We start from the raw sequence: 57,671 nt of genomic DNA on the forward strand, positions 1-57,671 counted from the left end.
TCCTCTCCCCATGTCGTCGCCCACACCAGGTCGCAGCCCAGGGCCATCAGTCCGGGCCCGATCCCGGCGTCGAGGCGATCGAGGAGCGGGTGCCCTTGAGTCACTGAGGCCGACGCAGCGGGGACCGGGCGGTCGGGCGACGAGCCGAAGGGGATCAGCGGGCCGTCCACGTCGAGGAAGAGGATGGGCCGATCCGGTGTGCTTGTCACGGCGGAACCATAGACCGGCACCGGGGGGCTTGATCGTTCCCGGGCCGTCCATGGGCCGTCCAAGGGGGACCGAGGCCGACCGGCGACGACCGTCACCGACGGACGAGCAACCGCCGCTCGCAGGAAAGCCCCAGGTCAGCGCCCCCGCCGGGAACGTATTTCCTCCCAGGGGTGGCGGTGCGGCAAGATGGGGTGTATCTGCCCACTGCCTGATTAAGCTGCCGGACGGTTTCTCTTGGCTGAGTTCATTTACACCATGCGCAAGGCGCGTAAGGCGCACGGCGACAAGGTGATCCTCGATGACGTCACTCTGAACTTCCTGCCGGGGGCGAAGATCGGTGTCGTCGGCCCGAACGGTGCCGGTAAGTCGACCGTGCTGAAGATCATGGCCGGGCTGGAGCAGCCGTCGAACGGGGACGCGTTCCTGTCGCCCGGCTACACCGTCGGCATCCTCCTCCAGGAGCCCCCGCTCAACGAGGAGAAGACCGTCCTGGAGAACGTCCAGGAGGGTGTCGCCGAGATCAAGGGCAAGCTCGACCGGTTCAACGAGATCGCCGAGCTGATGGCCACCGACTACTCCGACGCGCTGCTGGAGGAGATGGGCAAGCTCCAGGAGGAGCTGGACCACGCCAACGCGTGGGACCTCGACGCCCAGCTCGAGCAGGCCATGGACGCGCTGGGCTGCCCGCCCGGCGACTGGCCCGTGGTGAACCTCTCCGGTGGTGAGAAGCGGCGCGTGGCGCTGTGCAAGCTGCTGCTGGAGGCGCCCGACCTGCTGCTCCTCGACGAGCCCACCAACCACCTCGACGCCGAGTCGGTGAACTGGCTGGAGCAGCACCTCGCCAAGTACGAGGGCACCGTCGTGGCCGTGACCCACGACCGGTACTTCCTGGACAACGTGGCCGGATGGATCTGCGAGGTCGACCGCGGCCGGCTGCACGGCTACGAGGGCAACTACTCCAAGTACCTGGAGACCAAGGCCGCCCGGCTCAAGGTCGAGGGCCAGAAGGACGCCAAGCGGCAGAAGCGGCTGAAGGACGAGTTGGAGTGGGTGCGCTCCAACGCCAAGGGGCGGCAGGCCAAGTCCAAGGCCCGGCTGGCCCGGTACGAGGAGATGGCCGCCGAGGCCGACAAGATGCGGAAGCTGGACTTCGAGGAGATCCAGATCCCGCCGGGCCCCCGCCTGGGCAGCGTCGTCGTCGAGGTCAACAACCTCACCAAGGGCTTCGGCGACAAGCTGCTCATCGACGACCTCTCCTTCACGCTGCCGCGGAACGGGATCGTCGGCATCATCGGTCCGAACGGCGCCGGCAAGACGACCCTGTTCAAGATGATCCAGGGCATCGAGGAGCCGGACTCCGGCAGCATCAAGGTCGGCGAGACCGTCAAGATCTCCTACGTCGACCAGAGCCGCGAGAACATCGACCCCAAGAAGACCCTGTGGGCCGTCGTCTCCGACGAGCTGGACTACATCAACGTGGGGCAGGTGGAGATGCCGTCCCGCGCGTACGTCTCCGCCTTCGGGTTCAAGGGCCCGGACCAGCAGAAGCCGGCCGGGGTGCTCTCCGGCGGTGAGCGCAACCGGCTGAACCTCGCGCTCACCCTGAAGCAGGGCGGCAACCTGCTGCTCCTCGACGAGCCGACCAACGACCTCGACGTCGAGACCCTGAGCAGCCTGGAGAACGCGCTGCTGGAGTTCCCCGGGTGCGCCGTGGTCGTCTCCCACGACCGGTGGTTCCTGGACCGGGTCGCCACCCACATCCTCGCCTATGAGGGCGAGAGCAAGTGGTTCTGGTTCGAGGGCAACTTCGAGTCCTACGAGAAGAACAAGATCGAGCGGCTCGGCGCCGACGCCGCCCGCCCGCACCGCGCCACCCACAAGAAGCTGACCCGGGGCTGATCGATCTTGCGGCACATCTACCGCTGCCCACTGCGCTGGGCGGACATGGACGCGTACGGGCACGTCAACAACGTGGTCTTCCTGCGCTACCTGGAGGAAGCCCGGATCGACTTCCTGTTCCGCCCGGACAAGGACTTCCAGCAGGGGTCGGTGGTGGCGCGCCACGAGATCGACTACAAGCGGCAGCTCGTCCACCGGCACGCGCCCGTGGACATCGAGCTGTGGGTCAAGGAGATACGGGCCGCGTCCTTCACCCTCGCCTACGAGGTGAAGGACGGCGACCAGATCTACGTCCGGGCCTCCACGGTGATCGTGCCGTTCGACTTCCAGGCCCAGCGGCCCCGCCGGATCACCGCGGAGGAACGGGAGTTCCTCAAGGAGTACCGGGACGACCACGAGGAGGAGGCCGTCGCCGCATGACGGTGCTCCACCTGGCCGACGAGGGGGAGGCGGCGGACCTCGCGGCCTTCCTCTCCCGGCTGCTGCACTACGACCGTTCGGCCGCGGTGCGGCTGCAGGCCGTCGGCACCGCGCTCGCCGTCTTCGGCCGGCCGCCGTCCTTCGAGGTGCTGACGATCCGCGCGGCCCGGCTCGCCAAGCCGTACGAGGACGGGCTCGACACCGCCCTCGACGTCACCGTGTCCGCCGGTGAGCTGCTGGAGTCGGTCGAGGAGTCGGCCGCGACCTGTGCCGTGCCCGGAGCGGTGACCGGGCCGCCCTGGGCGGGTGTCCTGCCCCCGCGCGGCAACTGGCGGCCCGAGCCGGGGCTGCCGTCCCTGGACGCCCTGCGCGCGCTGGTCGGCGCCGGGGTCGCCGAGTTCAGGTCCCGTACGGGTGAGCTGGCGCCGGAGCGGCGGACCCGGGCCGAGCTGGACCGGATCGGCCGGGACATATGGTCGCGCACGGTGGCCGGCACCGGGCTGCCGGTCCGGGCCGTGCACGCCGCCCAGTCGCTGGGCTTCCTGCGCGGCGCGGGCGGTCTCGGCCTGGTCTCCTCGGGGGCGTGGCTGCGGCTGCGCACCCCGTACGGTTCCGTCGCCGTCCGGCGGGCGGGGACCGGGACGCTCGGCATCAGCGTGGCCTGAGCGGGGCCCGGACGGGGCCGGCTCAGGACCCGGGCGGGGCCCGTGCAGGTCCAGCCAGGACCCGGGCGCGGCCCGGTCTCAGTCGCGTCCGCTGTCGTCCGGGCGTACGGCGATGTGGTCGGGCTCCAGTTCCAGGGCCACCCGGTCGCGCATGCCCAGGGCCCGGGTGTAGTCGGCGGGCAACTGCAGGCGGCCGGCGCGGTCGAGCATGGCGTACTCGCGGGCGACGACCCGCTCGTGCCCGGTCGTGGCGTCGACCTCGCTGCGGCGCAGTACCTCCATGGAGGTGCGGCCGTCGCGGATGGCGACCGTGCGGCGGACCTGGCCGGCCACCGCCTGGTCGTGGGTGACGATGACGACGGTGGTGCCGAGGCGCTCGTTCACCGTACGGAACGCGGCGAAGATCTGTTCGGCGGTGTGGGAGTCGAGTTCGCCGGTGGGTTCGTCGGCGAGCAGGACCGCCGGTCCGCAGGCGAGGGCCACGGCGATGGCGACCCGCTGCTGCTGGCCGCCGGACATCTGCTCCGGGCGGCGGTCCCGGCAGTCGGCGACGCCCAGCAGCTCCAGCAGTTCCCGGGCGTGTGCGGCCCGCGCCCGGCGGCCCGACCGGCGGCCGCGGACTCCCGCCAACTGCATCGGCAGGGCGACGTTCTGCGCGGCGGTGAGGTACGGCAGCAGGTTGCGGGAGGTCTGCTGCCAGACGAAGCCGACGACCTCGCGGCGGTAGGCCAGCCGGTCCTTCGCGGACATCGAGAGCAGGTCCCGGCCCGCGACCCGGGCCGCGCCCGCCGTGGGGGCGTCCAGGCCCGCGAGGATGTTCATCAGCGTCGACTTGCCGCTGCCCGAGGCGCCGACCAGGGCCATCAGCTCGCCCTCCCGGACCAGCAGGTCCAGCCCCTGGAGGGCCTGCACCTCGACGCCGTCGGCGGTGAAGACCCGGACCAGCCGGTCGCAGACGATCAGTGCGTCATGGCCGTAGGCGGGGCGGTCGCGGGCGGCCGAGGCGCGGTCGGCCAGGTCGGCGAGGGTGGGGTCGGTCGTCATCCGTTGCTCCCTGTCCGGCTCTCTCGCGGAAGTACGTCTCACCGCGCGTCCCCCGCCCGCAGTTCCCGTACCGATCCGCGCCGGCCCGACCACCACGCCTGGACGGCCGCCGCGCCCACCGTCACCACGAGGACGGCGGCCGTCGGCACCGCCAGCGACCAGGGGTCCGTGCGCAGCTCGGCCTCGCCCACCGGGGACGCGGCGGTGGCCAGGGCGATCGTCGTCAGGTCGACGCCGGGGGCCAGGAGCCGGACGGTCGCCCACCCGGTCAGGACGCCGCCCGCCGCGGCGAGCAGGGCCGGCGGCAGCGACTCCAGGACGAGCAGGCGGCGGCCCTGGGCGCGGGTGAGGCCCATGGTGCGCAGCCGGGCGAGCAGCGCGGCGCGTTCCGGGGCGGCCCGCAGCAGCGACAGCAGCAGCGTGACGACGGCGTACCCGGCGCCGGCCGCGACCGCCGCCGCGTAGAGGCGTTCGGCGCCGGTCTGCAGGGGCGACTCGACGTACCGGGCGCGTTCCCGGGACCGCAGCAGCAGGGACGTTCCGTCGGAGTCGCCGGCCGCCCGGTCCAGGGCGGGCCCGTCGATGCCGTCGCCGGTCAGGAGCAGGGCGGTCGGGCGGGCCGCCCCGGCGGGCAGCGCGGACCGGTCCACGACCAGGAAGTCGGCGCCGGTGACGGCCGGGGTGCGGTCCCGGACGAGGACGACGCGCAGGGTGACGGAGCCGCCGTCCTCCAGGCGCAGCGTGAACGGCCGGGCGGTGCCGAACCGTTCGGCGACGGCCGGGGAGGCGAGGGCGGGCAGCGCCGCGCCCGCGCGGTGCCGGGCCAGGCCGTCCGCGGGGAAGGCGCCGAGACCGGTACGGGCGGCGAGGGCGGCGTAGCCGGCGGGGTCCACCCCGGCCACCGGCACCGTACCCACGCCGTCCTGCGGGGTGGCCTGGTAGGCGAGGCTCACCGCGGTGAGGTCCCGTACGCCCGGCACCCGGCGCACCCGGTCGGGCAGGCCGGCCGGCAGCGGGCCGGCCGCCTCCACGCGGGCGTCGGCGCCCACGGTGAGCAGCGCCGCCCGGTCCCGGGTGTCGGCGACCCCGGCCAGCACCGAACCGCCGAACGCGGCGGTGGTGAACGCGGCCGACAGGGCCAGCAGCGGCAGCACCGCGGAGGCGGACGTACGGCCCGCGCGGGCCAGCGAGAGGTGGGCGACCGCGCCGCGCAACCGTCCGGCCGGGCGGGCCAGCGCGCGCAGCGGCAGCGGGTAGAGCCGGACCAGCACCAGCGCCGCCACCAGTCCGACCAGCACCGGAGCGGTGGACACCAGGTCCCCGGCGCCCTGTGTCGCGCCCCGCCGGCGCAGCGCCTCGACCGCGCCGAGGGCGAGGACCACCGCCGTCAGCTCCGCGACCGTCCTGCGCCGGGACGGACGTACCGCCACCGCGTCCCGGCGGGGGTCGTGGGCGCGTACCGTCCGGTGCGCGGCGGCGGCCCGCAGCGGCAGCGCGGCGCAGGCCACGGCGGTGACCGCGGCGGCGCCCGCCAGGGCGGGGGCGGTCCGGCCGCCGGGCAGCGCGAGCAGGGCGGCGGCCAGGCCCAGGGCGGCGGCGGGCAGCGCGGCGACCGCAGTCTCGGCCGCCAGCCTCCGGGCCAGGCCGGGCAGGGAGGCGCCGCGGGCCCGCAGCAGGGCGAGTTCGGCGCGGCGCCGGTCGGTGGCGAGCCCGCCCGCCATCAGCAGGACGACCCCGGCGACCGTGCCGGTGCCGGTCGCGGCGACGGCGATCAGCGGGCCGATCCCGTCGCGCAGTCCGGCGTACGCGGCGAACACGTCGTCGAGGTCGGTGCTCACGACGACCGCCGGGTCGGTCGCCGACCGCACCGCGCGCAGTCCCGGCCCCGACTCCAGGGACGCCACGGCGGACCTCAGCCCGTCCAGCGCGCGGGCGCGCAGCGCGTCCTCGTCCGGGGCCAACTGCCAGTACCGCACCGGGAGCCCGCCCGTGCCCAGCAACACGGGCGCCGCCTCCGGCGCGAGCAGCAGGGCGCCGACCCAATACCGGTCGGCCTCCGGGCCCGACGACTTCGGCTCCGGCGTCAGGGCGGGGGTGCGCAGCAGCGGCTGGGCCGCCCAGTACGGGCCGTCGGGTTCGCGCGGGGCGAGGACGCCGGTGACGCGGACGGTCAGCGGGGGGCGTTCGACGCCGGGGACGTGGATCTCCGCGCCGACCTCGATGCGCAGCGCGCGGGCCGTCTCCTCGGTGACGGCCGCCTCCACGCGGGCGGTCGTGGCGGTCACCGCGGCGGGCGCCCGCGGCAGCCTGCCGGCGCGCAGCCGGGCGTGGCCGCCGAGACCGTACGGCGTCGCCAGCACGACCTGCGCGGGCAGTCCGCTCGGCCGGGGCAGCCAGGGGTCCGGTACCGCCAGGCCCCGGACGGTCCGCACCCCGTACGTCGAGCGCGCCCGGTCCACGGCGAGCGGACGGGGCACGGCGGCCAGCGCCCGGCGGTAGCGCTCGGCCATCGGGCCGGGGCCCACCGCGGCGGCCCGCCGGCTGGGCGGCAGTCCCACGTCGGGCTGCGGCGCGGTCACCATCACCCCGGTCCGGTCCGGCCGCGCCTGCTCCACCGCCCGGCGCAGCCCGGCGTCCGCGTACCGGTCCAGCGCCAGCGGGAACGCGGCGGCCAGACACACGGTGACCGCCACGAGCAGCGCCAGCGCCCCGGCGGCACCGGGCGCGGTACGCAGCCGGGTCCGCGTCCAGGGGGCGGGTACGGGGGGCGTGCGGGGCGCACGGGGGGAGGGGGCGCCGGGCGCGGGCACACCGGGCTCGCGGGGTGCCGGTGCGGAGGACATGGACATCCGGCGTCACCTCGTCCGGGGGGCGGGCTCGGGTGCGTGGGCGGGGAGGCTGCGGGGGGCCGGTGCGGGTGCCGGTGCTGATGCCGGTGCCGGTGCCGCTGCCGGTGCCCCTGCCGGTGCCGGTGCTGGGGTCGGTGCCGCTGCCGGTGCCGGTGCCGCTGCCCCTGCCGGCGCCAGCGCCGGTGCACGTGCCGCTGCCGCTGCCCCTGCCCCTGCCGGTCCCGCTGCCCCTGCCGGTACCCCTGCCGGTGCCAGGGGCATGGCCGGGACCACGGTCGGCGTGGTGGTCGGGTTCACGGGGTGTCGCCTCCCTGGTCCCTCAGCGCGGACGCCGGCTCGCCGTGCCGGGCGGCCAGGGCCGCCGTGACCAGCGCCGGCACCAGGGCGACGGCCGCCAGCAGCGCGGCGACCCGGGTGCCGGGGAGGAGGACGAGGACCTCGGGGACCGGTCGCGCGGCGCCCGGGGTGAGCACGATCAAGGGGACCACCGCCCGGGTCAGCAGGACGCCGAGGGCCGCGCCCACCAGCAGCGCGAGTCCGATGAGGAAGCCCTGTTCGACGGCGACCGTCCGGGCCGGTCCCCGGCGCGGGGCGCCCAGGGCGCGCAGGATCGCGAACTCCCGGCCCCGCTCCCGCAGGGACCCCGTCGCGCTCACCGCGAAACCGACCGCCGCCAGTGCCGCCGCCACCCCGGCCGCCGCCGTGAACACCGCCCCCGGGCCCGCCCCGAACGGATCGTCCCGCAGCCGTCGCGCCAGCTCGTCGCGGACCACGACCTGCGCCGGATCGAGGTCCGGGAACGCCCGCAGCGCCGCCGCCGCCTCCCGCGCGGCGCCCGGCGCGGTCGCCAGCCACCACTCGGTGGGCGCCAGGTTCGCGCCGTACCGCGCCTGGAGCGCCCGGTTCACCGCCCGCAGATCGACCAGCAGCGCCCCACCGTCGCCCGTGGCGGAGCTGTCCCGCGTGGTGGACGGCAGCTCCCGTACCGCCCGCGTGATCCGCACCGGCACGGTCGTACCGCCGAACGCCACGTCCACGCGCTGCCCGGTCCGGGCGCCCGCCGAGGCGAGGAACCGGTCGGTGGCGACGGCCGTGACCGGCGGCGGGGCGGGCCGCGCCACCCGCAGCCGCACGGTCAGCGACGCGCTCGCCCAGGTCTCGTCGGCCGGGGTGTACCCGGTGCCGTACTCGACCGTAGGCGGCGCGGCCGACCGCAGCCGTGCCGGGGTCGGGCCGGTGCGCGCGTCCGGCGCCGACACCTGGCCGTCGCCGTGCGAGACCGCCGTCCAGGCCCGGGGGAGCGGCAGCCCGCGCACGGTCCCGTCGGCGGTCGTCGCGGTCAGCCGCGTCACCGTGAGGCGGTGCCGTTCGGCGCGGCCGATCGGCTGGACCATGACCAGTTCCACGCCGGTCACGGTCAGCGGACCGCCGGCCACGGTCACCGCCAGGGTGTGCGGGCGGCCGTCGGCGGGCAGGTCGCCGGCCCACAGGGGGTACGGGACGCCGTAGCGGTCCTCGACGGTGACGGTGACGTCCGCGGTCGTGCCGGGGCCGGCGTCGCTGCGCAGGCTCGCCGTGAGGTCCAGCCGCGTCGCCCCGGCGGGGACGGCGGCACCCGGCGCCGGGTCGTGCGGGGTCAGCCCGGACAGCAGGGCGGCGCCGGACCGCGCGGCCAGGTCCCGGCGCAGCAGCATCGTGTCCGCCGCGCGGGCGGTGTCCAGGGCGAGGACCGTCGCCGTGCGGTTGCCGGACAGGGGCAGTTCCGCACGGGCCGCGGGCGCCGCCCGCCGTACGCCGGGCACGGCCGCCAGCGCCTCGGTGCGGCCGGGCCCGGCGGCACCGGTGCCCAGGACCCGGACCGGCGCGCCCGCGCGGAAGTCGGCCTGGTCGTCCTGCGAACGGTCCCAGGAGGCGCCCTGCCCGATCGCCAGCGTGCCCAGCGCCACGGCGAGCACCAGCAGCAGCACCGGGCCCGCCGCGCGGGCCGGCCGGCGGCTGAGCTGCCAGAGCGCCAGCGCCGCCGTCAGCCCGCGGCCGCCGGTCGCCCGCCGCTCGGCGAGCCGCGCCATCGGCGGCAGCAGCCGCAGCGTCAGCACGGTCCCGGCGAGCAGCGCCAGCGCGGGCGCCGCGACCAGCAGCGGGTCGACGCCCAGCCCGCCGGAGGTGTCGGCGGTCACCGCGCCCGAGGTCTGCCCGGCCAACTGCCAGTACGCCACGCCCGCCACCGCCAGCAGGGCGAGGTCCGCGCCCGCGCGCAGCGGCGCGGGCAGCGGCCGGGCCCGGCCCCCGGCGGATGGTGACGAGGCCAGCGCGGGCAGGGTCACCGCCAGCGCGCAGCCCAGCGCCGCCGCCAGCGCCACCCACCGCACGGAGCCGTCGCCGGCGAACGGCACCTGGGGGCGCAGCCCGATCCGGGCCAGCGGCCCCTGGCCGGCCAGCAGCCGGGTCAGCGGCCCGGCGAGCAGCGGCGCGCACAGCGCGGCGGGGACGGCAAGCAGCAGCGCCTCCAGGGCCGCCAGGCCCGCGAGCCGCGCCCGGGAGGCGCCGCGCGCCCGCAGCAGCTTCAGCTCACCCGCGCGTTCGGCGCTCAGCAGCCTGGCCACCAGCAGCAGCGCGCAGCCGGCGAGCAGGGCGAGCTGGAGCGCGATCACCAGCAGGGTGGAGCGGGCGACCAGCAGCGAACGGTCCAGCCGGTCGAGCACCTCGGGCAGCGAGGTCCTCGCGGCGGTCGTCCCGCTGAGCACCGGCCGCCCGCGCAGCCACACCGTCCCCTCCCGGGCCGCCGCGCGCAGCGCCTCGGTGCGGTCCGCCGTCAGCGTCGAGAAGTCGGCCGTGGCCAGCCACCCGGAGGGCCCGGCGCTCACCCGCGCGCCGGTCAGCGTGCCGGGCGCGGCGAGCAGCGGCCCGTACGTCGTGAAGTCGCCCTTCCTCACCCCGCGTCCGCCGAGGTCGTCCAGGCGCCAGTACGGGGCGGTGGCGTCGGCGGGCCGGTACAGACCGGTGATCTCCACCCGCACCGGCGGGCCGTCGAGCCGGTCGGTGAGGGTGAGCCGGGCGCCGGGCCGCAGGCCCAGCCGGCCGGCGGCGGTCACGGGCAGCGCGGCCTCGACGGTCCCGGCGCGGTCCCGGGGCGGCCGCCCGGCGACGAACCGGACCTGGCCGGGGTCCAGCGCCGCGAAGTGCGTGAGGTCGGGATCGGCTCCGGCCTCGGCTCCGGTTCCGGTTCCGGCTCCGGCTCCGGCTCCGGCGGAGCGCCGGTCGCCGGTGGCGGGCAGGGCGTACGGGCCGGAGCGGGTCAGGGTCCGTACCGTGACCGGCAGCCCGTCGAAGGTGCGCCGGGCGCCCTCCCGTACGGTCCTCGCGGCGGCCCCGCGCCGGGCGGCCGGGACGTCCGCCTCGACCAGCAGCGCGGTGTCGGCGGCGGTGCCGGGGTCCCGTAAGGAGTGGCGCAGGGCAGCGTCGCCGATCGCGCCCGCGTACGCGGTGAGGGTCGCCAGGACGGCCGTGGTCAGCAGGACGGTGAGCAGCGCGGCCGCCAGCAGCGGCCGGTGCGCCCGCGCCCGCGCGAGCACGAACGCCGTCAGTCCCCCTGGCCCCGTCACCCGGCCCCCCAGCCGCCTCGTCCAGCCCTGCGGGGATGCTGTCAGAGGCGGCGCGGCGGAGGAAACCGCCCGAGTCGCGGTCTTGACCGGATCGTGACCGGTTACCGGCGACGGACGACCGGAATCCGCGCAACCGGGGGAGCGGTCAGCCGGGGCTGTTCACCATCGAGGCCGCCGCGTACGTCAGGTACTTCCACAGCGTCCGCTCGTGCTCCTCGGACAGGCCCAGTTCGTCCACCGCGTCCCGCATGTGCTTGAGCCAGGCGTCGTGCGCCGCGCGGTCCACGGTGAACGGGGCGTGCCGCATCCGCAGCCGGGGATGCCCCCGGTTGTCGCTGTACGTCGTCGGACCGCCCCAGTACTGCATGAGGAACAGCGCCAGCCGCTCCTCGGCCGGCCCGAGGTCCTCCTCCGGGTACATCGGCCGCAGGACCGGGTCCTCGGCGACCCCCTGGTAGAAACGGTGGACGAGCCGGCGGAAGGTCTCCTCCCCGCCGACCTGCTCGTAGAAGGTCTGCTCCTGAAGCGTGCCGCGCCGAATCTCATTCACGTCCCCCATGGTCTCAGACGCCGGGGACCAGGACCGGAGGCTTAGGACCGGCCTCCCGCCGTACTGTGGGGACATGGAGGACCTCGCCGTCGCGGCGCGGGCCGCGCTGGTGCGGGAGATCGGGCTCGGCGGTGGCTGGGCGGCCGATCCGAGGTGGCGGACGGCGTTCGAGGCGGTACCGCGCCACCTCTTCGTGCCGTACTACTACGTCGGCGCCGCCGGCGGCTACGAGCGCCGGTGGTGCGAGGACCCCGACCCGGCCGCCCGGGAACGCTGGCTGCGCGGCGCCTACGCCGACGTGCCCCTGGCCACCCGGATGCGCGACGGGGAACTGCTCTCCTCCAGCAGCCAGCCCTCGCTGATGGCGCTGATGCTGACCGCGCTGGAGGTGCGCGACGGCGACCGGGTGCTGGAGATCGGCGCCGGCACCGGGTACAACGCGGCGCTGCTCGCCCACCGGCTCGGCGACCACGACCTGGTCACCACGGTGGACCTCGACCCGGAGATCACCGAGGCGGCCCGCCGGCACCTGGACGCCGCCGGGTACCACCCCGCCGTCGTCACCGGCGACGGGGCGCGCGGGGTGCCCGAGCGCGCTCCCTACGACCGGATCATCGCGACCTGCGCGCTGCCCGCCGTGCCGCGCGCCTGGCTCGCCCGGTGCCGCCCCGGCGGCCGGGTGCTCATGCCGCTGGCCACCGGGCTGCTCGCGCTCACCGTGCGCGACCGGGACCACGCCGAGGGTCGGTTCCTGCACACGCCGGCGTACTTCGTGCCGCTGCGCGGCGGCGACCGGGCCGGGACGCCGGTGCCGGAGCCGGCCGGGGTGCCGCGCGGGGCCCGGGAGGACGACCTCTTCCGGTTCCTGCTGGCGCTGACCCGGGGCGGCCTCGCCCCCCGGGAGGCGTACGCCGTCTGGGAGCGCGAGGGGGCGCCGCCACGGGAGCGCTACGGCGTCACCGTCGGCGGCGGCCTCGTGCGGGCCTGGCTGGACGACCCGCGGGGGCCGTACGTCTGGCCGCTGCCGGACCTGGGGTCGCTCAGCTCCGGCGGATCGTGATCGTCGTCCAGGCGCCCACGTGCACCCGGTCGCCGTCCTGGAGCGGCACCGGCACGAACGGCTGGATCGGCTCCTCGCCGCCGTTGACCGTCGTGCCGTTGGTCGAGTTCTGGTCGACCACCGCCCAGTTGCCGTCCGGCTGCTGCACCAGCACCGCGTGCTGGTGCGAGACGCCCGGGTCCTCCGGCGGCACCGACAGGTCGATGTCCGGGGTGTCACCCGTGGAGTGGCGGCGCCGGCCGATCGTCATCTGGTTGCCGGTCAGCGGGCGCTGCTGCTCCGGGGAGTACGCCGGGAGGTTCAGGCCCGCGGCCTCGGGGCCGGAGCGCTGCATCATCGCCATGAAGTACTCGCGGTCGGGGCCGATCGTCGCCGTCCAGGTACCGCCCTGCTGCTGGGCGGTACCGGGCTGGGGGTAGCCGTAACCGCCCTGGTGCTGAGCCTGGTTCTGACCCTGACCCTGCCCCTGGCCTTGACCCTGGCCTTGTCCGCCGGGGCCGGTGGACGGGGGCGGGAGCACCCAGTCGTCGTCCGCGCGGAAGCCCTGGGGGCCGCCGCCCTGCCGGCGGTCCGCCTCCTGCGGGAACCCGGGCGGAGCGGCGGGCGGGGCCGAGGGGGCGGACTGCTGGTAGGCGTGGGGGCCGCCGGGCGCGCCGGGGCCGCCCGGTGCACCGGGAGCACCCGGGCCGCCCGGTCCCGGGAAGCCGGGTCCATCCGGCCTGCTCGGGAAGTCGGCGCCACCGGGCCTGGAGAAGTCGGGACCGCCCGGCCTGCCGGAGAAGTCCTGGCCACCCGGCCGGTTCGGGAACTCCTGGCCACCTGGCCGGTTCGGGAAGTCCTGGCCGCCCGGCCGGTTCGGGAAGTCCTGGCCACCCGGCCGGTTCGGGAAGTCGGGCTCGCCGGGCCTGGGCCGGGAGAAGTCGGGGCCGCCACCCGGGAAACCGGGACCGCCGGAGGTGCCCGGGTAACCCTGGCCGCCCGGACCTCCCTGGCCGCCCGGTCCACCCGGGCCGCCATGACCGCCCGGACCGCCGTGTTCACCGGGCCCGCCGGGGCCGCGCTGTCCGCCCGGTCCGCCGAAGCCGCCCGGCCCACCAGGGGCCCCCGGCCCGCCGGGAGCGCCCGGTCCACCGGGGGCACCCTGGCCGCCCGGCCCACCGGACCCACCGGGCCCGTGCTGGCCACCCGACCCACCGGGCCCGTGCTGGCCACCGGACCCACCGGGCCCGTGCTGGCCACCGCGACCGCCTTCGCCACCGGGGCCGCCAGGACCGCCGTATCCACCCGGCCCGCTGGGCCCACCCGGCCTACCCGGCCCGCCGGGGCCACCGGGACCGCCCGGACCCGGACCCCCCGGCCCGCCCGGACCCCCCGGAGGGATCGGTTCGGCCGGGCGGTTCATCTGGGACGGACGGGAGCTCTGGTAGTCGTAGCCGTCACCGCCGCCGCCGTAGGACGGACCGGACGGCGGCTGGAAGCGGGGCGCCGGGGGGCGCGGGGCGGCCGGGGTGTACGAGGTCGCCGTGTTGGTGAGGAAGTTCCACCGGCACTCCTCGCAGAACGGCGCCCCGCCCTCCCGCGGCGTACGGCACTGCGGGCACAGCTCGGGTGCGCCGCCGGGCGGGGGCGGGAAGCCGTAGCCGCCACCGGCCGGGGGCGGCGGCGGGGGAGGCGGCACGGCACCGGCCATGCGGTGACCGCAGACCTCGCACCAGTCGTCGGAACCCGACTGGTGTCCGTTCGGGCAGGTCGGCATGTCGGGCTTCCCCCTCTTGCGGAGCTTCTCCGTGTCACTTCTTGACGCGAACGGTCTTGGTCGACCGGGTTTCGAGTGTCATCTCGTCGGCCTCCTCCACCTTCGCCTTCAGTCGCACAGTACCTGCCACGGCGTCGACCACGTCCACCACCTTCGCAAGCAGTTTCGCAGTATCCGCGTTCCCGGAGGCGCTCGCCAACTGAACCGCACGGCCCAGTTTGGCCGTTGCTCCGTCGATATCTCCCGCTTTGCGGAGATCGAGCCCTTGCTGGATGGCCTGTGCCAGTTCGGCCTGGCCGGTGTAGTGGGCGACCTGGGGGTTGATCGAGGTGGAGGCGGCCATGTCGTCCGTCCACACCGCCCGTACCAGACCCTGGGCGCCCAAGTTCTGTACGGTGCCGTCGGGTCGGGGGATGACCAGGGAGACCCGCGCGGCCAGCATCTCCTGGCCGAGGGCGGCGGCGGGGACCTGTACGCAGACGTGGTAGTCGCGGGACTCGTCGCCCCAGGAGCCGGTGGGGTAGTCGCCGGCCCGGGGACCGGCCTCGCTGCGGCGGTCGGTCAGTTCCTCCACCGTCGGCGCGACCTGTTTGACGAACTTCACGGTGGTGCCGACCGGCGTCCACAGCCGCAGCGCCACGTCCGCGACCTCCTTGCCCATGGCCGTCTCCATCATCTGCGCGAAGTCGGCGGCGAGCCCGGCCGGGTCGGCGACGATGTCGGCGGTGCCGAGCAGGGCGGAGGCGATGCCGGTGACCTCCTTCACCTCCCAGTCGGTGCCCACGCCCCGCGCGTCGCAGGTGAACCGCCCGGCGCAGGCGTCCAGGGCGGCCCGCAGCGCCTCGGGCGACTCGTGCTCGTTGCGGCCGTCGGTGAGCAGGATGCCGTGCCGGATGGCGACGTCCGCCGAGGCCAGCAGCCGGTCGGCGAGCCGCAGCCAACTGCCGATCGCCGTACCGCCGCCCGCGTTCAGCTTGCGCAGCGCCTGCTTGGCCTGCTCCCGGGTGGCGGCGTCGGCGACCCGCAGTTGCCCGTCGCCCGGATAGATCTCCTTGGCGACGTGCGTGCCGCCGATCACGCAGAAGTGCACCCCGTCGCGCAGGGTGTCGATCGCGGCGGCCGTGGCGTCCCGGGCGTTGCGCATCTTGGTGGGCGGGTAGTCCATCGAGCCGGAGCAGTCCACCATCAGCGCCACCGCCGCGGACGGGCCCTCGCCCGGCGAGTACAGGTGGGGCGCGGCGACCGCGCTGCCGATCGTGCCCCCGCCGGTCGCGGAGACCGTCACGATCGCGTTGACCTCGCGCCCGCCCTCCGGCAGGTACTCGTTCTGGTAGACGTCCACCGAGAACCGTGGCACGTCGGACTTCGAGAAATTGGCCATGCCGATTCGCATCCCCCTCTACGACGCCCCCGCCGACGGCGGGGACTGGCGGTCCGGGCCGCCCCCGCGGCCCGTGAGGCCCCCCGTGCGCGCAACGCGGCCTCAGGCCGATCCTGCCCCCTGCGGCGGGGCGGGGAACGGCACCACCGCCACTGTTACGTTGTCGTGGCCCCCGCCGTCCAGAGCGTGGCCGACCAGCACCCGGGCGCTGTGCAGCGGACGCGCCACGGCGTCCAGGGGGACGATCTCGGCCATCTCCTCGGCCGCCTCGGCGTAGTTCCACAGGCCGTCGGTGCAGACCACGACCACACCCGGCCGGTCCGGCTTGAAGGAGGCGGTGTGCGGCTCCAGTTCGTAGGCGTCGGCGCCCAGCCAGCCGGTGATCGCGTGGGCGCGCTCGTCGGCGTACGCCTCCGCCTCGTTCATCAGCCCGGCGGCGACCATCTGGGCGGCCCAGGAGTCGTCCTCGGTGAGCCGGGCGGGGGGCGCGGCGCGGTCCACCGGCACCCAGTAGACACGGCTGTCGCCGACCCAGCCGACGACCAGCAGCCCGGCGGTGACCACCGCGCCGACGAGGGTGCAGGCGGGGGCGTTGGTGTGCGGGGCGTGCTCGCGGGCCGCCGCGGGCTCGTCGGCCAGGGCGTTGACGGCGTGCGCGGCGGCGACGATCGCGTCGTGCATGGCCTGCTGCGGATGGGTGCCCAGCGGCAGCGCGGCGAGCAGCGCCTGGCCGGCCGCCCGGGACGCGGCCAGTGACGCCTCGTCGGGCCGGGTCGCCGAGGAGACGCCGTCGCAGACGATGGCCACCGAGGCGGGGGTGCCATCGGGCAGCGTGGTGTGGCCGACGGCGAACGCGTCCTCGTTGCGGTGGTGGCGCAGCCCCCGGTCGCTGACCGCGGCGAGCGGGCCGCACTCCTGTTCCATGTGGTCGCGTTCGCGGGGCTGGGCGTGGCCGCAGTTCTCGCAGTAGCCGTCGTCGTCGACCCGGCCCGCCCGGCAGGCCACGCACACCGGGGCCGCGCCCGCCGGGGCCGCCGTCGCCGCCGGTCCGGCGGCCGGGCGCGGGCCGGGCGCCTGGAGCGGGTACTCGTCCGGCTCCCGGGGCCGGTCGAGCCGCACCCCGGCCGCCGCGTCCGCCCCCGGCTGCGCCACCGGCTGCGGCGGGACGGGCGGCGGGGCCTGTCCGGGCACCGCCGCGGGCGCGGCCGGGGGCCGGTCGGGGCCGCCGGGCGGCGTGCCGTGCAGGGCGATGGTCGGGCTGTCCGACGGCCGCGCGGGCACGGCGGACAGGTCGTATCCGCACGCACCGCAGAAACGGTCACCCGATTCGAGGGGTTCCTCGCAACTCGGGCAGGCGGACAGCCGGGGCATCTGCGACATCTACTACACCCATGTCCGGGGGCGGTAACGGTTGGCTCGTTCCACCAGGTCGATCCTCTCCTCGCCGCCCCGCGCCAGGTGGGCCAGCGTGCGGTACGAACGCTCCAGCGCGAAACGCAGGCCGCGTTCGTCCAGACCGCTGCCGAGCAGCGTCCGGCTCCCGGCGGCGGGCGGGGCGGAACCCCGGCCACCGGAGAGTACCCAGTCCAGCGCGCAGCCGAGGACTTCGGCCGACAACTGCTCCCGGCGCGCCGGGTCCAGACCGTACGCCTCCAGCGCCTCGACCTGCCGCGCGGCGGCGGTGAGATCCTCCAGGAATGGTACGTCGGTGGCGAGCGGCGTCCGCTGCCGCAGCCGGGCCCGGACGGCGGCCATCCGCGCGGCCGTGTAGTGGATCGACGACTCCGGCACCGACTCCAGCGTCCGTACGGCACCGGCCCGGTCGCCGGCGGCCAGCAGCACCCGGGCCAGTCCGAAGGCGGCGCTGACGAAGCTCGGGTCGGTCGACCACACCAGCCGGTAGTACTCGGCGGCGTTGTCCAACTGGCCCAGCACCTCCGCGCACAGGCCGAGGGCCAGCTTGGGCGCGGTCTCGCCGGGGAAGGCGTCGTATATCGCGTCGAAGGAGAGCGCGGCGCCCTCGTGGTCGCCGGTGACCAGGGCGGCGACACCCCGGTACCACACCACCCGCCAGTCGTCGGGCCGTTCGTCCTCCAGGGCGCGCAGCGCGTCCAGCGCGGCCGGGGCCTCGTCCTGCTCCAGGCGGGCCCGGATCTGCCGCAGCCGGGTCTCCACCGACGCCGCCGGCGCGGCGGCCAGCGCCCCCAGCAGCTCCCCGGGCGCGGACGCCATCAGGCCCGCGAGGAAACCGGCGTTGGGGTCCTGGGGATCGACCCGGGGCACGGGCAGCGCCAGGGCGGCGAGCGGCACGTCGACGGGCCTGACCAGCCCGGCAGCGGCGCCGGCCGCGGCGGGTCCGGTGGCCGTCGGTGCGCCGGTCACGGCCGGTGACCCGTCCGGTGCCGTGTTCGCGCCGCCCGGTGTCAGCGCGGGCGGGCGGCCGGCCGGGAGCGCGGCGCTTCCCGCCCGCCCCCGGGTGCGGACCGCCCGCGCGCCGAGCCGCGAGACCTCACCGTCCAGCTTGGGGAACAACTCCGTGTCCGACACCCGCAGTTCCGGCCCGAACAGGGTGGACAGCGCCGGCCGGGCCCGCCCCGTCTGAAGGGAGACGACCTCGCGCAGCACCCCCGTCAGTTGCTCCGCCATCTCGTGCGCGGAGGCGAACCGGCGGGCCGGGTCGGGGTCGGTGGCGCGGACCAGCAGCCGGTAGAAGGACTCGTACTGCCGGAACACCTCGATGGTGTCGGGGTCGGGCAGCGAGTCGGCGTACACGTTGGTGTAGCCCTGGAAGTCGAACGTCAGGACGGCCAGGGTCCGCCCCACCGTGTAGAGGTCGGAGGCGACCGACGGGCCGGCGTCCGCGACCTCCGGTGCCTGGTAGCCGACCGTGCCGTAGATCGCCGACTCGTCGTCGTCCATGCGGCGCACCGCGCCCATGTCGATCAGCTTGAGCTGGTCCTCGGTCTGTATGGCGTTGTCGACCTTGAAGTCGCAGTACAGCAGGTTGCGGCTGTGCAGATGGCCGAGCGCCTCCAGCGCCTCGATGCCGTAGGCGCACGCCTGCTCCACCGGCAGCGGGTCGCGGCGGCCCTCCGGGGTGCGCCGGGCGTTGGCGATCTCCTTGAGCGACTTGCCGCCGAGGTACTCCATGACGATGTAGCCGTCGAGGGAGCCGGTGCGCTGGTCGAGGTGCTCGACGAAGTTGTAGATCCGCACGATGTTGGCGTGCTCGATCTCCGCGAGGAACCGCCGCTCGGAGATGGCGGCGGCCATCGCGTCCTGGTCGCCGGTGTCCAGCAGGCCCTTGAGGACCACCCAGCGGTCGGCGACGGCCCGGTCCACGGCGAGGTAGATCCAGCCCAGCCCGCCGTGCGCCAGACAGCCGACCACCTCGTACTGGCCGTGCACCACGTCCCCGGCCGCCAGCTTGGGCACGAAGGAGTACGGGTGGCCGCACTTGGTGCAGAAGCCCTCCGTGCGCCCCGGGCGGTCCCCGCGCGAACGCCCGACCGGCGCCCCGCAGTCCGAGCGCGAGCAGAACCGCTTGCGCTCGGGCACCTCCGGGCGGTCCAGCACCATCGACCGCGGGTCGGGCCGCGGGATCGGCGGGACCTGCACCAGGCCGGCGCCCAGCCTGCCGCGGGTCCCCGAGCCGGCGGCCGAACCCGAGCTGCGCACCGACACCGAACGGCTCGTCTGCCTTCCCGACAGGGCGCGCGAGAGCCGCCCCGACACCGACCGCCGCGACTTAGACGACTGCGACGACTGCGCGGACGTCCCCGAGGCACCCCCGCCGGAGCGGGAACCGCCGCTGCCCCCGGAGCCCCGGGACCCCTGCGAGCCCCTGCCGCCGCCGGTGATGCCGGTGGGCGCCGAGCCGACCGCGCCGGACGCCGACACCACCGGCGCCAGACCGCAGGTGTCGCAGTACAGCTCGCCGCCGCCCACGTCCTCGTAGCGCCCGTCGCAGTCGGGGCGCTGACACGCCCCCTGTGCCTCGGTCATGACGCTGCCTCCCCCTGGTCCCTCACGCGCCCGGCCTGGTGCTGCCGAGCAGCTCCACCGCCGCCCGCTGGTAGCGCAGCACGGCCTCCTCGGCGACCCGCAGGTCGCAGGGCGCGCTCCACAGCATCCGGCGGGCCTTCTCGTACTTCTCGACCAGCTCGGGGTCCTCCGCGAGCCCGTGCCGGGCCACCTTCGCCTTGTACGCGTCGAGCCGGCCGCGCAGCTCCGCGCGGACCGCGAGCGGCGCGGTGACGGCGGTCAGCGACTCGCGGGCCCGCAGCAGTTCGTCCTCCGCCTTCTGCTCCAGGGACTCCAGCAGCGGCGACAGCCGGTTCCACTGCGCGTTCCTGCGGTACTCGGCGGCCGTCGCCAACTGCTCCTGGAGTGCGGTCGGCGGCCCGCTGACCGGCGGCACCTCGGTCGCCGCGATCTTCGCCAGCACCTCGCCGCGGGCGGTGCGGGCCTCGGCGAGGGTGCGGTCCGCACGGGAGAGCACGTCCCGCAGCCTCACGATCCGCTGCTCGGCGTCCTGACGGACCGTCAGCACCGCGTCGATCTCCCGGCGCACGTCCTCCAGGGCGCGGGCCTCCCGGTCGTACAGCGTGGTGTCGGGCCGGCCGCCGCCGGGGGCCGAACTGCCCTCGCCGGGCAGCCAGTACGCCAGCGGGTCGGACACCACCCGCTCGCGCAGCCCGGTCAGGGTGCGGGTGATGCGCTCCAGGTCGTCGCCGGCCGGGTGCTCGCCGGGGCGGACGCCGACGGAGTGCGCGAGGCGGCGGGTGCGCTGGAGTTCGGCGGCGAGCAGGTCGATCCGGGCGGGCAGCGCCGACCAGACCGCGTCGGCGGCCACCACCATGTCCAGCGAGGACGCGTACAGCTCGTTCATCCGCTCCACCAGCGCGGCCAGCGAGTAGCGCTCGCTGAGCCGGTGGCCCGGCGCACCGCCCTCGGCGGCCCGCGCGCCGGCCGCGGCGCTGCCCGCCAGCGTGACGCACTCGCCGCGCAGCAGATCGGTCAGCTCCACCAGGTCCTCCCGGCTGGACCAGCGGCGCCGGGCGCGGATCTCCCGCGCGGTGCGCAGCGCGCCGCTGTAGGCGTCGAAGTACGTCCACAGCAGCGTGATCGACGTCTCCGCGGCCGCCCAGCGGTCCTTGGTGACGCCGGTCAGCTCGGCGCCTTCGAGGAGCCGGCGGCCCGCGTGGTCCTGGAGCGCCAGGAGCGAGGTCTCGATCGCCTCGTGCTCCGCGCCGAGCCGCGCCAGCGCACGGTCCACCTCGTCCCGGTCCAGCACCGGCCCGGTGGATGCCGTGTCGCCCATCGATCACCTCTCGCTGCGGTTCGGTCGGTCGGCGGTCGCCGCCGCCGGGTTCAGCTCTTGCGCAGGTACTGCGGGTCCGGCGGTTCGGACTTCGCCGCGTCCCGGCCCAGTGTCTGCGACAGCCACTCGTCGTACGACTTCTGCCAGCCGCCGGTGGTGTCCTCGCGGAAGTCCACCAGGGTCCGGTTGACCCGGCGTACCAGATCGTCGGCGTCCTTCTTCATCGCCACGCCGTAGTACTCGGTGGTGAACGGATCGCCCTTGAGCTGGACCGTGGGGTCCTGCGCGGCCTGGCTGGCGGCGAGCGCGCGGTCGGTGACCACCGCGTCGACCTCGCCGAGCTGGAGCCGCACCAGGCAGTCGAGCTGGTTGGGCACGGTCGTGCCCAGATCGGCGGAGGGGACCAGGTCGCCGTCGGCCCGGTCCTGCTCCAGGGTGCTGTGCGCGGTCGAACCCGCCGCCGTGCAGATCTTCTTGCCGGCCAGCGACCCGTCGTACCCCGTGATCGGGGAGGACCTGGGGGCCAGGATCTGCTGACCGGTGCGGAAATAGGGCGCGGAGAAGGCGACGTCCTTCAGCCGGTCGCAGTTGATGGTCATGGTGCGCACCACCATGTCGACCCGGCCGTCCTGGATCGCGGGTATCCGCTGGTCGGTGGGGATCGCCTTGAACTGGACGGCGGCCGGGTCGCCGAGGATGTCCTCGGCGATGCGGTGCACCAGGTCGATGTCGAAGCCCTCCAGCTCGGCGGTGCCGCCGCTGTTGGGGTCGCGGTAGCCCCACCGGTAGCTGTTCTGGTCGACGCCGACGACCAGCTTGCGCTTCTCGCCGGTACGGGCCTTGATCGCGTCGATGGTGGGGCCGTCGGCGGCGGACGGGGCGAGGGTCTGCTTCTCGGGGTCCGCGCACTCCTCGGCGCGGGCCTGGCTGCCGTGCGTGACGCCCGGCCCGCCGGTGCCGCCGGAGCCCCCGCCGTGCGACCGGGCGACCGGCAGGAGCAGCGCGAACAGCACCGCCAGGGCGCAGACGACCGCCATGGCACCCACCCCGCCCCAGCCCCTCAGGCCGGCCCGCAGTCGTCGTGCACGCATCCTCGCCCCTCCTTCCGCGAGTTTCCCCGGCGCGCCGTTCACCGGTACTCCGACAGCCTGCGGCCGATGCCGAGGACCGCGCCGGCGGCGCCCAGCACCGCCAGGACGCCGGCGCCCTGCGGCAGGCCGGTCATCGCGTCCAGGCCGCCGCCGGCCGCCCGCGCGAACTCACGTCTCTCGTGCGCCAGGGCCTCGGCGAGGCTGGCGTCCACGCCGTCGAAGCACTCCACGGTGGCGCCCTCGTCGCCGATCACCTTCCGCAGCGCCTGCTGGTAGGCGCCGTTCTCGTCCTCCGCGCGGGCGGCCTTGTGGCGTTTCTGCCACTCCGTCATATCGCCGGCCGCGGCCGCGACGGGCCGCCGGCCGGCGCCGTCGTCGGCCAGGCGTCCGGCGTCGGCCAGCTTCGCGGCGAGCGCCTTCATGTTCCGCTGGTAGTCGTAGTCGTAGGCGTCCAGGGTGACGCCGTCGACCGTCTTGGTCTCCGCGCCGCGGGCGACCAGCGTGAGGTTCTCGTTGCCGCGGGCCTTCAGGGAGGCGATCCGGGCGTCGTGCAGCACGTTCAGCGAACGGACGCCGTGGTCGCGGGAGTCGTCGAGGTGGGCGCGGGCCACGGTGTGGCCGACGGCCAGCCAGAGCAGCACCACGGCGGTGGCGGCGGTGGCGGCGACCAGGCCGTGGTTGAGGACCCGGTTGGTGCGCCGGTAGGTGCGGTGCTGGGCCCAGGCCAGGGCGGCCAGGGCGAGCACGCCGAGCGTGATGGCGGCCCACGGGTAGGGCGTGGCGTCCGCGTAGTCGTCGCCCAGGCGGCGGTTCTCCGTGGTGTAGAGGTCCTCGGCCGCCGGGAGCATCTCCTTCTGCATCTTCTCGTTGGCGTAGCGCAGATAGGCGCCGCCGACCGGGAAGCCCTGGCGGTTGTAGGTGCGGGCCCGCTCGATCAGGCCCTTGTACTCCGGCAGCAGCCGGTTCAGCTTCGAGATGGTGGCCGCCGACGCGGACCGGGGGTCGGAGTTGGTGGCCGCCGTGACCAGGCCCGCCGCCGCCGTACGGATGTCCTTCTCGTAGCGGTCGCGGGACGTCTCGGTCTCCTGTCCGCCGGCCAGGAAGCCGCTGGACGCCGCCGTGTTGGCGTCGGCGAGGGAGCGGTAGATGTCGGCCGCGCCGGAGGAGAGGGGCTGGCTGCGGTGCAGGACGTCGTCGGCGGCGCCGGCCCGCTCGGTGCTCTGCCAGGCGGTCACGGCACCGAAGGCGACGACCAGCAGGGCGAGCAGCGCGCCGATGACCCGGAGCCGGCCCGGCTCGGTGACGGCCGCCGCCCGCAGCCGGTCCACGCCCTCGGCGAAGGCGGTACGGCGCGGCGGCGCGGGCGCGGGGGAGGGGACCGGGCCGGCCGGGTCCGGCCCGCCGGGCTGCGGCGGCACGGCCGGCAGCGTGGGCGTGCCGAGCGGCGGCGGCGCGCTCGTCCTCGGCGGTTGGTTCACTGCTGACCTCCCCCATGGTCATCCGTCGCCGCAAGTATCGCCGCCGGCACCGACATCCGCACCGGCCTTCACCCGAAGTACCGGTGTTCGGTGCGGTGTCCGGTGCGAACACCGTGCCCCCGCGTCACCCCTGAACATAGATACGCCCGGGGAACCGGTTCGGTTCCCCGGGCGGAGCGGCCCGCGTCGCTCGCTATTTGGCGGCGCCGGGCGGGGTCAGCGGGGAGGCCGCCGCCGACTGCGGGGAGGAGGAGTTGGCGTACGCGGAGGGGGCCGCGACCGTCGCGGTGGGGTCGGTGACGGTCTGCTCGGCCTCGTCGGCCGGGGCGGTGGCACCGCCGACGATGGGGATGTCGGCCGCGTCGAAGGCCCGCTTGATGCGCCAGCGCAGCTCCCGCTCGACGGTGAGGGACTTGCCGGGCATGGTCTTCGCCGACACCCGGACCACCATCGAGTCCAGCAGCACCGACTCCAGGCCGAGCACCTCGATCGGGCCCCAGAGCAGCTCGTTCCAGGGGTCCTCCTTGGCCATCCGCTCGCCGACCGCGTTCAGCGTCGCCTTCACCCGGTCCAGGTCCTCGTCGGCCCGGACGGTCACGTCCACCCCGGCCGTCGCCCAGCCCTGCGAGAGGTTGCCGATCCGCTTGACCTCGCCGTTGCGGACGTACCAGATCTCGCCGTTGTCGCCGCGCAGCTTGGTGACGCGCAGTCCGACCTCGATGACCTCGCCGGAGGCGACGCCCGCGTCGATGGCGTCGCCGACGCCGTACTGGTCCTCCAGGATCATGAAGACGCCGGAGAGGAAGTCGGTGACCAGGTTGCGGGCGCCGAAGCCGATCGCCACGCCCGCGACCCCGGCGGAGGCCAGCAGCGGCGCCAGGTTGATCTCGAAGGTGGCCAGCACCATCAGCGCCGCGGTGCCCAGGATCACGAAGCTCGCCACCGAGCGCAGCACCGACCCGATGGCCTGGGAGCGCTGCCGGCGCCGCTCGGCGTTGACCAGCAGCCCGCCCAGCGCGGTGCCGTCGACCGCCTGCACGGTGCGGTTCATCCGGTCTATCAGCTTGGTGATCCCGCGCCGCACCACCGCCCGCAGCACCGCCGCGATCACCACGATCAGCAGCACCCGCAGCCCGATCGCGAGCCAGGTCGACCAGTTCTGCTCGACCCAGCCGGCCGCGTTCGACGCGCTCTCCTGGGCGTCCCGGAGGGTGGGCACGACCGGTGTCGACGAGGACGGCGACGGCGACGGCGACGGGGACGGCGAGGAACCGGCGGCCTTCACGAGAGCGGCGGACAGGGACACGACGGGTACCTCCAGGAGCAGCGGCCCGCCCCCGGCTCGGGTCCAAGGTCACGAAAAGGTCACCGGACGGGCGGAACCACCACACTAACGGGGCACGATGCGGGGATCGGCGTGACGAACGGAGAAGAGACAGCCCTCACCCGCGCTTGAACAGGTCATGCGCCGGGGGATGCATCAGATGTGGTCGAAAACACTCCCAGCCCGTTACCGGGACATGGTGGCGCGTGAGTCGGCCATGAGGGGAGACTGACTACGGATCGTCCCGGCGCGAGCCACGCGCCGCCGGCGTACAAGGAGGCATCCGTGCCGCATGTCCTGGTCCTCAACGCGTCGTACGAGCCGCTCGGCGTCGTACCGCTCCGCCGCGCGCTCGTCCTCGTCCTGGAGAACAAGGCCGTGTGCCTCGAGGAGTCCGGCGCCTATCTGCACAGCGCGACCGTCACCGTCCCCGCACCCAGCGTGGTCCGGCTCAAGCGATTCGTACGGGTGCCCTACCGGGGGCCCGTCCCGCTCACCCGCCGCGCGCTGTTCGCCCGCGACGGAGGCCGGTGCATGTACTGCGGTGGCGTCGCAACCAGCGTCGACCACGTCATCCCGCGCAGCCGCGGGGGCAAGCACGTCTGGGACAACGTGGTGGCGTCCTGCCGCCGCTGCAACCACGTGAAGGCCGACCGCCACCTCGGCGAGATCGGCTGGCGGCTGCGCCACAAACCCGCCCCGCCCACCGGCCTGGCCTGGCGCATCATCGGCACCGGCCACCGGGACCCGCGCTGGCTTCCGTACTTGCAGCCGTACGGCGCGGACGACGCCCTGGCCCGGATCGACGGCATCTCCGCCTGACCGCGATCCGGGCTCCTTTCTGCCCGCCGGGCGTGCCCGTGGCGTGCCCGCGCCGGGGCGCGCGTCCGGGCACGGGGCGCGCGTGCGGGCACGGGGCGCGCGTGCGGGCACGGGGCGCGCGTGTGGGCGCGACGGGGAGCCAGGAGGGTGCGACGGGGAGTCAGGAGGATGTGACGGACGGGTCCGCGCGCCCGGAAGCCGGGCATGGTCGCGCGGAGCGTGACAGTCCGCACTTCCCGCGCGTCCGTACGTCTGCCGCCGCGCCCACGGGGTAGGGCTGCCATAGCCCGCCGATGTCGTGCCCGACGAGGAGACCCTGTGGCCGTGCCGACCCATCCGGTGTTCCCGCCTCCCCCCGAACCCGTCGCGGACCGGTCCGCCGAACCGGAGGCGCCGCTCACCAGCGAACCTCCGCTGCCCGACGCCGAACCCCTCACCAGCGAGTCCCCGACCGCCGAGGCCGTGCCCCTGACCAGCGAGTCCTCGCCCGAGCTGACGGCGGTCGTGCCGGAACAGGGCACCGCCTCCTTCGCCGTACCGGAACCGACGAGGCCGTAGATGACCGCTCCCCGGCCTGCCGAGCCGCCCACCGAGGACCTGACCCGGCTCGCCGAACTCCACGGCGTCGCCGCCTCCTACCGCCCCTCCCCCGACCGGACGGTCCCCGCCTCGTCCACCGCGCTCACCCTCGCCCTCGCCGCCCTCGGCGTCGACGCCGGCGACCCCGCGGCGGTACGCGCCGCGCTCGCCGCCCGCGAGGCGGAACTCGGCGCCCGGCTGCTGCCCCCGACCGTCGTCCACTGGAGCGGCGGCCCCGTGCCGGCCGCCCTGACCGCGCTGCCCGAGGGCACCCGGCTGCGGATCGACACCGAACAGGGCGAGACCCGGGCCGGCCCCGAGGACCTCCCGGCCGGCGTGCACCGCCTGACGGCCACCGCCCCCGACGGCCGCACCGCCCGCGCCCACCTCGTCGTCGCCCCGCCCAAGCTGCCCGCCCCGCCCGGACGCTCGTACGGACTGCTGGTCCAGCTCTACTCCCTGCTCTCCCGGCGCTCCTGGGGCATGGGCGACCTCGGCGACCTCGGCGAGCTGGCGTCCTGGGCCGGTCGCGTCCTCGGCGCCGGGTTCGTGCAGGTCAACCCGCTGCACGCGGCGGTCCCCGGCGCCCCCACCGACCCCTCCCCGTACCGGCCCTCCTCCCGCCGTTTCCCCGACCCGGTCCACCTGCGGATCGAGGACGTCCCCGAGTTCGCCCACCTCGCCGACCGCGACGAGGTCCGGGCGCTGTGGGAGCGCGCGGCACGACTGCGCGCGGACGTCCTGGACAAGGGCGCCCTCATCGACCGGGACGCCGTGTGGGAACTCAAGCGCGAGGCCCTGGAACACGTACGGACCGTGCCGCTCGGCCCCGGCCGCCGCGCCGCCTACTGCGACTACCTCGCCGCCCAGGGCCAGGCCCTGGAGGACCACGCCACCTGGTGCGCGCTGGCCGAGGTGCACGGCTCCGACTGGCACCGCTGGCCCGAGGCGCTCAAGGACCCCCGGTCCGCCGAGACCGCCCGCGCCCGCTCGGCGCTGATGGACCGCGTCGACTTCCACTCCTGGCTGGCCTGGCTCACCGAGTCCCAGCTCACCGCCGCCCAGCGCGCCGCCCGCGAGGCCGGGATGCCGCTCGGCGTCGTCCACGACCTCGCGGTCGGCGTCCACCCCGGCGGCGCCGACGCCTGGGCGCAGCGCGAGCACTTCGCCGCCGGCATGTCGGTGGGCGCCCCGCCGGACGCCTTCAACGCCCGCGGCCAGGACTGGGGCCTGCCGCCCTGGCGCCCCGACCGGCTCGCCGAGTCCGGCTACGCGCCCTACCGCGACCTGCTGCGCGCCCTGTTCCGCTACGCCGGCGCCCTGCGCATCGACCACGTGATGGGCCTCTTCCGGCTCTGGTGGGTCCCCGAGGGCCACCCGCCCACCGAGGGCGCCTACGTCCGCTACGACGCCGAGGCCATGCTCGCCGTCCTCGTCCTGGAGGCGTCCCGCGCCGGGGCCGTGGTGATCGGCGAGGACCTCGGCACCGTGGAACCGGGGGTGCGCGAGACGCTCCGCGAACGCGGGGTGCTCGGCACCTCGGTGCTCTGGTTCGAACGGGACTGGGAGGGCGACGGCCGCCCCCTGCCCCCCGACCGCTGGCGTGCCGACTGCCTGGCCACCGCCACCACCCACGACCTGCCGTCCACCGCCGCCCGCCTCACCGGCGAGCACGTCGAACTCCGCGACCGCCTCGGCCTGCTCACCCGCCCGGCCGAGGAGGAGCGCGCGGAGGCCGCGGCGGACGCGGGGGAGTGGCTGGACCTGCTCGCCCGGCTCGGCCTGCTGCGCGGCACCGCGGGCGACACCGGCACCCCCTCCGAGGAGGCCGCGATCCAGGCCGTCCACCGCTTCCTGCTGGCCACCCCCGCCCGCATGGTCGGCGTCTGGCTGCCGGACACGGTCGGCGACCGCCGCCCGCAGAACCTGCCCGGCACCTCGGACCAGTACCCCAACTGGCGGCTGCCCGTCGCCGACGCCGAGGGCCGCCCGGTGACCCTGGAGGACCTCGCCGCCTCACCCCGGCTGCACGCGCTGATCGAGGCGGTACGTGCGGGCGGGACGGGAGGCTGAACCGCCGCGGACGGCACCCCGGGCGCGCGGCGCGCACCGGCGTTCGCTAACTTGGGCACGTGGACAAGAAGAACGCCCTGCGCGCCGGCACCCTGGCGGCCGGTACGACGCTGATGATGCTGCTCATGTCGTCCCCCGCGCTCGCGCTGACCCGCGACGACGGCGACGACCCCGGCACGGGCCTGAGCGTCATCGAGACGCTGGGTCTGTACGTCTTCGCCCCGATCGTGCTGTTCGCCGTGATCGCCGGCCTCGTCATGGTCCTCGACCGCTCGCAGGAAGCGCACCGGGTGACCAGCCGCAACATCAAGACCCGGGAGACCATGAAGGCCGACGCCAAGGGCTGATCCCGGTCCCGCTCCACGGGCCTCGACCGAAGCTCCACCGAGGGCGCCCGCCCCGCCGTACGTACGCGCGCATCGCCGTACGTGCGCCGGGGCGGGCGCCCTCGCGGCGTTCCCCGGGGCCCGCTCAGGGGTGCGGCGCGGTGAGGTAGCGCTGCACGGCGGGCGCCAGCCAGGCCACGACCTCCTCGTCGTGCAGGTCCACGGCCGCCGGGAAGCGCAGCACGAAACGGGTCAGCCCGAGGCCCAGCAACTGCGCCGCGACCAGGGCGGCGCGGGCCGGCGCCTGCTCGGGGTCCGGGCAGACCCGCCGCACGGCCGGCAGCATCTGGTCGCGGAAGAGGCTCCGGGTGCGTTCGGCCCCGGCCGGGTTGGAGGCGGCGACCCGGAACAGGGCGGTGAGCACCTCGTTCTCCCGCCACTGGGCGAGGAAGTGCCGCACCAGGGTCTCGCCGACGGCGGCGCGGGGCAGCGCGGCGAGGTCGGGGATGCGCAGGTCGACGGCGACGGCCGCGGCGAACAGGCCCTCCTTGCTGCCGTAGTAGCGCATCACCATCGAGGGGTCGATACGGGCGTCCTTGGCGATCGCCCGGATGGTGGCCCGCTCATACCCGTCGGCGGCGAACCGCTCGCGCGCCGCTTCGAGGATCGCGGCACGGGTGGCATCGGAGCGGCGGGGGGTCAGGCCGGCGGGACCGGTGGGGCTTGCGGGGCTTGCGGGACTGGTGGCGCCGGTGGGGCTCGTGGAACTGGCGGGGCTCGTGGAGCTGGCGGGGCTCGTGGGGCCGGTGGCGGAGGAGCTGTGGGTCGGGGAGGGCATGTCGAGGAGCGTAGGCCAACGGACGAGCGCCAACAAGTGTTGGCCAACACGCGTAGGCCAACATGCGTTGACTCTCCTGTCCCGCCCCCTCTATGGTGACAACACGCGTTGGCAACACCTGTTGGCAAACAACCGTTGGCACCCTCAGGAGGCCGCCACATGAACGCCACGCCCCACCACTCCCGCCCGCACGCGCACCCCCACGCCGTGATCGTCGTCGGCGCCGGACCCACCGGGCTGCTGCTCGCCGGTGACCTGGCCGCCGCCGGCGTCCCCGTCACCCTCGTGGAGAAGCGCCCCAGCGGCATCAGCAACCTCTCCCGTGCCTTCGGACTGCACGCCCGCAGCCTGGAGCAGCTCGACGCCCGCGGACTCGCCGAGCCGCTGGAGGCGGTCGGCCGCCCCCTCGACCGGCTCCGCTTCTTCGGCCTCACCCTCGACTTCGCCGCCCTCCCCTCCCGCTTCGCCCACGTCCTGGTCCTCCCGCAGTACGAGGTGGAGAAGGTGCTGCGGCGGCGGGCGGAGGAGGCGGGCGTGGAGTTCCGGCACGACACCGAGGTGACCGGGCTGAGCCAGGACGCGGACGGGGTGACCCTCGCCGTCCGCGGGCCCGGCGGGACCCCGGGCGAGCTGCGGGCGGCGTACGCCGTCGGGGCCGACGGGGTGCGCAGCGCGGTGCGTGACGCGATAGGGCTGCCGTTCCCGGGCCGGGGGGTGATCCGGTCGGTCGTCATCGCCGACGTACGGCTCGCCGAGGAGCCGGCGGAGCAGCTCAACGGCGACTCCGTCCCGGGCGCGTTCGCCGTCCTGGCGCCCTTCGGCGACGGTTACCACCGGGTCGTCGGCTGGCACCGCGGCCACAACGTCCCCGACAGCGAACCCGTCGACCTGGACGAGGTCAAGGAGATCACCCGCCTGGTGATGGGCCGCGACTTCGGCATGTACGACCCCCGGTGGATCTCCCGCTTCCACAGCGAGGAACGCCAGGCGCCCGCGTACCGGGTGGGCCGGGTCTTCCTCGCCGGTGACGCCGCGCACGTGCACAGTCCGGCCGGCGGGCAGGGTATGAACACCGGCCTCCAGGACGCGGCCAACCTGAGCTGGAAGCTCGCGGCGGTCGCGCACGGCCGGGCGGCCGAGGACCTGCTCGACACCTACCAGGCCGAACGCCACCCCGTCGGCAGGTCGGTGCTGCGCAGCAGCGGCGGCATCATCCGGCTGGCGATGGCCCGGCGCCCCTGGACGCGGGCGCTGCGGGCGGCGGCCGTCGCCGCCATGGACCACGCCGGCCCCGTCCGGCGCCGGGCGACCGGCCAGGTCACCGGCATCGGCTACCGCTACCCCGCCCCGCGCGGCGCCCACCGCCTCACCGGCGCCCGCGTCCCCGACGTGCGTTTCGCGGACGGCGGCCGGCTGTACGAGGCGCTGCGCGGCGGGCGGTTCGCGCTGATCACCCCGGAGGCGTACGAGGACGGGGCCGCCCGCGCCGGCCGGCTCGCGGTGCGCCGGTGGGCGAGCGGCCGCCGTACGACCGTGCTGGTGCGGCCCGACGGGTACGCGGCCTGGGCGGCGGAGGACGCGGACAAGGGGGCGATCGGGGCGGCCCTGGCCGCGCACGTGGGCTGACCGGTCAACCGTTCAGTTCTCCTGCAAAGAACCATCGGAAAGTTTCGATGGACGTGACAGGTGCGGCGGCGCCACGGTGGTCGGGCCGCGTCCACCTACCGCGAAGGACCCCAGTGTCCCCAGCCCCCAGCCGCACCCCCGGCCACCCCACCGGCCACGTCACCACCGAAGCCGCCCCCGACCCCGCCACCGAACCCACCATCGACCCCACCACCGACCCCAGCCCCGCCACCCGCGCGACCACCTCCCCGGCCTTCCTCGGCGTGGCCCTCGCCCTCCTCGCCACCGTCGTCTGGTCCGGCAGCTTCGTCACCTCCCGCGCCCTCGGCGACAGCGTCCCGCCCGTGCAGCACGCCTTCTGGCGCTGGGTGGTGGCGCTCGTCGCCGTCGCGCCGTTCGGAGCCCGGCAGGCGTGGCGGCAGCGGGCGCTGATCCGGCGCCGGCTGGGTTTCCTGCTCCTCGCCTCGCTGCTGGGCGTGACCACGTACAACACCCTCGTCAACCAGGCCGGGCTCACCACCCCCGCCCCCACCATGGGCATGATCATGGCGGCCTCGCCGGTGCTGATGGCGGTGTGCGAACGGGCGGGCGGCGTCCGGCTCGGCGCCCGCCGGGTCACCGGGCTGCTCACCGCGTGCGCGGGGGTGCTGCTGCTGATGGGCGGCGGGACGCGGTTCGCGGCCGGCGACCTGTGGATGATCGCCGCCGCCTGCTGCTTCGGGACGTACAGCGCGCTGCTGCGCCGCAAGCCCGCCGAACTGGGCGGCGCCGCCTTCCTGTTCACCACCTTCCTGTTCGGCACCGTCCTGCTGCTGCCCGCGCAGGGTGTCAGCCTCGCCGTGCAGGGCGGCTTCACCCCGGCCCCGGGCACCGTCTGGCCCCTGCTGTACGTCGGTGTGGCCTCCTCGGCACTCGCGTTCTTCGCGTGGAACCGGGCGATCGCCCTGATCGGCCCCACCCGCGCGGGCGTCGTCTACTACCTCCAGCCCGTCTGCGTGGCCCTGCTGTCCTGGGCACTGCTCGCCGAGCCGACCGGCTGGGCCGGGGCGGGCTGCATGGCCCTGATCCTGGGCGGCGTCGTCCTGGGAGCACGCCGCTGAGACCGGGCGGCCCGGCCGATAGGTTGACGGCCATGGCCGACTGGGAGATCCGCAAGCTCCACATCCTGCGGACGCTGCGGGAGCGGGGGACGGTGACCGCGACGGCCGAGGCGTTGCGGATGACGCCGTCGGCGGTGTCGCAGCAGTTGACGAACCTGTCCCGGCAGCTCGGCGTGGACCTGCTCCGGGCCGAGGGCCGCCGGGTGAGGCTGACGGACGCGGCCCTGCTGGTGCTGCGGCACGCCGACGCGGTGTTCGAGCGACTGGAGCGCGCGGAGGCGGAGTTGGCGGCGTACACGCGCGGGGAGGCGGGGGAGGTGCGGGTCGGGGCGTTCCCGACGGCGGTGCCCGCGCTGGTCGTCCCGGCGGTCACCGCGCTGCGGGCCGCGCACCCCGGGGTGACGGTGCGGGTGCGGGAGGCCGAGGCGCGGGAGGCGTACGAGCTGCTCGGCGGCGGGGACGTCGACCTCGCGCTGTCGCTGGCCGCGCAGGCGCCGAGCGCGGTGGACCCCCGGTTCACGCGGGTGCCGCTGCTCGCCGACCCGCTGGACGCCGCCCTGCCCCGCGGTCACCCGCTGGCCGCCGCCGAGGATCTGCGGCTGGCCGACCTCGCCGCCGAGCCGTGGATCTTCGGCGACGGCGGGCCCTGGGCCGACATCACCCGGGCGGCGTGCGAGGCGGCCGGTTTCCGTCCGCACCGGGGGCACGCGGCGACCGGCTGGACGGCCATCCTGGCGATGGTCGAGGCCGGCATGGGCGTCGCCCTGGTCCCCCGTATGGCGGCGGCGGACCGGGACGGGGTGGCGATGCGCGAACTGCGCGCCGACCGCCCCGTCCGGCACGTCGTCGCCGCGGTCCGCAGGGGCGCGGGCGACGCCCCCGCGGTCCGCCGCGTCCTCGCCGCCCTGCGCACGGCGGCGGCCGCTCTCGCCTAGGGCCTGTCGTTCGGATCAGCCCGCGGACGCGGGCCCCCGGATCAGCCCGCGGACGCGGGCCCGCGACCCGAACGGCAGGGCGCCGCGGACGCGGGCCCGCGATCCGAACGACAGACACGGGACCCCGAGCCGAACGACAGACAAGGGACCCCGACCCGAACGGCAGGCCCGGTCCCGGCCCTACTGTGCCGCCGCGTCCGCCGCCTGGGCCCGCAGGGCCCGTTCCACGCCCGCGCGGGACTCCGAGACCAGGCGCCGCAGCGCGGCGTTCGGCTCGGCGGCGGACAGCCAGGCGTCCGTCTTGGCGAGCGTCTCCTCGGTCACCTGCACCGACGGGTACAGGCCGACGGCGATCTGCTGGGCCATCTCGTGCGAACGGGACTCCCAGACGCCCTTGAGCGCCTCGAAGTACCGGTCCGTGTAAGGGGCCAGCAGCTCCCGCTGGTCGGTCTGGACGAAGCCGGAGATCACCGCCTCCTGCACGGCGTTGGGCAGCTTGTCGGACTCCACGACCGACGCCCACGCCTCCGCCTTGGCCTCCGGCGAGGGACGGGCCGCCCGCGCGGTGGCCGCGTGCCGCTCACCGGCCGCCGTGCGGTCCCGCTCGTACTCGGCGGCGATCTCCGCCTCGTCGAACCGGCCCACCGCCGCCAGCCGCTGCACGAACGACCAGCGCAGCTCGGTGTCGACGGCCAGCCCCTGCACGGTCCGCGAACCGTCCAGCAGCGCCTCCAGCAGGTCGAGCTGCTCGGGGGTGCGGGCCGCCGCCGCGAAGGCCCGCGCCCACGCCAACTGGTGGTCGCTGCCCGGCGTCGCCGCCCGCAGGTGGGCGAGGGTGGCGTCGGTCCAGCGGGCCAGCAGCGTCTCGCGGGCCGCCGGGTCGGCGTACAGCTCGACGGCGAGCTTGACCTGGCGGTGCAGGGACTGCACCACGCCGATGTCGGACTCCTTGCCGATGCCGGACAGCACCAGGGAGAGGTAGTCGCGGGTGGCGAGTTCCGCGTCCCGGGTCATGTCCCAGGCCGACGCCCAGCACAGGGCGCGCGGCAGGGACTCGGCGAAGTCGCCGAGGTGCTCGGTGACGAAGGCCAGCGACGCCTCGTCCAGGCGGACCTTGGCGTAGGACAGGTCGTCGTCGTTGAGCAGCACCACCGCCGGGCGGCGCCCGCCGACCAGCTCGGGTACGGCCGTCAGCTCGCCGTCGACGTCCAGCTCGATCCGCTGGGAGCGGACCAGCTTGCCGCTCGCGTCGAGGTCGTAGGCGCCGACCGCGATGCGGTGCGGGCGCAGCGTCGGCTCCCCCTTGGCACCGGCCGGGAGCGCCGGGGCCTCCTGCCGGATCGCGAAGGAGGTGACCACCCCGTCGGCGTCCGTCTCGATCTCGGGCCGCAGGATGTTGATGCCGGCCGTCTCCAGCCACGCCTTCGACCAGGTCTTCAGGTCCCGCCCGGAGGTCTCCTCCAGGGCGCCCAGCAGGTCGGACAGGCGCGTGTTGCCGAACGCGTGCCGCTTGAAGTACGCCTGCACGCCCCGGAAGAACTCGTCCTGACCGACGTACGCGACGAGCTGCTTCAGGACGGAGGCGCCCTTGGCGTAGGTGATGCCGTCGAAGTTGACGAGCACGTCGTCGAGGTCGCGGATGTCCGCCATGATCGGGTGCGTGGAGGGCAGTTGGTCCTGCCGGTACGCCCAGGTCTTCATGGAGTTGGCGAACGTGGTCCAGGAGTGCGGCCAGCGCGAGCCGGGCGCCGCGGCCTGGCAGGCGATGGAGGTGTACGTGGCGAACGACTCGTTCAGCCACAGGTCGTTCCACCACTCCATGGTGACCAGGTCACCGAACCACATGTGCGCCAGCTCGTGCAGGATCGTCTCCGCACGGGTCTCGTACGCCGCGTCCGTCACCTTCGAACGGAACACGTACTGGTCGCGGATGGTCACCGCGCCCGCGTTCTCCATCGCGCCCGCGTTGAACTCCGGCACGAAGAGCTGGTCGTACTTCTGGAACGGGTACGGGTAGTCGAACTTCTCCTGGAACCAGTCGAAGCCCTGCCGGGTCACCTCGAAGATGGCGTCCGAGTCGAGGTGCTCGGCGAGCGAGGGGCGGCAGTAGATGCCGAGCGGCACGCTCTGCCCGTCCTTCTCGTACACGCTGTGCACCGAGTGGTACGGGCCCGCGATCAGGGCGGTGATGTACGTCGAGATGCGCGGCGTCGGCTCGAACCGCCAGACGTTCCCCTCCGGCTCCGGCGTCGGCGAGTTGGAGATGACCGTCCAGCCCTCGGGCGCCCGCACGGTGAACTGGAAGGTCGCCTTCAGGTCGGGCTGCTCGAAGCTGGCGAAGACCCGCCGGGCGTCCGGCACCTCGAACTGGGTGTAGAGGTACACCTGCTCGTCGACCGGGTCGACGAACCGGTGCAGCCCCTCGCCGGTGTTGGTGTACGCGCAGTCGGCGACGACGCGCAGGACGTTGCGGCCCGCCAGCAGCCCCGGCAGGGCGATCCGGGAGTCCTGGAAAACCTCGTCGACCGGCAGGGGGTCGCCGTTCAGCACGACCTCGTGGACGGCCGGGGCCACCAGGTCGATGAACGACTCCGGGGAGGCGCCCCCGTCGGCCACGTCGAAGCGCACCGTGGTCACGGACCGGTAGGTGCCTCCCTCGTGCGCGCCCGAGAGGTCGAGGTCGATCTCGTACGCGTCGACGCTGAGCAGCTTCGCCCGCTGCTGCGCCTCTTCGCGAGTCAGGTTTGTGCCAGGCACGCGGTCATCTCCTCGATATGTGTAGGTTGCGCCATCCTTCCACGTGGGCCGGGCCGAACGCGATGTCCGGATACCGCCGGTCAACGGCCCGGCCGGTGCCGAGCCTGGAAGGCATGAGCAACCACACCGCACACGCGATCCCCGCCCACGTCCTGAAGGAACTGCGCGACCGCGACGACGCCGGGCGCCCGGCGGTCGCCGTCACCGACGAGGAGGGCGGCGCGCCGCTGCGCTGCTGCCTGCGCCACAGCGTCCCCGGCGAGTCGCTCACCCTGGTGTCGTACGCCCCCCTGCGCCGCTGGGCGGCGGCCACCGGAGCCGACCCGGGCGCCTACGACGAGCAGGGCCCGGTCTTCGTCCACGCCGAGGAGTGCGCGGGGCCGGCCGGGGAGGGGCTGCCGTTCACCAACGCCCACCGGGTGCTGCGCCGCTACTCCGCCGAGGGGCGCATCCTCGGCGGCCGACTGGTCGAGACGGACTTCGCGGCGGCCCTCGACGAAGCGTTCGACGACCCGTCCGTGGCGTTCGTCCACGTCCGGGCCGTCGAGTACGGCTGCTTCTACTACGAGGTCACCAGGGACCAGCCGATCGGCCGACTGGCCGGCTAGCCCTTCAGCTCGGCCGCCACCAGCTCCGCGATCTGGACGGCGTTCAGGGCCGCGCCCTTGCGCAGGTTGTCGTTGGAGACGAACAGGGCGAGGCCGTTCTCCACGGTCTCGTCCTGCCGGACCCGGCCGACGTAGGAGGGGTCCTGGCCGGCCGCCTGGAGCGGGGTGGGCACCTCGGTGAGGGCCACGCCGGGGGCGCCGCCGAGCAGCTCCTTGGCGCGCTCGACGCTGATCGGGCGGGCGAAGCGGGCGTTGATCTGGAGGGAGTGCCCGGTGAAGACCGGGACCCGCACGCAGGTGCCGGAGACCTTCAGCTCCGGGATCTCCAGGATCTTGCGGGACTCGTGGCGGAGCTTCTGCTCCTCGTCGGTCTCGTGCAGCCCGTCGTCCACGATCGACCCGGCCAGCGGCAGCACGTTGTACGCGATCGGCGCCACGTACTTGTGCGGCTCGGGGAACTCGGCCGCCGCGCCGTCGTGGGTCAGCTTCGGCGCGTCCTCGCCGACCTTCTCGATCTGCTCGAACAGCTCGTCCACACCGGCCAGACCGGAGCCGGAGACGGCCTGGTACGTGGCGACGACCAGGGCTTCCAGGCCGGCCTCGGCGTGCAGCGGGCGCAGCACCGGCATCGCGGCCATGGTGGTGCAGTTCGGGTTGGCGATGATGCCCTTGGGGCGGTTGGCGACCGCGTGCGGGTTCACCTCGGACACCACCAGCGGGACCTCGGGGTCGCGGCGCCAGGCCGAGGAGTTGTCGATCACGACCGGGCCCTGCGAGGCGACCTTCTCGGCCAGCGCCCTGGAGGTGGCGCCGCCCGCCGAGAACAGGACGATGTCCAGGCCGGAGTAGTCGGCGGTGGCCGCGTCCTCCACCGTCACGCCGTCCAGGTCCTTGCCCGCGCTGCGGGCCGAGGCGAACAGGCGCAGCTCGGTGACCGGGAAATCGCGCTCCGCGAGGATCTTGCGCATGACCGTGCCGACCTGTCCGGTGGCTCCGACGATTCCGACCCTCACGGCGACTCCCTTTCGTGGCGTGCGACCCTCCGGCCACCTGGCCGGGCCTTTTCCATCATGCGTCCCTCCCCCGGCCCTGTGTCCAATCCATTGCCCGAGGGCTGGGACACCGCCGTGCGGCGGCGGGCCGGTGTGACGCACGTCTCGCGTCCTCCGCCCGGCCGGGGCGCGAACGTTTCCGGCCCGCGCGGCGTCATAGGGGAAACGCGGCGAGGGGAGGGGTGGCCGTGCTGCGCGGAAGAATCCGCCGTGGCCAGCAGGACGCCGTACGCGACGACCCGCTGGACGCGGCACAGGAACGCAGGGTGCGGGCGGTGCTCGCGCTCGGCGGAGTGCCGCAGGCGGACCTGCCGGACGGGGTGCAGCAGGTCCGCCTGCGGCTGCTGGAACGCGCCGCGAGCGGCCGCGAGGCACCGGAGAACGTCTCGGCGTGGGCGGCGGTGGTCGCCTCCAACCTGGCCATGGACTGGCACCGCGCCCGGCGCCGCCAGGAGCGGATCGGGGAGCGCCTCGCCTCGCTGCGGCACAGCGACCACCCCTCCGGCGAGGAGACCAGCCTGCTCTCCCTCGCCGTCGCCCGGGGCCTGGACGAGCTGCCCGACATCCAGCGGCAGGTCGTCGTGCTGCGGTTCTTCGCCGACCTGCCGGTGCGCGGCATCGCCGAGGAGCTGGGCGTCCCCGAGGGCACGGTCAAGAGCAGGCTGCACACGGCGGTCCGCGCCCTGCGCGCCCGCCTGCACGAGGACGAGGTGGTGTGACATGGCCGCCGGACAGGACGGACGCGTCCCCGTGGACGCGCTGATGGCCGCGATCACCGGGGAGGAGTCACCGCCCGGTACCGGTACGGAGGCCGAGCGGCGGTCCGCGGAGGCGGACGTGGCGCTGCTGCGGGAGCAGTTGGGCGTCATCGGGCGGGCCCTGGCCGAGCCCCCGGCGCCCGCTCCGGCGCGGGCGGCCCCGGTCCGCGCCCCCCGGCGGCGGCGCCGGCGGCTGCACGTGGCGTTCGGGGCGCTGGCGGTGGCCTGCGCCGGGATGTTCGTGGCCGGGCTCGGCTGGCTGGCGGCGCAGGGCGGCACGCAGGACGGCGCGGCCGACTCCTCCGGCAGCAAGGCGGAGGCGTCCGCCGGGAAGGACGCCGGGTCGGTCTTCGGCAGCGCGGGCTACCTGGCCTGCGCCCGGGTGGTCGCGGAGGGCACGGTGACCGCCGCCGACCCGGTGCCGGGCGAGGCACGGCACCGGATCACCCTGCGCGTCACCCTGTCCCACAAGCCCGCCCGCTCCCGGCCCGAGATCACCTTCGTGCTGGACGACGCCACCGCCCGGCTCCGCCCCGGCGACCGGGCGCTGGTCGGCATCCCCCGGCACGGCGCCGCCGCGGACGCCGTGGTCACCGGCGTCCGGGCCGTGGCCGCCGAACGCGCCCGGATCACCGCCGCGCTGCCCGAGTCCCGCACCCTGGCCTGCGACTGAACGAAGGGTGCGCGGACACGGCAAAGGGGCGGGCGCCGGGCGCCCGCCCCCCTGGTGCCGTACCGGACTACGGCACGACCTCGCCGATCGCCACGCGGCCGGCGCCCGCGACCGTGCCGCGGGCGTCGACCAGCCTGACCTGACCGAAGAACGAGCGGCCCGCGGGCGCGGCGGCCAGCGCGGTCACGTCCGCGGAGACCGTCGCCGACCCGCCGGTGGCGAGCTGCACCGCGCCCGTCCCGGCCACGGCGACCGAGCCGAGGGAGGCGGCGAAGTACTCGTCCCGGTAGTCGTACTCGGTGGTGCCGGCCGGCACCGAGTAGCCCACGACCTCGATCGTGTAAGTCCCGGCGGCCGGCTTCGGCACCGACACCGACTCCTCCGAGTCCCCGTCGGCGGACTGCCCGACCAGCTCCCCGTCGGCGTCGTACACCGCCAGGTCCAGGTCGGCCCCGGCATCGGAGACGCCGCCGATGGCGACGCTCAGGGACTCGGCGCCCGCGGGCACCTCGACCGTGGAGGTCCGCTTCTGGCCCTGCGCGACCGACGGGCGGGAGGCCGCGGCCGAGCCCAGCGGCCCGCCGGTCAGCCTGCCGTCGATCGGGGCGTACCGGTTGGTCACCGTCCAGGACACGGCGGCCGGGGTGCCCGCCTTCGCCTCGGGCACGGTCACGGTCTCCGGGTCGAAGACCGCGCCGAGCACGGCGACGTCGAGGGTGTACGGGTTGTCGAGCAGCGGCGAGGTGCGGCGCGACTCGACCTCGATCTCCCAGACGCCGGGCTGCGGGTCGGCGTACGAGCGCACGTCGGGCCGGCAGCCGTTGCCGTCGAGGTAGTTGTTGTAGCAGTACGGCGTGGACGTCTCGTCGAGCGGGACGCCGTACGGGTGGATGGCGATGAACCGGGTCTGGCTCTTGCCCTTGAGCCCGCCGATGGCCACCTCCAGCGTCTTCGCGCCCTCGGGGACGGTCACGAAGTACGAGGTGGTGCTGTTGCGCTGCACCGAACCGGACGCCGAGTAGGTGTACTTCAGCGGCGTGGCGACCACGACGGTGGCCATGACCTGCTTGTCGGTGCCCGCGGTGCGCGGGTCGTCGACCTCCAGGATCGCGCTCTTGAGCCCGGCGGACCGCGGCGCGGCCTGCACCTTGACGGTGACCGGCTGGTCCAGCGGCAGGTTCACCGTGCGGGGCCCGACGATCCGGAAGGTGTCCTGGGCGTTGTTGGCGAAGCCCAGTTCGTGCCGGACCGGGCGGTCGGCGCCGGAGGTGCGGGTGAGGGTGACGTCGTACGTCTTCTTCTGCCCGGCCTTCAGGCCGCCCTCGCGGTCGTAGAGCCCGGTGCCGTGGCCCGGGGTCTCCAGCCTGGCGTCGAGGGCGGTGTCGACCGGGGCCTCGACCGTGTAGTCGTGCGCGGTGGCGCCGGCGCGGATCGCCTTCCAGGCGCCCACGACGTCGATCAGGCCGGAGCCCTCCTCGTACGCCTGGGTGCCCTTGATGTGGCGGGCGGTCGAGGTCAGCGCCGTGCGCAGCTCGGCCGGGGTGAGGTCCAGGTGCTTCTGCCCGGCCGCCGACAGCAGCAGCGCGGAGGCGCCCGCGGCCTGCGGGGAGGCCATCGAGGTGCCCTGGAGCATGCCGTACCCGGCGGGCAGCGCGTAGCCGGCCTCGGGGACGGGGGCGCCGGGCAGCCAGGTCTGGATGGTGTTGACGGCGGCGCCGGGCGCGGTCAGCGTCGGCGCGAACCCGCCGTCCTCGCGCGGACCGCGCGAGGAGAACGGCATCATGGCGTACTTCTTCTCCACCGCCGAGCCGTAGTTGGCGGCCCAGGTCTCCTTGGAGATGGCGGCGCCGACCGAGATGACCTTGTCGGCGAGGCCGGGGTCGCCGATGGTGTTGGCGCCGGGGCCGTCGTTGCCCGCGGAGATCACCAACTGGACGCCGTAGGTGTCGATGAGCCGCGTGTACAGCGCCGCGCGGGCGTTGTTGCCGTCGTTGAGCGAGGGGAGGCCGCCGATGGACATGTTGACGATGTCGACGCCGCGGTTGACGACGAGGTCGATCATGCCCTCGGTGAGCGCGACGTTGGTGCAGCCTCCGGACCAGGTGCAGGCGCGGGAGGAGACGATCCGGGCGCCGGGGGCGGCGCCGTTCATCTTCCCGCCGAACAGGCCGTTGGCGGCGGTGATGCCGGCGACGTGGGTGCCGTGCTCGGACTCGATCACGCCGATGTTGACGAAGTCGGCCTTGGCGCCGGCGCCGTTGTGGACGACGTCCTTGCGGATCTCCACCACGAAGGGCTGGCGTTCGGCGACGTCCGTGGACGGGTCGTCGGTGCCGAAGTACCCGACCTGGAAACCGTCCTTGTACGGCTTCATCGGGGTGTCGTCGGTGAAGTCGTGGTTGTCGTTGAGGTCGACGCGGACCGTGCCGGCCGCCGGGTCGTAGAGCACGCCCCAGGAGTCGGTGGTGTCGCCGTCGCGGTTGGCGTCGCCCGCGGCGTCGCCGCCCGCGGTGTAGGACTCCAGGAAGGTGCTGACCCGGTAGGAGCCCGCCGGGGCGGTCCAGCTCTCGCCGCCGTAGGTGAAGGCGGGCCCGGAGACGCCGGTCAGCATCGGGCGCCAGGTGCGGTCGCCGTCGACGACCGGGTCGGTGGCGGTGACCCAGTCGACGATCTTGCGCTGTCCGGTGGTGGTCTTCTGCAGCGCCGGGTGGGCGAGGTCCACGCCGGAGTCGAGGATGCCGATGGTGACGCCGCGGCCGTCCGCCTTCGGGTTCTGCCGGACGAAGTCGACGGCGCCCGTCTCGAAGGAGGGGTTGTACGGGTTCCGGGCGGGCGTCCCGCGGTTCGGTGCCGGGTAGGCGGCCGACGCCTTGGCGGCGGCGCCCCCGGCGGTGCCGGCGCTCGGCGCCGGGTCGTCCAGCTCGATCTCCTGGCGCAGGTCGATGGCGTGCACGGAGGAGAGTCCGGCGGCGGCGGCGATGGCCGCGTCGGCCCTGGCGGTGGGGACGGTGGCGCGGACGTAACCGAGCTTGTCGTAGGTCCGGCCGACCGCGCCGCCCTCGACGGCGTCGAGTTCCTCGGCGACCCGCTCGGTGGCGCCGGGCGAGGTGGCGACCATCATGGTGATGTTCTTCTCGCCCGCGGCCTTGGCCTGGGCGAGCAGGCCGGCGTCGTCGGAACCGAGCTTGTCGGGCGCGGACTTGACGGGAACGTCGGCCGGGGCGGCCACGGCCGGATCGTCGGCGGCCATGGCCATGGGTATCGGCCCGGCCGCGGCGAGCGCGGCGACGAGACCGGCGGCCAGGGCGGCACGGGCCGCGCGACCGCTGCCCGGTCTCGGCTCGCGCTGGGAGGTGTGGGTCATCGGCATCCCTTGCAGGTATCGGCATCCCTTGGACGTGCGGGCACATCTACGACCGAGGCCGATCGGGCCTGATCGCGGCAGTCCGGAATGCGATCCCGGACGACCGCTCAGCCTGACGCAAGCGCCCGCCCTTTGGGGAGGGCCGACCGGGACGGGATACGGCCATGGCGTACTCCCGCCATACGTCATCGCCGACACAAGGGACACCTCCCGACATACCCGCACTCCCGGCGCGCGGGCGCCCGGCGACCGGTCAGAGCGTCGCGGCGCGGGAGGCGGCGAGGAGGACGGCGACGAGCGTGAGCACGGCGGCCGGGAGCGAGCCCGCGCGGTCGCCGACGCGCAGGTGGGAGGCGACCGCGCCGGTGAAGTACAGCGTCAGCCCGACGGCGGCGGCGATGCCGAGGGCCCCCCACCGCAACCCGGCGACGAGACCGCCCGCGCCGGCGATCTGGACGAGCCCCAGGAACGGCAGCATCCCGTAGGGCAGGCCGAGGGTGGACATCTGGTCGACCAGCCGCTTCGGGCGGGTGAACTTGGCACCGGCCGAGGCCAGCAGGACCACCGACATCAGCACGGCGACGACGACATGGGCGATGAACATGGCAGGACCTCGACTGTCCGACGGGGAGAAGGAGTTGCCCCCGACGCTAGGCGGCCGACAGGTACCGAAAGGTAACCTTCGGCGCATGAGCCTGCGCCCCGGCACCGTCTTCCTCGCCGACTGCCCCGCCCGGCTGGCCATCGAGATCATCACCGGCAAGTGGAGCGTGGTCACGCTGTTCGCGCTGAGCGACGGCCCGCTGCGCCACGGCGAGCTGGCCGAGCTGATCGGCGGTGTCTCGCGCAAGGTGCTGACGCAGACCCTGCGCCGCCTCCAGGCGCACGGGCTCGTCGAACGGCGCGTCTACGCCGAGGCGCCGCCGCGCGTCGAGTACCGCCTGACCGAGCTGGGGCGCACCCTTGAGGGCCCCATCGGGGAGCTGACCGCGTGGGCGCGGTCCAACGGCGCGGCGATCGTCACGTACCGCGAGGCGGCCGGGACGGAAGAGGCGTAGCCCCTTCCCGGCCGGCGACGGGCGCGCGGGGTACGCCCCCCGCGCCCGGCCCGGCCCGGCGGGCGGGGCGGCGGGCCGCACCGCCGGACCGCCGCCGGGCGGGCGGCCGTCACCGGGGCAGCACCACCACGGGGGCGGCGGGCTCCCGGTCGTCGGCCGCCATCAGCGCCGTACGGATGACGGCCGCCTGCTGCTCCGGGGCGTCGCGGAGCTTCCTCGGGGTGAGGCGGACGACCGTGATGCCCAGTTGCTCCAGGTGCTCGCGCAGCTTGGCGTGCTCCGGCCACAGGGCGTCGTCGCGCTCCCGGTGGGCGCCGGTGTCCAGGTCGACGGCGACCGCGTGGTCCGGCCAGTAGGCGTCCACGCCGCCGAGGTGGGGGCCGCCGGGCAGCCGCAGGTCGACGTTGTAGAGCGGGTCGGGCAGGGCGTGGTCGCGGACCATCCGGTACAGCCGCTCCTCCGCGAGCGCCCGCCCCTCGGCCACCAGCGCCTCGACCGCGTCGACCACGTGCGGGCGGCTCAGCAGCCTGCCCCGGATCAGTTCCTCGACCGCCGCGGCCGGTTCGCAGTGCCCGCCGCGCACCGCCTCGGTCAGCAGCGCCCGCACCAGGTCGGCGTCGGTCTGCTCCGCCACCGCGTCGGCCAGGGCCCGCGCGACCGGGGCGACGGGGAGCCCCGTCACCCGCTCCGCCCGGGGCAGGTCGGCCGCGCGGACGATCCGGGCGTACCCGGCCGAGCGCAGCCTGCGGGTCCGCGGGACGAGGACGTCGACGCGGGCCAGCGACGGCAGCGGGGGAGCGGTGGTGAAGCCGTGCAGGGTCAGCGCGGCCAGCCCCGTGATCATCGCCTCCACCGGGGGCGCCCCGTTCTCCGTGTCCCGGCCGGGCTGGGCCGGGACCCCGCCCGTGGTGCGTTCCCGCCCCGCGTAGAGCAGGACCGCGCGTAGCCGCTCCTCGCCGGTCGGCGGGCCCGGCCGGAGCAGGACGACCCCGGGCAGAAGCTGCTGCCAGGGGCCGCCGGACCGGCACTGCTCGGTGATCTGGGCGGCCGTGACCCCGTGCGCGCGAAGCTGTCCGACGGTCAGCACCCGGCGGGGACCGCCGGTGAGCTGGTGCGGGAGGCGGGGGGAGAGCGGGGTGTTGTGCGTCATGCCGGGGCCTTTCCCACGCGCGGCCCTCCCCGTAACCCCTGTTACAAGCCCGCCACCGAATCAGGACAACCCGGCATCAATGCACACCAGTTCGGCTGCGAAGCCCCAGGTCACAGCGGGAGCACGCCCGAACTGCGAGCACTTGGCGGCACCCTCGGGGCCGGCGCCGGAAAGGGGCGCGGGGAACGGCGCGGCCGGCCCCCGCGCACCCGCGGACACGACTCAGCCCGCACCACCCGCGTCGCACGCCTGCCCCCGGAGCGCCCGCGCCAGGTCGTCCCGGGCCTCCAGCACCAGCCGCCGCAGCGCGGGCGCCGCCTCCTCGTGGGCGGCCAGCCACGCGTCCGCCGCCGCCACCGTCTCCGGCGAGTCCCGCAGCCCGGGGAACAGCCCCCGCACCACGTCCATCCCGATCTGGATCGACCGCTCCCGCCACACCCGCTCGATCACCGCGAAGTACTTGTCCGCGTACGGCGCGAGCAACTCCCGCTGCGCGGGCTGGGCGAACCCGGCGATCGTCGCCTCGACCAGCGCGTTGGACAGCGCGTCGGACTCCACGACCTGCGCCCACGCCTGCGCCTTCACGGCCGCCGAGGGACGCGCGGCCAGGCAGCGCACCTGGTGGCGCTTGCCGGACGCGGTGTCGTCGCGGGCCAGTTCGGCGGCGAGCGCCGCCTCGTCGGCCGCCCCGTGCGCGGCGAGCGGTTCGAGGAACGTCCAGCGCAGCTCCTGGTCCACGTCGAGCCCCTCGATCTTCTCGGTGCCCTCCAGCAGGCCCCGCAGCAGTCGCAGGTCCGGCTCGCCGGCGGCCACCGCCGCGAAGAACCGCGCCCAGGCGAGCTGCTGCTCGCTGCCCGGCCCGGCGTCCCGCAGCTCCCGCAGCGCGCCCTCGGCGAGCAGCTTCCCGCCGGTCTCCCGCCAGTCGGGGGCGGCGTAGTGGGTCAGCGCCGAGACGGCCCAGGCGTGCAGCATCTGGAGCACGCCGATGTCCGACTCGCGCCCCGCGAACCTGAGCACCAGGCCGACGAAGTCCCGGGCGGGCAGCAGCGCGTCCCGGGTCATGTTCCACAGCGCCGACCAGCACAGCGCCCGCGCCAGCGGGTCGGTCATGTCGCCGAGGGCGGCCCGCAGCGTGGCCAGCGAGGTCGCGTCGAAGCGGATCTTGCAGTACGTCAGGTCGTCGTCGTTGACCAGCACCAGCTCCGGTGCCTGCTCGCCCGCCAGTGCGGCGACGACCGTCCGCGGCCCGTCGACGTCCGTCTCGGTCCGCGCGTACCGCTCCAGCGCGCCGTCCGCGCCGCGCCGGTACAGGCCGATCGCCACCCGGTGCGGGCGCAGTTCGGGGTGCGACTCGGCGGCCTCCTGCACCACCGCCAGCTCGTCGATCCGCCCGTCGGCGGAGAGCAGCACCTGCGGGGTCAGCGAGTTGACGCCCGCCGTCTGGAGCCAGGACCGCGCCCAGGCCGCCATGTCCCGGCCGCTGGTCTCCTCCAGCACCGACAGCAGGTCGCCCAGGCGCGTGTTGCCGTACGCGTGCCGCTTGAAGTACCGGCGGGCGCCCTCCAGGAACGCGTCCTGCCCGACGTACGCCGCCAACTGCTTGAGCACCGAGGCGCCCTTGGCGTACGTGATGCCGTCGAAGTTGAGCTTGGCGTCCTCCAGGTCGCGGATGTCGGCCGTGACCGGGTGGGTGGACGGCAACTGGTCGGCGCGGTACGCCCACGCCTTGCGCCGGTTGGCGAAGGTGATCCAGGCGTCCGTGAACCGGGTCGCGCCGACGTTGGCGAACGCGCCCATGTAGTCGGCGAAGGACTCCTTCAGCCACAGGTCGTCCCACCACTCCATGGTGACCAGGTCGCCGAACCACATGTGCGCCATCTCGTGCAGGATCGTGTTGGCGCGGCCCTCGTACGACGCCCGCGTCACCTTCCCGCGGAAGATGTACTCCTCGCGGAAGGTCACCAGGCCCGGGTTCTCCATCGCGCCGAGGTTGTACTCGGGCACGAACGCCTGGTCGTACTTGCCGAACGGGTACGGGTAGTCGAAGTGGTCGTGGAAGAAGTCCAGGCCCTGCTTGGTGATCAGGAAGACGTCGTCCGCGTCGAAGTGGGGCGCCAGCCCCTTGCGGCACAGCGCGCCCAGCGGGACGCGCAGCCGCGTCCCGTCCGCGAGGGTCCGCTCGTAGGTGTCGGTCACGTAGTGGTACGGCCCCGCGACCACGCAGGTGATGTACGTCGAGATCGGCTTCGTCTCCGCGAACCGCCACACCCCGTCGGCGCGCTCCCCGGCGCCGCCCGACCACACCGTCCACTCCTCGGGCGCCCGCACCTCGAAGCGGAACGGTGCCTTCAGGTCGGGCTGCTCGAAGTCGGCGAAGACCCGGCGCGCGTCGGCCGGCTCGTACTGCGTGTACAGGTAGACCTCGCCGTCCTCCGGGTCGACGAACCGGTGCAGGCCCTCGCCGGTGCGGGAGTAGGCGCACCGGGCGTCGACCACCAGCTCGTTGTCGGCGGCCAGGTCCTCCAGGACGATCCGGGAGCCGTCGAAGACCTCGCTGGGGTCGAGGTCGCGGCCGTTGAGGGACAGGGCGGTCACGCTCGGCGCGATCAGGTCGGCGAAGCTGGACGCGCCGGGCTCGTTGCAGCGGAAGCGGATCGTGGTGACGGACCGGAAGGTGCGCGGCCCGCTCCCGGCGTGCTCGCCGACGGCCGAGCGCACGTCGAGGGACACCTCGTACCCGTCGACGGACAGCAGCGCGGCCCGCTCCCGGGCCTCGTCACGGGACAGATTCTCACCGGGCACGGGCGGCACTCCTCGGCTGGTGTTCAGGATGTGGACAGCGCCGATCCTGCCATGTGCCCCTGACGGCGGTCAGCCGGGAATGGCCGGGGCGGGCCGCGGTGTTTCCCGGGGGATCGGCCCCCGCAGTACGTGCCCCTGAGGAGAGACATGTCGGAGAAGACCCCCGTCGACTTCTGGTTCGACCCGCTGTGCCCCTGGGCCTGGATGACCTCCCGGTGGGTCCTGGAGGTGGAGAAGGTCCGTGACATCGAGGTCCGCTGGCACGTGATGAGCCTCGCCGTCCTCAACGAGGACAAGCTCGACGAGCTGCCCGAGGAGTACCGCGAGATGCTCGCGACCAAGGCGTGGGGCCCGGTCCGCGTCGTCATCGCCGCCCAGGAGGAGCACGGCCCCGAGGTGCTCGGCGACCTCTACACCGCGCTCGGCACCCGCTTCCACAACCGGGAAGAGGGCCCGACGAAGGAGGCCACCGCCGCCGCGCTGAAGGAGGCCGGGCTGCCCGAGTCCCTCCTGGAGCACTGGGACGGCACCCCCTACGAGCCCCAGTTGCGCGCCTCGCACAAGGAGGGCATCGACAAGGTCGGCCAGGAGGTCGGCACCCCGGTCATCGCCGTGCCCGGCGCGGACGGCGAGCAGCTCGCCTTCTTCGGCCCGGTCGTCACCCCCGCGCCCAAGGGCGAGGAGGCCGCCCGGCTCTGGGACGGCACCCTCGCGGTCGCCTCGGTCCCCGGCTTCTACGAGATCAAGCGCACCCGCACCAAGGGCCCGGACTTCAGCAACCTGTAGGTCCGACGCCGTCGGGCGAAGCCCCCGCGAGTCACGTCCTCGCGGGGGCTTCCCTCTTTCCGCCCGCCGTCGTGAAGGGTGAGAAGACGATCACGAGGCGGGACGCTCCGGGGCGCCTGGTCAGGGCGCCAGCAGCAGCACGTCCGCGCGGGACTTCGCGGCCCGGTACCGCCGCGCCACGTCCTGCCAGTTCACGACCTGCCACATCGCCTCGATGAAGTCGACCTTCTGGTTCCTGTACTGGAGGTAGAAGGCGTGCTCCCAGGCGTCGAAGACCAGGATCGGCACCGAGCCCTGCCCGACGTTGCCCTGGTGGTCGTAGACCTGCTCCACGATCAGCCGGCCGCTGAGCGGCTCGTGGGCGAGGACGCCCCAGCCGGAGCCCTGCGTGGTCGCGGCGGCCTTGGACAACTGCGCCTTGAAGCCGGCGAACGAGCCGAACGACTCGGCGATCGCGTCCGCCAGCTCGCCCACGCCGTCCTGCTCCAGCGGTTCGCCGCCGCCGTCGCCGGTCATGTTGTGCCAGTAGATCGAGTGCAGGATGTGGCCGGAGAGGTGGAAGCCGAGGTTCTTCTCCAGGCCGTTGATCGCGGCCCACTGCTCCTTGTCGCGGGCCTCGGCGAGCTGCTCCAGCGTGTCGTTGGCGCCCTTCACATAGGCCGCGTGGTGCTTGTCGTGGTGCAGCTCGATGATCTCCGGGCTGATCACGGGGGCCAGCGCGGAGTAGTCGTACGGCAGTTCAGGAAGCGTGTAGACGGGCATGGCGGGTCCCCTCCGACCTCTTATTGCAAAAGGCTTGCAGGTGCACGCTAGCAGCAGAAGGGTGCCACGCGATCCCCGGCACACGGAAGGGCCCCCGCACCGGACGTGGTGCGGGGGCCCTTCAACGGGTCCTTCAGAGCGTCCTTCAGGGGGTCCTTCAGGCAGGTGGTCCTTCAGGTGGTCTTTCCGGCGGGCGGGTCAGCCGCGGGACCGGGCGCGCTGCCGGGCGTAGCCGACGGCCGCCAGGGCGAGGGTCATCGCGCCCGTCGAGTACAACTGCACACGGGTGTCCGGCTCCCGGGCCATCAGGACGAACACCGTCGCCATGCCCGCCAGCGCCACCCAGGTCAGCCAGGGGAAGCCCCACATCCGCACGACCAGCTTCTGCGGAGCCTCCCGGTCCAGCCGGCGGCGCAGCCTGAGCTGGGCGGCGGCGATGAAGACCCAGACGACCAGGATGACCGCGCCGATCATGTTCAGCAGCCAGGAGAAGACGTCGTCCGGCCGCCAGTAGCTGAGCAGCACGCAGCCGAAGCCGAAGACGGAGGAGACCAGCACGGCGACGCGCGGCACCCCGCCGGAGACCCGGCCCAGCGCCTCGGGACCCTGACCGCGCTCCACCAGCGAGTAGGCGATGCGGGAGGAGCCGTAGATGTTGGCGTTCATCGCGCTCAGCAGCGCCACCAGGACGATCACGTTCATGAGCTGTCCGGCGCCGGGGATGCCGAGTTCGTCCAGGGCGGCCACGTACGGGCCCTTCTCGACGACCTCCTTCGAGTCCCAGGGGACCAGGGTGACGACGACCGCCATCGAGCCGATGTAGAACAGCGCGATCCGCCACATCGCCGTCTTCACGGCCCCCGCCACGCCCTTGACCGGGTTCTCCGACTCGGCGGCGGCGATGGTGACCGTCTCCAGGCCGCCGTACGCGAAGACCGAGGCCAGCAGGCCGATGATCAGGCCGTCGCCGCCGTGGGGCAGGAAGTCGGCGAGGTGGCTGGTGCCGGGGGAGTCGGTGCCGGGCAGCACCCCGGCGATGGCCAGCACGCCGAGGACCAGGAACAGCGAGATCGCGCCGACCTTCAGGGCGGCGAACCAGAACTCGAACTCGCCGAAGTTCTTCACGGCGGCCAGGTTGGTGCCGCAGAACACCACCATGAACAGCGCCACCCACATCCACTCGGGCGTCCCCGGCAGCCACCCGTGCACGATCTGCGCGGCCCCGATGCCCTCCAGGCCCACCGCCGTGCACAGCAGCACCCAGAACGCCCAGCCCGCGGTGAAACCGGCCCACGGGCCGATCGCCCGCTCGGCGTGCGCGGAGAACGAACCCGAGGACGGATACGCGGCGGACATCTCGCCCAGCATCCGCATGACCAGCATCACCAGCACCCCGGACAGGGCGTAGGCGATGACGATCGAGGGACCGGCGGCGGCGATCCCGGCCCCGGACCCGACGAACAGCCCGGCGCCGATCACCCCGCCGAGGGCGATCATCGACAGATGGCGCTGCTTGAGGCCGTGGGCGAGTCCGGCGTGCTCCGCCGGGGGCGTTTCCTTGGTGGTGCTGGGCATGGGGCGCGGCTCGTCCAATGCGTGCGGGGACGGGGATGAAAAAACGCCCATAGTCTCGGCGGTCCCGCCGCCGTCCGGCAGCGGCCGCCCACTATGCGGACGCCCGCCTTCCGCAGCGTGACACCCCCATCACGGCTTGGAGAGACCCCACAGTCGGGCCCACCCCTGTTCCGGGTAGCCCACACCACCCCACCTCAGTGACCGGCATCACCTCCCGGGCGGTGTGAGCGGCGCCCGTTGTCCGAAGCCCACCAAGTCCCCGTCGCCCCCTTTGTCGGGCGCCGACGGTGATCACCGCCGACCGGCCGGTATAGCGTCACGGTGTCCCGACCTGCCCACACCCCCGCGGAGTGTCCATGAGCACCGCCACCGCCCTCGCCCGCCCCGGCCAGGTACTCGCCGACCTGCTTCCGGCCTCCCGCGTCCGGGACGCCGCGCTCGTCGTCGGCGGCGCCGCGCTCACCGGCCTCGCCGCGCAGATCTCGCTGCCCGTGCCCGGCTCCCCGGTGCCGGTGACCGGCCAGACCTTCGCCGCGCTGCTGGTCGGCACCGCCCTCGGCGCCGGCCGGGGCGTCCTCTCCCTCGCGCTGTACGCGCTGGTGGGCCTGGCCGGCGTGCCGTGGTTCGCGGGCGGCGGCTCCGGCACGGTCCCCTCCCTCGGCTACGTCCTCGGCATGCTCCTCGCCGCCGCGGCCGTCGGCGCGCTGGCCCGGCGCGGCGCCGACCGCTCCGTCTGGCGCACGGCCGGCGCGATGCTGCTCGGCGAGGCGATCATCTACGCCGTCGGCGTCCCCTACCTGGCGCTGGCCACCGGCATGTCCGCCGGGGCGGCCGTCGCGGCCGGGCTCACCCCGTTCCTGATCGGGGACGCGCTGAAGGCCGCGCTCGCCATGGGCGTCCTGCCCACCGCGTGGAAACTCGTCGACAAGCGCTGACCTCCCGGCCTCCCCCGGCCCCCCCGGCCCCCCGGGCCTCCCGGGCCTCCGGCCCCCGGCCATCCGGCCGAAGGCCCGGCGGCCGAGTCCTCAGGACCCGGCCGCCGGGCCTTCGCCGTGTCCGCCCCGGCGCGCGGCCGGGAGCGCACCACCCGGCAACGCGAGAAGGGGCCCGCACCACGCGGGCCCCTTCTCGCGTTCCCGGACGTCAGTCCACCGCGTTCGCCCCGGCCGAGGCGCGCTCACGTCCGTGCGCGAGCTTCTCCCGTACGAAGGCGATCACCAGCACCACCGCCGCCACCAGCAGCGACAGCAGGACCGTCTTGCGCCCGTCGTGCTCGGTGTCGGTCAGCATGTAGCCCAGCACGAAGACGATCAGCGCGGCCGCCGCCCAGGTCAGATACGGGTACAGCCACATCTTCACGACCAGCTTCTCCGGCGCCTCGGCCTGGATGATCCGCCGCATCCGCAACTGCGAGAAGCAGATCACCAGCCAGACGAAGAGCGCCACCGCGCCCGAGGAGTTCACCAGGAACAGGAAGACGGAGTCGGGCCACTTGTAGTTGAAGAAGACGGCGACGAAACCGAACGCCACCGAGGTGAGGATCGCCGCCCGCGGCACACCGCGGGGGGTCGTCCGCGCGAACGCCTTGGGCGCGTCCCCGCGCTCGCCGAGCGAGAAGGCCATCCGGGAGGCCGTGTAGAGGCCGGAGTTGAGGCAGGACAGCACCGAGGTCAGCACGATGAAGTTCATGATCTGCCCGGCGTGCGCGATCCCGAGGGAGTCCAGCGCGGCCACGTAGGAACCGTCGTCGGCGATCGACTTGCTGTCCCAGGGCAGCAGGGTGACGACGACGAAGATGGAGCCGAGGTAGAAGACGGCGATCCGCCAGATGATGCTGTTGGTCGACTTGGTGACCGCCCGCCGCGGGTCCTCCGACTCGCCGGCCGCCAGCGTCGCGATCTCGCTGCCCATGAAGGAGAAGACCACCAGCAGCACACCGGTGAGGATGGCGCCGGGCCCGTTGGGCAGGAAGCCGCCGTGGTCGGTCAGGTTCTTCAGGCCCGCCTGGTCGCTGTCGACGCCCGGCAGCACCCCGAACACGGCCAGCGCGCCGATCACGATGAACGCGCCGATCGCCACCACCTTGATCCCGGCGAACCAGAACTCGAACTCGCCGTAGGAGCCCACCGAGACCAGATTGGTCGCGGTCAGCACCAGCATCACGATCAGCGCCCAGCCCCACTGGGGCACGGCCGGGAGCCAGCCCTCCAGGATCTTCGCCCCGGCGGTCGCCTCGACCGCGAGCACCACCACCCAGAAGAACCAGTACAGCCAGCCGATCGAGAACCCGGCCCAGCGCCCGAGCGCCCGGTCGGCGTGGGCCGAGAACGACCCCGAGGTCGGATTGGCCGCGGACATCTCCCCGAGCATCCGCATCACCAGCACCACCAGGGTGCCGACGAGGGCGTACGACAGGAGGATGCCGGGTCCGGCGGTGGCGATGCCGGTGCTGGAGCCGACGAACAGGCCGGCACCGATGACACCGCCGATGGCGATCATCGACAGATGACGGTTCTTGAGCCCGGCCTGGAGGCCGGAACCGGGTTCTCCGGTGTGTCCGGGGCCTTCCTGGGCCTTGGAGAGGGTCGGCTGCGAGGTCATGGGGTGGATTTCCTTTGCGCCGGTCGAGCTGTGTCCCGTACGAGCGGTGTACGAGCCGGTCCAGTGAAACGGAGGCGGTCGATCTGGGGAACCTCTGATTCCCGATCGTTACCTGGGGTTTACCTGAACATCTGTGGTGCTGCTCACTTTTTCCGGACCGACACCCGACACAGCTTCCCAGCGGCCCGCGTGTCACACTCGACGCATGCGCGTGTATCTCGGCTCCGACCATGCGGGCTACGAACTCAAGAACCACCTCGTCGAGTGGCTGACGGCCGCGGGCCATGAGCCCGTCGACTGCGGTCCGCACATCTACGACGCCCAGGACGACTACCCGCCCTTCTGCCTGCGCGCCGCCGAGCGGACCGCCGCCGACGAGGGCGCCCTCGGCATCGTGATCGGCGGCTCCGGCAACGGCGAGCAGATCGCGGCCAACAAGGTCAGGGGCGTCCGCGCGGCCCTCGCCTGGAGCGAGGAGACCGCCGCGCTCGGCCGGCAGCACAACGACGCCAACGTCGTCGCGGTCGGCGCCCGCATGCACAGCCAGGAGGAGGCGACGAAGTTCGTCGAGATCTTCCTCGCCACCCCGTTCTCCGGTGACGAGCGGCACATCCGCCGCATCGACATGCTCGCCGGGTACGAGAGCACCGGGGACCTCCCGCCGATCCCCGCGCACCACCCCCAGCAGTGACCGGCCCGCGCCGCGTCCCGCCCCTCCGGCCCGGTCCGGACGGGCGGGGCGGGCGCGACGGAAAGGACGACGCCAGGTGCCAGAGGGGCACACCATCCACCGGCTGGCCCAGGACTACGCCGCCTTCACCGGCGGCCCGGTCCGCGTGACCAGCCCCCAGGGCAAGTTCTCCGACGCCGCCGCCCTGCTGGACGGCGCGGAACTGACCCGCACCGAGGCCCACGGCAAGCACCTCTTCCTCGGCTTCCGCGACGCGGACTGGGTCCACATCCACCTCGGCCTGTTCGGCAAGGTCGTCTTCGGCCCGGCCCCCGCGCCCCCGCCCACGGACACCGTCCGCCTCCGCCTGGCCGACACCAGGGCCTACGTCGATCTGCGCGGCCCCACCACCTGCGCCCTGATCACCCCCGGCGAGAAGCGGGCGATACACGACCGCCTCGGCCCCGACCCGCTCCGCCCGGACGCCGACCCGGACACCGCCTGGTCCCGCGTCTCCCGCAGCCGCACGACGATCGCGGCGCTGCTCATGGACCAGAAGGTGGTGGCCGGCGTCGGCAACGTCTACCGCGCCGAGGTCCTCTTCCGGCACGGCGTCGACCCCTACCGCCCCGGCCGGGACCTCGCCCGCGCCGAGTGGGACGCGATCTGGCACGACCTGGTCGCGCTGATGCGCGAGGGCGTCCGCGCCAACCGCATCGACACCGTCCGCCCCGAGCACACCCCCGAGGCGATGGGCCGCCCGCCCCGGGTCGACGACCACGGCGGCGAGGTCTACGTCTACCGGCGGGCGGACCGCCCGTGCCACGTCTGCGCCACCGAGGTCCGCACCGCGGAACTCGCCGGCCGCAACCTCTTCTGGTGCCCCGCCTGCCAGTCCCGCTGACCGGGCACCGCCCGCCTCAGAAGCTGTGCGGCAGCCAGGGGGCCACGTCGGAGCCGAAGGCCGCGGAAGCCTCCGCCAGCGCCCCGGGGCGCAGCTCCCGTATCCGGCCGGCCGCGGCGAGCGCGGTCAGCGGTACGCCGCCGAGGTAGGCCGCGCCCAGCTCCCGCACGGTCAGGGCGAGGTCCGCCGCGTCCGTGGTCCGGGCGCAGCTCGCGCCCTTCGCGTCGCCGGACAGCCGCCAACGCCCCGCGTTCCAGGGGCAGAAGGCGTCCTCGACCTCGAACACCACGTCCACCGGCGCCTGGTACGTGCGCGCTTCCAGCGCCGCCCCCACCTCCACCGGCCGCACGTACAGCGAGTCCCGCAGGCGCAGCCGGCACCGCCGGATGTCGGAGACCTGGTACTGCCACGCCTCGTCGACCGGCCGCCCCCGCGCCGCCACCGACGTCGTCAGGTCGATGTCGAACAGGAACCGCCACAGCGCCGCCCGCGTCGCCGCGTCCAGCGCCTCCAGATCGGCCAGTACCACCGTGCCGTCGGCGCCTTCGAGCCCCCAGGCCGGCCGGACCCGGAACCGCGCGTACCCGGTGATCCGCCCGTCGTCCCGCGAGGCGACCACGCACTGCAGCGGCGACGCCCCGTCCCGGCCGCTCTCCGGGTCCAGCAGCCCCACCCGCTCCCAGCCCGGCAGCCGGGCCAGCATCCCCGGCCGCCCCGGCACCGACCGGGCGTAGACCTCCTCGCACGCGTCGAGGACCTCCGCGGGCACCGCGTACCGCAGTCGTACGTCATCCGTCCCCGGCGGGACGGACAGCCGGACCCGGGTGGTGTCGATCTCGGCGTTCACCTGGAAGGTCGCCGCGCCGTAGCCGAACCGGCCGTAGATCGCCGGCTCCGACGCCGTCAGCACCGCCAGCGGCTCGCCCAGCGAACGCACGTCGTCCAGTTGCCGCCGCATCATCGACGTCAGGACGCCCCGCCGCCGGTGCGTGGCGGCGACGCTGACCATGGTCACGCCCGCGGCCGGGACCTCCGCGCCGCCCGGCACGGTCATCCGGAAGCTGAACGACCCCGCCGTGCCCACGCAGGCGTCGCCGTCCCAGACGCCGATCGAACGGTCCACCTCCGTCAGGGAGTTGTACAGCTCCCGCTCCTCGGCCGGCTCCGGGACCCCGCCGAAGGCGCGGATCAGAGTGTCGTACCACTTGTCCCATTCGTCCCGTCGCAATGCGCGCAGGCCGGTCGTCGGGCCGCTCCCCGCGGCGCTGTCAGTGCCCATGGGGCATGCCTACCAGGGCACCGGAGGACGGGCGAGGGAATTTCTTCCGGCCGGCCGTGCGACGGTCTTCCGTGAAGTTCACTGTGAGTTCACAGTGAGTCGCACGGGGGACCGCGCGGTGAAGCGCGCGGTGACCGCACGGAAGGCCCACGGCCGAGCGGGGCCTCGGACGGGGGACAAGTGGGACCTCCCGTGCCAAGCGGCCGCTCCGATGGATAGGGTCCCGAACTGATGGCAGCAGGACGACAGCGGCGCGCGGAAGCCGACACGTTCACGGCCCGGTTGCGCAAGCAGTGGCACCGGGCCCGCGTCGGCCTGCGCAGATCCGCCGTCGACTACTTCCGCGGCGACGGCTCGGACTGGATCGCCCTGGCCGGCCTGCTGCTGACCATCCCGGTCATCGCGGCCACCACCATGGTCAACTCCGTGTGGTGCTCACCGGCCGCGCTGGTCCTGCCCGTCGTCGTCGGCGGCCTGGTACTGCGCCCGGCCAGCCTGCTCGGCCTGTACGCGGCCGCCGCCACGGCACTCATCGTGGAGTCGGTGCGGCTCGGCCCGTACGACGAGGGCCCCTCCCGGGTCACCCCGGGCGTCGTCCTGGTCGTCGCCGCCTGCGGCTTCTTCGGGCTGCTGCTCGCGCAGTTCCGCAGCCGGGTCGGCGTGCCCTGGCGGCGCGGCCACACCATGCTGTTCGACCTGCGCGAACGCATCCGCGTGCAGAGCAAGCTGCCGAAGCTGCCGCCGGGCTGGCACCGGGAGATGGCCCTGCGCCCGGCGGGCGGCCAGTCCTTCTCGGGCGACTTCGTGGTCGCGGCCCGCACCGGCGGCGGGCGGACCCTGGAGGTCGTCCTCACCGACGTCTCCGGCAAGGGCATGGACGCGGGCTCGCGCGCCCTGCTGCTCTCCGGTGCCTTCGGTGGCCTGCTGGGCAGCCTGCCCCCGCACGCCTTCCTGCCCGCCGCCAACGGCTATCTGCTCCGCCAGGACTGGGAGGAGGGCTTCGCCACCTCCATCCACCTCGTCCTCGACCTGGACTCCGGCGACTACGAGCTGTACTCCGCCGGCCACCCGCCGGGCCTCCAGCTCAGCGCGGGCACCGGCCGCTGGGAGGAGAAGGCCGCCGAGGGGCCGCTGCTCGGTGTGTACGACGGCGCCCAGTTCGACCCCGTGAAGGGCTCGCTCCGGCCCGGGGACGTGTTGATGCTGTTCACGGACGGGTTGGTGGAGACCGCGGAACGCGACATCGTGGAGGGCATAGACCGCCTCACCGGCGAGGCCGACCGCTATGTCGCCGGCGGCTTCCACGGCGCCGCCTGGCATCTGATCGAGGCGGTGGCGAAGGACGTCAACGACGACCGGGCGCTGCTCCTCATCTGCCGGGAGGGCCCGACCACGGCCCAGGCCCTGGCCGCGAACGCGTCCTGAACCAGGGGGCGGGGACGGGCCGTACCGGCTGACGGCCTCGCCCTGTCCCGCCCCGCACGGCCCTGTTCCTGCCCCGGCGCGGCTTGCCACACTGACGGCATGAGCGCCTCACCCGCCGCCGGCCCCGGGTCCCCTTCGCCGTCCTCGCCGTCCTCGCCGACCTCGCAGCCCGCGCCGACCTCGCCGTCCTCGCAGCCCGCGCCGCCCTCACCGTCCTCTCCGTCGCTCGGCCTCGCCGAGGTGGAGGCCATCGCCCGCGCCGCCCACGAGGGGCAGACCGACAAGGCGGGCCGCCCCTACGCCGAGCATCTGCGGGCCGTCGCCGAGGGCGTACGGGCACGGGGCGGCGACGCGGACCAGATCGCCGCGGCCTGGCTGCACGACGCCGTCGAGGACGACGCCCTCCCGCCGCACTGGCTGCGGGACGCCCCGCTGAGCCGCCGTACCAAGGACATCGTCCGGGCGGTCACCAAGCGGCCGGGCGAGCCCCCGGAGG

General features: G+C 74.6%; 45 protein-coding genes (2 of these 45 cut by a window edge). 21 read left to right on the forward strand and 24 right to left on the reverse strand.

All coding sequences use genetic code 11. The features are described 5' to 3' along the window. Positions 1-209, reverse strand: partial view of a hypothetical protein gene (locus tag ACFY32_RS00515; protein WP_390673053.1) — the start only. Its footprint begins 295 nt before the window's first position; only the first 209 of its 504 coding nucleotides appear in the window; it begins with the start codon at positions 207-209; the stop codon falls past the left edge of the window. Between the two features lie 235 nt (positions 210-444). Here ACFY32_RS00515 and ettA point away from each other — a divergent pair, with 235 nt between their 5' ends. Genes ettA through ACFY32_RS00530 form a run of 3 tightly spaced genes read left to right on the forward strand, consistent with a single transcriptional unit; the run spans position 445 to position 3,194 of the window. Then, complete coding sequence (gene ettA, locus ACFY32_RS00520) at positions 445-2,109, forward strand: energy-dependent translational throttle protein EttA (RefSeq protein ID WP_359192086.1); 1,665 nt, start codon at positions 445-447, stop codon at positions 2,107-2,109. A 6-nt stretch (positions 2,110-2,115) separates the two neighbouring features. Further along, positions 2,116-2,529 (forward strand): thioesterase family protein, encoded by a 414-nt coding sequence (locus ACFY32_RS00525; RefSeq protein ID WP_359192082.1) that lies wholly within the window; start codon positions 2,116-2,118, stop codon positions 2,527-2,529. After that, positions 2,526-3,194, forward strand: coding sequence for a hypothetical protein (locus tag ACFY32_RS00530; RefSeq protein ID WP_359192079.1), 669 nt, complete (start codon positions 2,526-2,528; stop codon positions 3,192-3,194). The genes ACFY32_RS00525 and ACFY32_RS00530 overlap by 4 nt, the downstream gene beginning before the upstream one ends. A gap of 78 nt (positions 3,195-3,272) precedes the next feature. On the opposite strand, the gene ACFY32_RS00535 is transcribed toward ACFY32_RS00530, so the two are convergent. From ACFY32_RS00535 to ACFY32_RS00550, 4 genes are all read right to left on the reverse strand, one after another. Further along, the gene (locus tag ACFY32_RS00535; RefSeq protein WP_359192076.1) at positions 3,273-4,238 is read right to left on the reverse strand and encodes an ABC transporter ATP-binding protein; all 966 of its coding nucleotides are present in this window, start codon (positions 4,236-4,238) and stop codon (positions 3,273-3,275) included. Between the two features lie 38 nt (positions 4,239-4,276). After that, on the reverse strand, positions 4,277-7,081 hold the full coding sequence (locus ACFY32_RS00540; protein WP_390673226.1) for an FtsX-like permease family protein: 2,805 nt from the start codon (positions 7,079-7,081) through the stop codon (positions 4,277-4,279). 299 nt (positions 7,082-7,380) lie between these two features. Then, positions 7,381-10,689 carry an FtsX-like permease family protein gene (locus tag ACFY32_RS00545; protein WP_390673054.1) on the reverse strand — a complete coding sequence of 1,103 codons (3,309 nt, stop codon included), beginning with the start codon at positions 10,687-10,689 and terminating at the stop codon, positions 7,381-7,383. Positions 10,690-10,834: 145 nt separating this feature from the next. Beyond that, the gene (locus tag ACFY32_RS00550) at positions 10,835-11,248 is read right to left on the reverse strand and encodes a globin (RefSeq protein ID WP_359192067.1); all 414 of its coding nucleotides are present in this window, start codon (positions 11,246-11,248) and stop codon (positions 10,835-10,837) included. Positions 11,249-11,312: 64 nt separating this feature from the next. Between ACFY32_RS00550 and ACFY32_RS00555 the strand changes: the two genes are divergently transcribed. Next, entirely contained in the window at positions 11,313-12,299 is a 987-nt protein-coding gene (locus tag ACFY32_RS00555; protein ID WP_390673055.1) for a methyltransferase domain-containing protein, read from the forward strand. Here the strand turns inward: ACFY32_RS00555 and ACFY32_RS00560 are convergent. The 8 genes from ACFY32_RS00560 to ACFY32_RS00595 form a co-directional block, all read right to left on the reverse strand. Next, a complete protein-coding gene (locus ACFY32_RS00560; protein WP_390673056.1) occupies positions 12,280-14,055 on the reverse strand; it encodes an FHA domain-containing protein in 1,776 nt (591 codons plus the stop codon). The genes ACFY32_RS00555 and ACFY32_RS00560 overlap by 20 nt on opposite strands. 34 nt (positions 14,056-14,089) lie before the next feature. Continuing rightward, positions 14,090-15,436: a VWA domain-containing protein gene (locus ACFY32_RS00565; protein ID WP_390673057.1), complete on the reverse strand. Its 1,347-nt coding sequence runs from the start codon at positions 15,434-15,436 to the stop codon at positions 14,090-14,092. 102 nt (positions 15,437-15,538) lie between these two features. Continuing rightward, positions 15,539-16,816, reverse strand: a complete 1,278-nt coding sequence (locus ACFY32_RS00570; protein ID WP_359192057.1) for a protein phosphatase 2C domain-containing protein — start codon at positions 16,814-16,816, stop codon at positions 15,539-15,541. 3 nt (positions 16,817-16,819) lie between these two features. After that, positions 16,820-19,441 (reverse strand): tetratricopeptide repeat protein, encoded by a 2,622-nt coding sequence (locus ACFY32_RS00575; protein WP_390673058.1) that lies wholly within the window; start codon positions 19,439-19,441, stop codon positions 16,820-16,822. Positions 19,442-19,463: 22 nt separating this feature from the next. After that, the gene (locus ACFY32_RS00580) at positions 19,464-20,759 is read right to left on the reverse strand and encodes a hypothetical protein (protein WP_390673059.1); all 1,296 of its coding nucleotides are present in this window, start codon (positions 20,757-20,759) and stop codon (positions 19,464-19,466) included. A 50-nt stretch (positions 20,760-20,809) separates the two neighbouring features. Continuing rightward, positions 20,810-21,850, reverse strand: a complete 1,041-nt coding sequence (locus ACFY32_RS00585; RefSeq protein WP_359192048.1) for a glutamate ABC transporter substrate-binding protein — start codon at positions 21,848-21,850, stop codon at positions 20,810-20,812. Between the two features lie 38 nt (positions 21,851-21,888). Beyond that, positions 21,889-23,328: a hypothetical protein gene (locus ACFY32_RS00590; protein ID WP_359192045.1), complete on the reverse strand. Its 1,440-nt coding sequence runs from the start codon at positions 23,326-23,328 to the stop codon at positions 21,889-21,891. 193 nt (positions 23,329-23,521) lie between these two features. Continuing rightward, positions 23,522-24,634 carry a mechanosensitive ion channel family protein gene (locus ACFY32_RS00595; RefSeq protein WP_359192042.1) on the reverse strand — a complete coding sequence of 371 codons (1,113 nt, stop codon included), beginning with the start codon at positions 24,632-24,634 and terminating at the stop codon, positions 23,522-23,524. Between the two features lie 303 nt (positions 24,635-24,937). Between ACFY32_RS00595 and ACFY32_RS00600 the strand changes: the two genes are divergently transcribed. The 4 genes from ACFY32_RS00600 to ACFY32_RS00615 all read left to right on the forward strand — a co-directional run bounded on the left by ACFY32_RS00600 (position 24,938) and on the right by ACFY32_RS00615 (position 28,473). Then, the gene (locus ACFY32_RS00600; protein WP_053763139.1) at positions 24,938-25,474 is read left to right on the forward strand and encodes an HNH endonuclease; all 537 of its coding nucleotides are present in this window, start codon (positions 24,938-24,940) and stop codon (positions 25,472-25,474) included. Positions 25,475-25,792: 318 nt separating this feature from the next. Next, positions 25,793-26,032 (forward strand): hypothetical protein, encoded by a 240-nt coding sequence (locus ACFY32_RS00605; RefSeq protein WP_390673060.1) that lies wholly within the window; start codon positions 25,793-25,795, stop codon positions 26,030-26,032. Beyond that, positions 26,033-28,126, forward strand: coding sequence for a 4-alpha-glucanotransferase (gene malQ, locus ACFY32_RS00610; protein WP_390673061.1), 2,094 nt, complete (start codon positions 26,033-26,035; stop codon positions 28,124-28,126). A gap of 59 nt (positions 28,127-28,185) precedes the next feature. Next, complete coding sequence (locus ACFY32_RS00615; protein WP_359192035.1) at positions 28,186-28,473, forward strand: hypothetical protein; 288 nt, start codon at positions 28,186-28,188, stop codon at positions 28,471-28,473. Positions 28,474-28,597: 124 nt separating this feature from the next. On the opposite strand, the gene ACFY32_RS00620 is transcribed toward ACFY32_RS00615, so the two are convergent. Beyond that, positions 28,598-29,290 (reverse strand): TetR family transcriptional regulator, encoded by a 693-nt coding sequence (locus ACFY32_RS00620; RefSeq protein ID WP_390673062.1) that lies wholly within the window; start codon positions 29,288-29,290, stop codon positions 28,598-28,600. Positions 29,291-29,449: 159 nt separating this feature from the next. Here ACFY32_RS00620 and ACFY32_RS00625 point away from each other — a divergent pair, with 159 nt between their 5' ends. The 3 genes from ACFY32_RS00625 (at position 29,450) to ACFY32_RS00635 (ending at position 32,951) form a co-directional block, all read left to right on the forward strand. Next, entirely contained in the window at positions 29,450-30,916 is a 1,467-nt protein-coding gene (locus ACFY32_RS00625) for an FAD-dependent monooxygenase (protein WP_390673063.1), read from the forward strand. A 200-nt stretch (positions 30,917-31,116) separates the two neighbouring features. Continuing rightward, the gene (locus tag ACFY32_RS00630; RefSeq protein WP_390673227.1) at positions 31,117-32,016 is read left to right on the forward strand and encodes a DMT family transporter; all 900 of its coding nucleotides are present in this window, start codon (positions 31,117-31,119) and stop codon (positions 32,014-32,016) included. Between the two features lie 32 nt (positions 32,017-32,048). After that, positions 32,049-32,951 carry a LysR family transcriptional regulator gene (locus ACFY32_RS00635; protein ID WP_390673064.1) on the forward strand — a complete coding sequence of 301 codons (903 nt, stop codon included), beginning with the start codon at positions 32,049-32,051 and terminating at the stop codon, positions 32,949-32,951. 180 nt (positions 32,952-33,131) lie between these two features. Here the strand turns inward: ACFY32_RS00635 and pepN (ACFY32_RS00640) are convergent, their stop codons facing one another. Continuing rightward, a complete protein-coding gene (pepN, locus tag ACFY32_RS00640) occupies positions 33,132-35,708 on the reverse strand; it encodes an aminopeptidase N (protein ID WP_359192023.1) in 2,577 nt (858 codons plus the stop codon). A 113-nt stretch (positions 35,709-35,821) separates the two neighbouring features. Here pepN (ACFY32_RS00640) and ACFY32_RS00645 point away from each other — a divergent pair, with 113 nt between their 5' ends. Next, positions 35,822-36,316, forward strand: a complete 495-nt coding sequence (locus ACFY32_RS00645) for a DUF1203 domain-containing protein (RefSeq protein WP_390673065.1) — start codon at positions 35,822-35,824, stop codon at positions 36,314-36,316. Here ACFY32_RS00645 and ACFY32_RS00650 read toward each other — a convergent pair. Next, positions 36,313-37,329 carry an aspartate-semialdehyde dehydrogenase gene (locus ACFY32_RS00650; RefSeq protein WP_390673066.1) on the reverse strand — a complete coding sequence of 339 codons (1,017 nt, stop codon included), beginning with the start codon at positions 37,327-37,329 and terminating at the stop codon, positions 36,313-36,315. The genes ACFY32_RS00645 and ACFY32_RS00650 overlap by 4 nt on opposite strands. A gap of 227 nt (positions 37,330-37,556) precedes the next feature. Between ACFY32_RS00650 and ACFY32_RS00655 the strand changes: the two genes are divergently transcribed. Both ACFY32_RS00655 and ACFY32_RS00660 read left to right on the forward strand, forming a co-directional pair. Further along, complete coding sequence (locus ACFY32_RS00655; protein ID WP_359192011.1) at positions 37,557-38,087, forward strand: sigma-70 family RNA polymerase sigma factor; 531 nt, start codon at positions 37,557-37,559, stop codon at positions 38,085-38,087. A 1-nt stretch (position 38,088) separates the two neighbouring features. Then, positions 38,089-38,799, forward strand: a complete 711-nt coding sequence (locus ACFY32_RS00660; protein ID WP_359192008.1) for a hypothetical protein — start codon at positions 38,089-38,091, stop codon at positions 38,797-38,799. Positions 38,800-38,866: 67 nt separating this feature from the next. On the opposite strand, the gene ACFY32_RS00665 is transcribed toward ACFY32_RS00660, so the two are convergent. Together ACFY32_RS00665 and ACFY32_RS00670 are read right to left on the reverse strand one after the other, a co-directional pair. Further along, on the reverse strand, positions 38,867-42,163 hold the full coding sequence (locus ACFY32_RS00665; RefSeq protein ID WP_390673067.1) for a S8 family serine peptidase: 3,297 nt from the start codon (positions 42,161-42,163) through the stop codon (positions 38,867-38,869). A 253-nt stretch (positions 42,164-42,416) separates the two neighbouring features. Further along, on the reverse strand, positions 42,417-42,767 hold the full coding sequence (locus ACFY32_RS00670; RefSeq protein WP_359192001.1) for a DoxX family protein: 351 nt from the start codon (positions 42,765-42,767) through the stop codon (positions 42,417-42,419). An 85-nt stretch (positions 42,768-42,852) separates the two neighbouring features. Here ACFY32_RS00670 and ACFY32_RS00675 point away from each other — a divergent pair, with 85 nt between their 5' ends. Continuing rightward, on the forward strand, positions 42,853-43,221 hold the full coding sequence (locus ACFY32_RS00675; protein WP_359191998.1) for a helix-turn-helix domain-containing protein: 369 nt from the start codon (positions 42,853-42,855) through the stop codon (positions 43,219-43,221). A 109-nt stretch (positions 43,222-43,330) separates the two neighbouring features. Here ACFY32_RS00675 and ACFY32_RS00680 read toward each other — a convergent pair whose 3' ends face one another. Both ACFY32_RS00680 and pepN (ACFY32_RS00685) read right to left on the reverse strand, forming a co-directional pair. Next, positions 43,331-44,371: a hypothetical protein gene (locus ACFY32_RS00680; RefSeq protein WP_390673068.1), complete on the reverse strand. Its 1,041-nt coding sequence runs from the start codon at positions 44,369-44,371 to the stop codon at positions 43,331-43,333. A 222-nt stretch (positions 44,372-44,593) separates the two neighbouring features. Beyond that, a complete protein-coding gene (gene pepN, locus ACFY32_RS00685) occupies positions 44,594-47,173 on the reverse strand; it encodes an aminopeptidase N (RefSeq protein ID WP_390673069.1) in 2,580 nt (859 codons plus the stop codon). 147 nt (positions 47,174-47,320) lie between these two features. On the opposite strand from pepN (ACFY32_RS00685), the gene ACFY32_RS00690 reads away from it, so the two are divergent. After that, positions 47,321-47,959, forward strand: a complete 639-nt coding sequence (locus ACFY32_RS00690; RefSeq protein ID WP_359191989.1) for a DsbA family protein — start codon at positions 47,321-47,323, stop codon at positions 47,957-47,959. A gap of 120 nt (positions 47,960-48,079) precedes the next feature. Here ACFY32_RS00690 and ACFY32_RS00695 read toward each other — a convergent pair whose 3' ends face one another. Together ACFY32_RS00695 and ACFY32_RS00700 are read right to left on the reverse strand one after the other, a co-directional pair. After that, positions 48,080-48,721 (reverse strand): superoxide dismutase, encoded by a 642-nt coding sequence (locus tag ACFY32_RS00695; RefSeq protein ID WP_359191986.1) that lies wholly within the window; start codon positions 48,719-48,721, stop codon positions 48,080-48,082. Positions 48,722-48,919: 198 nt separating this feature from the next. Beyond that, a complete protein-coding gene (locus ACFY32_RS00700) occupies positions 48,920-50,296 on the reverse strand; it encodes an amino acid permease (protein ID WP_390673070.1) in 1,377 nt (458 codons plus the stop codon). Between the two features lie 356 nt (positions 50,297-50,652). Here ACFY32_RS00700 and ACFY32_RS00705 point away from each other — a divergent pair, with 356 nt between their 5' ends. After that, positions 50,653-51,231 (forward strand): biotin transporter BioY, encoded by a 579-nt coding sequence (locus ACFY32_RS00705; RefSeq protein WP_359191980.1) that lies wholly within the window; start codon positions 50,653-50,655, stop codon positions 51,229-51,231. 208 nt (positions 51,232-51,439) lie between these two features. Here ACFY32_RS00705 and ACFY32_RS00710 read toward each other — a convergent pair whose 3' ends face one another. Beyond that, a complete protein-coding gene (locus tag ACFY32_RS00710; RefSeq protein ID WP_390673071.1) occupies positions 51,440-52,897 on the reverse strand; it encodes an amino acid permease in 1,458 nt (485 codons plus the stop codon). 205 nt (positions 52,898-53,102) lie between these two features. Here ACFY32_RS00710 and ACFY32_RS00715 point away from each other — a divergent pair, with 205 nt between their 5' ends. Both ACFY32_RS00715 and ACFY32_RS00720 read left to right on the forward strand, forming a co-directional pair. Beyond that, positions 53,103-53,588: a ribose-5-phosphate isomerase gene (locus ACFY32_RS00715; RefSeq protein WP_359191902.1), complete on the forward strand. Its 486-nt coding sequence runs from the start codon at positions 53,103-53,105 to the stop codon at positions 53,586-53,588. A gap of 76 nt (positions 53,589-53,664) precedes the next feature. Then, complete coding sequence (locus ACFY32_RS00720; protein WP_390673072.1) at positions 53,665-54,471, forward strand: Fpg/Nei family DNA glycosylase; 807 nt, start codon at positions 53,665-53,667, stop codon at positions 54,469-54,471. Positions 54,472-54,487: 16 nt separating this feature from the next. Here the strand turns inward: ACFY32_RS00720 and ACFY32_RS00725 are convergent, their stop codons facing one another. Beyond that, positions 54,488-55,750, reverse strand: a complete 1,263-nt coding sequence (locus ACFY32_RS00725; RefSeq protein ID WP_359191897.1) for a GNAT family N-acetyltransferase — start codon at positions 55,748-55,750, stop codon at positions 54,488-54,490. Positions 55,751-55,981: 231 nt separating this feature from the next. On the opposite strand from ACFY32_RS00725, the gene ACFY32_RS00730 reads away from it, so the two are divergent. Both ACFY32_RS00730 and ACFY32_RS00735 read left to right on the forward strand, forming a co-directional pair. After that, entirely contained in the window at positions 55,982-57,175 is a 1,194-nt protein-coding gene (locus tag ACFY32_RS00730) for a PP2C family protein-serine/threonine phosphatase (RefSeq protein ID WP_390673073.1), read from the forward strand. 240 nt (positions 57,176-57,415) lie between these two features. Further along, positions 57,416-57,671 carry the 5' portion of an HD domain-containing protein gene (locus tag ACFY32_RS00735; RefSeq protein ID WP_390673228.1) on the forward strand. Its footprint extends 191 nt past the window's final position, so the window shows 256 of its 447 coding nt (coding positions 1-256); the start codon lies at positions 57,416-57,418; the stop codon falls past the right edge of the window.

It is taken from the genome of Streptomyces sp. NPDC000134 (genome assembly GCF_042899225.1).
Taxonomy (GTDB): Bacteria; Actinomycetota; Actinomycetes; order Streptomycetales; family Streptomycetaceae; genus Streptomyces.

Bases quoted from the DNA above. Each gene is read 5' to 3' on its own strand.
- ACFY32_RS00530 (WP_359192079.1), top strand. From the start codon at position 2,526: ATGACGGTGCTCCACCTGGCCGACGAGGGGGAGGCGGCGGACCTCGCG.
- ACFY32_RS00535 (WP_359192076.1), bottom strand. From the start codon at position 4,238: ATGACGACCGACCCCACCCTCGCCGACCTGGCCGACCGCGCCTCGGCC.
- ACFY32_RS00540 (WP_390673226.1), bottom strand. From the start codon at position 7,081: ATGTCCTCCGCACCGGCACCCCGCGAGCCCGGTGTGCCCGCGCCCGGC.
- ACFY32_RS00550 (WP_359192067.1), bottom strand. From the start codon at position 11,248: ATGGGGGACGTGAATGAGATTCGGCGCGGCACGCTTCAGGAGCAGACC.
- ACFY32_RS00555 (WP_390673055.1), top strand. From the start codon at position 11,313: ATGGAGGACCTCGCCGTCGCGGCGCGGGCCGCGCTGGTGCGGGAGATC.
- ACFY32_RS00560 (WP_390673056.1), bottom strand. From the start codon at position 14,055: ATGCCGACCTGCCCGAACGGACACCAGTCGGGTTCCGACGACTGGTGC.
- ACFY32_RS00565 (WP_390673057.1), bottom strand. From the start codon at position 15,436: ATGGCCAATTTCTCGAAGTCCGACGTGCCACGGTTCTCGGTGGACGTC.
- ACFY32_RS00570 (WP_359192057.1), bottom strand. From the start codon at position 16,816: ATGTCGCAGATGCCCCGGCTGTCCGCCTGCCCGAGTTGCGAGGAACCC.
- ACFY32_RS00575 (WP_390673058.1), bottom strand. From the start codon at position 19,441: ATGACCGAGGCACAGGGGGCGTGTCAGCGCCCCGACTGCGACGGGCGC.
- ACFY32_RS00580 (WP_390673059.1), bottom strand. From the start codon at position 20,759: ATGGGCGACACGGCATCCACCGGGCCGGTGCTGGACCGGGACGAGGTG.
- ACFY32_RS00585 (WP_359192048.1), bottom strand. From the start codon at position 21,850: ATGCGTGCACGACGACTGCGGGCCGGCCTGAGGGGCTGGGGCGGGGTG.
- malQ (WP_390673061.1), top strand. From the start codon at position 26,033: ATGACCGCTCCCCGGCCTGCCGAGCCGCCCACCGAGGACCTGACCCGG.
- ACFY32_RS00620 (WP_390673062.1), bottom strand. From the start codon at position 29,290: ATGCCCTCCCCGACCCACAGCTCCTCCGCCACCGGCCCCACGAGCCCC.
- ACFY32_RS00625 (WP_390673063.1), top strand. From the start codon at position 29,450: ATGAACGCCACGCCCCACCACTCCCGCCCGCACGCGCACCCCCACGCC.
- ACFY32_RS00635 (WP_390673064.1), top strand. From the start codon at position 32,049: ATGGCCGACTGGGAGATCCGCAAGCTCCACATCCTGCGGACGCTGCGG.
- ACFY32_RS00645 (WP_390673065.1), top strand. From the start codon at position 35,822: ATGAGCAACCACACCGCACACGCGATCCCCGCCCACGTCCTGAAGGAA.
- ACFY32_RS00660 (WP_359192008.1), top strand. From the start codon at position 38,089: ATGGCCGCCGGACAGGACGGACGCGTCCCCGTGGACGCGCTGATGGCC.
- ACFY32_RS00665 (WP_390673067.1), bottom strand. From the start codon at position 42,163: ATGACCCACACCTCCCAGCGCGAGCCGAGACCGGGCAGCGGTCGCGCG.
- ACFY32_RS00670 (WP_359192001.1), bottom strand. From the start codon at position 42,767: ATGTTCATCGCCCATGTCGTCGTCGCCGTGCTGATGTCGGTGGTCCTG.
- ACFY32_RS00675 (WP_359191998.1), top strand. From the start codon at position 42,853: ATGAGCCTGCGCCCCGGCACCGTCTTCCTCGCCGACTGCCCCGCCCGG.
- ACFY32_RS00680 (WP_390673068.1), bottom strand. From the start codon at position 44,371: ATGACGCACAACACCCCGCTCTCCCCCCGCCTCCCGCACCAGCTCACC.
- ACFY32_RS00690 (WP_359191989.1), top strand. From the start codon at position 47,321: ATGTCGGAGAAGACCCCCGTCGACTTCTGGTTCGACCCGCTGTGCCCC.
- ACFY32_RS00695 (WP_359191986.1), bottom strand. From the start codon at position 48,721: ATGCCCGTCTACACGCTTCCTGAACTGCCGTACGACTACTCCGCGCTG.
- ACFY32_RS00700 (WP_390673070.1), bottom strand. From the start codon at position 50,296: ATGCCCAGCACCACCAAGGAAACGCCCCCGGCGGAGCACGCCGGACTC.
- ACFY32_RS00705 (WP_359191980.1), top strand. From the start codon at position 50,653: ATGAGCACCGCCACCGCCCTCGCCCGCCCCGGCCAGGTACTCGCCGAC.
- ACFY32_RS00710 (WP_390673071.1), bottom strand. From the start codon at position 52,897: ATGACCTCGCAGCCGACCCTCTCCAAGGCCCAGGAAGGCCCCGGACAC.
- ACFY32_RS00715 (WP_359191902.1), top strand. From the start codon at position 53,103: ATGCGCGTGTATCTCGGCTCCGACCATGCGGGCTACGAACTCAAGAAC.
- ACFY32_RS00725 (WP_359191897.1), bottom strand. From the start codon at position 55,750: ATGGGCACTGACAGCGCCGCGGGGAGCGGCCCGACGACCGGCCTGCGC.
- ACFY32_RS00730 (WP_390673073.1), top strand. From the start codon at position 55,982: ATGGCAGCAGGACGACAGCGGCGCGCGGAAGCCGACACGTTCACGGCC.